The sequence below is a fragment of the Streptomyces sp. NPDC032822 genome (genome assembly GCF_055578825.1).
Genome location: NZ_JBVIOL010000009.1, coordinates 1 through 57,671, shown reverse-complemented (window position 1 = coordinate 57,671; position 57,671 = coordinate 1). Strand labels below are relative to the sequence as shown.

General features: G+C 70.4%; 47 protein-coding genes (1 of these 47 running past the window's edge). 33 read left to right on the top strand and 14 right to left on the bottom strand.

The window, feature by feature from the left end; all coding sequences use genetic code 11:
* The 6 genes from dxr to ACZ5VD_RS25315 all read left to right on the top strand — a co-directional run.
* Positions 1-1,157, top strand: the 3' portion of a protein-coding gene (gene dxr, locus ACZ5VD_RS25340; protein WP_468552476.1) for a 1-deoxy-D-xylulose-5-phosphate reductoisomerase. 118 nt of this gene lie to the left of the window's left edge; only the last 1,157 of its 1,275 coding nucleotides appear in the window; its start codon lies beyond the left edge, outside the window; the stop codon is at positions 1,155-1,157.
* Between the two features lie 8 nt (positions 1,158-1,165).
* Positions 1,166-2,458 carry a M50 family metallopeptidase gene (locus tag ACZ5VD_RS25335; RefSeq protein ID WP_468552520.1) on the top strand — a complete coding sequence of 431 codons (1,293 nt, stop codon included), beginning with the start codon at positions 1,166-1,168 and terminating at the stop codon, positions 2,456-2,458.
* 225 nt (positions 2,459-2,683) lie between these two features.
* On the top strand, positions 2,684-3,841 hold the full coding sequence (gene ispG, locus ACZ5VD_RS25330) for a flavodoxin-dependent (E)-4-hydroxy-3-methylbut-2-enyl-diphosphate synthase (RefSeq protein ID WP_468683400.1): 1,158 nt from the start codon (positions 2,684-2,686) through the stop codon (positions 3,839-3,841).
* A 406-nt stretch (positions 3,842-4,247) separates the two neighbouring features.
* Positions 4,248-5,096 carry a GNAT family N-acetyltransferase gene (locus ACZ5VD_RS25325; protein WP_468552478.1) on the top strand — a complete coding sequence of 283 codons (849 nt, stop codon included), beginning with the start codon at positions 4,248-4,250 and terminating at the stop codon, positions 5,094-5,096.
* Positions 5,097-5,137: 41 nt separating this feature from the next.
* The gene (locus ACZ5VD_RS25320; RefSeq protein ID WP_468552479.1) at positions 5,138-5,665 is read left to right on the top strand and encodes a GNAT family N-acetyltransferase; all 528 of its coding nucleotides are present in this window, start codon (positions 5,138-5,140) and stop codon (positions 5,663-5,665) included.
* A 72-nt stretch (positions 5,666-5,737) separates the two neighbouring features.
* Positions 5,738-7,444 (top strand): proline--tRNA ligase, encoded by a 1,707-nt coding sequence (locus tag ACZ5VD_RS25315; protein ID WP_468683398.1) that lies wholly within the window; start codon positions 5,738-5,740, stop codon positions 7,442-7,444.
* Between the two features lie 145 nt (positions 7,445-7,589).
* Here the strand turns inward: ACZ5VD_RS25315 and ACZ5VD_RS25310 are convergent, their stop codons facing one another.
* Positions 7,590-7,772 (bottom strand): hypothetical protein, encoded by a 183-nt coding sequence (locus ACZ5VD_RS25310; RefSeq protein WP_468683397.1) that lies wholly within the window; start codon positions 7,770-7,772, stop codon positions 7,590-7,592.
* A 42-nt stretch (positions 7,773-7,814) separates the two neighbouring features.
* Here ACZ5VD_RS25310 and ACZ5VD_RS25305 point away from each other — a divergent pair, with 42 nt between their 5' ends.
* On the top strand, positions 7,815-8,171 hold the full coding sequence (locus tag ACZ5VD_RS25305; protein WP_468683395.1) for a hypothetical protein: 357 nt from the start codon (positions 7,815-7,817) through the stop codon (positions 8,169-8,171).
* 73 nt (positions 8,172-8,244) lie between these two features.
* Here ACZ5VD_RS25305 and ACZ5VD_RS25300 read toward each other — a convergent pair whose 3' ends face one another.
* The 3 genes from ACZ5VD_RS25300 to ACZ5VD_RS25290 are packed head-to-tail and all read right to left on the bottom strand — an operon-like array spanning position 8,245 to position 10,175.
* The gene (locus tag ACZ5VD_RS25300) at positions 8,245-9,144 is read right to left on the bottom strand and encodes an aminoglycoside phosphotransferase family protein (protein ID WP_468683394.1); all 900 of its coding nucleotides are present in this window, start codon (positions 9,142-9,144) and stop codon (positions 8,245-8,247) included.
* 27 nt (positions 9,145-9,171) lie between these two features.
* On the bottom strand, positions 9,172-9,651 hold the full coding sequence (locus ACZ5VD_RS25295) for a ferritin-like domain-containing protein (RefSeq protein WP_468683393.1): 480 nt from the start codon (positions 9,649-9,651) through the stop codon (positions 9,172-9,174).
* Complete coding sequence (locus ACZ5VD_RS25290; protein ID WP_468683392.1) at positions 9,648-10,175, bottom strand: hypothetical protein; 528 nt, start codon at positions 10,173-10,175, stop codon at positions 9,648-9,650. The genes ACZ5VD_RS25295 and ACZ5VD_RS25290 overlap by 4 nt, the downstream gene beginning before the upstream one ends.
* Positions 10,176-10,379: 204 nt before the next feature.
* Here ACZ5VD_RS25290 and rimP point away from each other — a divergent pair, with 204 nt between their 5' ends.
* The 9 genes from rimP (at position 10,380) to ACZ5VD_RS25245 (ending at position 22,568) form a co-directional block, all read left to right on the top strand.
* Positions 10,380-10,892, top strand: a complete 513-nt coding sequence (gene rimP, locus ACZ5VD_RS25285; protein WP_468552486.1) for a ribosome maturation factor RimP — start codon at positions 10,380-10,382, stop codon at positions 10,890-10,892.
* Between the two features lie 2 nt (positions 10,893-10,894).
* Positions 10,895-11,881 carry a transcription termination factor NusA gene (gene nusA / locus ACZ5VD_RS25280; RefSeq protein WP_468552487.1) on the top strand — a complete coding sequence of 329 codons (987 nt, stop codon included), beginning with the start codon at positions 10,895-10,897 and terminating at the stop codon, positions 11,879-11,881.
* A gap of 102 nt (positions 11,882-11,983) precedes the next feature.
* Complete coding sequence (locus ACZ5VD_RS25275; RefSeq protein ID WP_468552521.1) at positions 11,984-12,262, top strand: YlxR family protein; 279 nt, start codon at positions 11,984-11,986, stop codon at positions 12,260-12,262.
* 147 nt (positions 12,263-12,409) lie between these two features.
* The gene (infB, locus tag ACZ5VD_RS25270) at positions 12,410-15,586 is read left to right on the top strand and encodes a translation initiation factor IF-2 (protein ID WP_468552488.1); all 3,177 of its coding nucleotides are present in this window, start codon (positions 12,410-12,412) and stop codon (positions 15,584-15,586) included.
* 137 nt (positions 15,587-15,723) lie between these two features.
* Entirely contained in the window at positions 15,724-16,017 is a 294-nt protein-coding gene (locus ACZ5VD_RS25265; protein ID WP_468552489.1) for a DUF503 domain-containing protein, read from the top strand.
* Positions 16,018-16,051: 34 nt separating this feature from the next.
* Positions 16,052-16,498, top strand: coding sequence for a 30S ribosome-binding factor RbfA (rbfA, locus tag ACZ5VD_RS25260; protein WP_468552490.1), 447 nt, complete (start codon positions 16,052-16,054; stop codon positions 16,496-16,498).
* The gene (truB, locus tag ACZ5VD_RS25255) at positions 16,495-17,400 is read left to right on the top strand and encodes a tRNA pseudouridine(55) synthase TruB (RefSeq protein ID WP_468683390.1); all 906 of its coding nucleotides are present in this window, start codon (positions 16,495-16,497) and stop codon (positions 17,398-17,400) included. The genes rbfA and truB overlap by 4 nt, the downstream gene beginning before the upstream one ends.
* Positions 17,401-17,696: 296 nt before the next feature.
* On the top strand, positions 17,697-21,449 hold the full coding sequence (locus tag ACZ5VD_RS25250) for a trypsin-like peptidase domain-containing protein (RefSeq protein WP_468683388.1): 3,753 nt from the start codon (positions 17,697-17,699) through the stop codon (positions 21,447-21,449).
* Between the two features lie 162 nt (positions 21,450-21,611).
* Positions 21,612-22,568, top strand: a complete 957-nt coding sequence (locus ACZ5VD_RS25245; protein ID WP_468552493.1) for a bifunctional riboflavin kinase/FAD synthetase — start codon at positions 21,612-21,614, stop codon at positions 22,566-22,568.
* 72 nt (positions 22,569-22,640) lie between these two features.
* Here ACZ5VD_RS25245 and ACZ5VD_RS25240 read toward each other — a convergent pair whose 3' ends face one another.
* The 3 genes from ACZ5VD_RS25240 to eccE all read right to left on the bottom strand — a co-directional run bounded on the left by ACZ5VD_RS25240 (position 22,641) and on the right by eccE (position 28,248).
* Positions 22,641-25,775, bottom strand: a complete 3,135-nt coding sequence (locus ACZ5VD_RS25240; protein WP_468683386.1) for an SCO5717 family growth-regulating ATPase — start codon at positions 25,773-25,775, stop codon at positions 22,641-22,643.
* Between the two features lie 353 nt (positions 25,776-26,128).
* Entirely contained in the window at positions 26,129-26,914 is a 786-nt protein-coding gene (locus tag ACZ5VD_RS25235; protein ID WP_468683384.1) for a hypothetical protein, read from the bottom strand.
* On the bottom strand, positions 26,911-28,248 hold the full coding sequence (gene eccE / locus ACZ5VD_RS25230) for a type VII secretion protein EccE (RefSeq protein WP_468683382.1): 1,338 nt from the start codon (positions 28,246-28,248) through the stop codon (positions 26,911-26,913). The genes ACZ5VD_RS25235 and eccE overlap by 4 nt, the downstream gene beginning before the upstream one ends.
* A 199-nt stretch (positions 28,249-28,447) precedes the next feature.
* Here eccE and eccB point away from each other — a divergent pair, with 199 nt between their 5' ends.
* The 8 genes from eccB (at position 28,448) to ACZ5VD_RS25190 (ending at position 36,713) form a co-directional block, all read left to right on the top strand.
* Entirely contained in the window at positions 28,448-29,971 is a 1,524-nt protein-coding gene (gene eccB, locus ACZ5VD_RS25225) for a type VII secretion protein EccB (protein WP_468683380.1), read from the top strand.
* Between the two features lie 15 nt (positions 29,972-29,986).
* Complete coding sequence (gene mycP, locus ACZ5VD_RS25220) at positions 29,987-31,327, top strand: type VII secretion-associated serine protease mycosin (RefSeq protein ID WP_468683379.1); 1,341 nt, start codon at positions 29,987-29,989, stop codon at positions 31,325-31,327.
* Complete coding sequence (locus ACZ5VD_RS25215) at positions 31,287-32,330, top strand: hypothetical protein (protein WP_468683378.1); 1,044 nt, start codon at positions 31,287-31,289, stop codon at positions 32,328-32,330. Before mycP ends, ACZ5VD_RS25215 begins: the two co-directional genes overlap by 41 nt.
* A 130-nt stretch (positions 32,331-32,460) precedes the next feature.
* Positions 32,461-32,877 (top strand): hypothetical protein, encoded by a 417-nt coding sequence (locus tag ACZ5VD_RS25210; RefSeq protein WP_468683376.1) that lies wholly within the window; start codon positions 32,461-32,463, stop codon positions 32,875-32,877.
* Entirely contained in the window at positions 32,877-34,559 is a 1,683-nt protein-coding gene (locus tag ACZ5VD_RS25205; protein ID WP_468683375.1) for a WXG100 family type VII secretion target, read from the top strand. The genes ACZ5VD_RS25210 and ACZ5VD_RS25205 overlap by 1 nt, the downstream gene beginning before the upstream one ends.
* Before the next feature lie 153 nt (positions 34,560-34,712).
* On the top strand, positions 34,713-35,837 hold the full coding sequence (locus ACZ5VD_RS25200; RefSeq protein ID WP_468683373.1) for a S8 family serine peptidase: 1,125 nt from the start codon (positions 34,713-34,715) through the stop codon (positions 35,835-35,837).
* Between the two features lie 146 nt (positions 35,838-35,983).
* The gene (locus ACZ5VD_RS25195; RefSeq protein WP_468552501.1) at positions 35,984-36,322 is read left to right on the top strand and encodes a WXG100 family type VII secretion target; all 339 of its coding nucleotides are present in this window, start codon (positions 35,984-35,986) and stop codon (positions 36,320-36,322) included.
* Between the two features lie 88 nt (positions 36,323-36,410).
* Positions 36,411-36,713 carry a WXG100 family type VII secretion target gene (locus ACZ5VD_RS25190; protein ID WP_468552502.1) on the top strand — a complete coding sequence of 101 codons (303 nt, stop codon included), beginning with the start codon at positions 36,411-36,413 and terminating at the stop codon, positions 36,711-36,713.
* Positions 36,714-37,006: 293 nt separating this feature from the next.
* Here the strand turns inward: ACZ5VD_RS25190 and ACZ5VD_RS25185 are convergent, their stop codons facing one another.
* The 4 genes from ACZ5VD_RS25185 to eccCa all read right to left on the bottom strand — a co-directional run bounded on the left by ACZ5VD_RS25185 (position 37,007) and on the right by eccCa (position 44,466).
* Entirely contained in the window at positions 37,007-37,318 is a 312-nt protein-coding gene (locus tag ACZ5VD_RS25185; protein ID WP_468683372.1) for a hypothetical protein, read from the bottom strand.
* 274 nt (positions 37,319-37,592) lie between these two features.
* Complete coding sequence (locus tag ACZ5VD_RS25180; RefSeq protein ID WP_468683371.1) at positions 37,593-39,896, bottom strand: hypothetical protein; 2,304 nt, start codon at positions 39,894-39,896, stop codon at positions 37,593-37,595.
* On the bottom strand, positions 39,896-40,411 hold the full coding sequence (locus ACZ5VD_RS25175; RefSeq protein ID WP_468683370.1) for a hypothetical protein: 516 nt from the start codon (positions 40,409-40,411) through the stop codon (positions 39,896-39,898). The genes ACZ5VD_RS25180 and ACZ5VD_RS25175 overlap by 1 nt, the downstream gene beginning before the upstream one ends.
* Positions 40,412-40,491: 80 nt before the next feature.
* Complete coding sequence (gene eccCa, locus ACZ5VD_RS25170; protein ID WP_468683368.1) at positions 40,492-44,466, bottom strand: type VII secretion protein EccCa; 3,975 nt, start codon at positions 44,464-44,466, stop codon at positions 40,492-40,494.
* A gap of 397 nt (positions 44,467-44,863) precedes the next feature.
* On the opposite strand from eccCa, the gene eccD reads away from it, so the two are divergent.
* Positions 44,864-46,366, top strand: a complete 1,503-nt coding sequence (gene eccD / locus ACZ5VD_RS25165; protein WP_468552507.1) for a type VII secretion integral membrane protein EccD — start codon at positions 44,864-44,866, stop codon at positions 46,364-46,366.
* Positions 46,367-46,633: 267 nt separating this feature from the next.
* Here eccD and ACZ5VD_RS25160 read toward each other — a convergent pair whose 3' ends face one another.
* On the bottom strand, positions 46,634-46,927 hold the full coding sequence (locus ACZ5VD_RS25160; RefSeq protein WP_468552508.1) for a DUF397 domain-containing protein: 294 nt from the start codon (positions 46,925-46,927) through the stop codon (positions 46,634-46,636).
* 332 nt (positions 46,928-47,259) lie between these two features.
* On the opposite strand from ACZ5VD_RS25160, the gene rpsO reads away from it, so the two are divergent.
* The 5 genes from rpsO (at position 47,260) to ACZ5VD_RS25135 (ending at position 52,693) form a co-directional block, all read left to right on the top strand.
* Positions 47,260-47,547, top strand: a complete 288-nt coding sequence (rpsO, locus tag ACZ5VD_RS25155; RefSeq protein WP_019075416.1) for a 30S ribosomal protein S15 — start codon at positions 47,260-47,262, stop codon at positions 47,545-47,547.
* Between the two features lie 290 nt (positions 47,548-47,837).
* Positions 47,838-50,054 carry a polyribonucleotide nucleotidyltransferase gene (locus tag ACZ5VD_RS25150; RefSeq protein ID WP_468552509.1) on the top strand — a complete coding sequence of 739 codons (2,217 nt, stop codon included), beginning with the start codon at positions 47,838-47,840 and terminating at the stop codon, positions 50,052-50,054.
* Positions 50,051-51,430 carry a M16 family metallopeptidase gene (locus ACZ5VD_RS25145; RefSeq protein WP_468683366.1) on the top strand — a complete coding sequence of 460 codons (1,380 nt, stop codon included), beginning with the start codon at positions 50,051-50,053 and terminating at the stop codon, positions 51,428-51,430. Before ACZ5VD_RS25150 ends, ACZ5VD_RS25145 begins: the two co-directional genes overlap by 4 nt.
* A 49-nt stretch (positions 51,431-51,479) precedes the next feature.
* Positions 51,480-52,232 (top strand): 4-hydroxy-tetrahydrodipicolinate reductase, encoded by a 753-nt coding sequence (gene dapB, locus ACZ5VD_RS25140; protein WP_468552511.1) that lies wholly within the window; start codon positions 51,480-51,482, stop codon positions 52,230-52,232.
* Between the two features lie 8 nt (positions 52,233-52,240).
* On the top strand, positions 52,241-52,693 hold the full coding sequence (locus ACZ5VD_RS25135; RefSeq protein WP_468552512.1) for a hypothetical protein: 453 nt from the start codon (positions 52,241-52,243) through the stop codon (positions 52,691-52,693).
* 72 nt (positions 52,694-52,765) lie between these two features.
* On the opposite strand, the gene ACZ5VD_RS25130 is transcribed toward ACZ5VD_RS25135, so the two are convergent.
* Both ACZ5VD_RS25130 and ACZ5VD_RS25125 read right to left on the bottom strand, forming a co-directional pair.
* A complete protein-coding gene (locus ACZ5VD_RS25130; RefSeq protein WP_468552513.1) occupies positions 52,766-53,320 on the bottom strand; it encodes a hypothetical protein in 555 nt (184 codons plus the stop codon).
* Between the two features lie 103 nt (positions 53,321-53,423).
* On the bottom strand, positions 53,424-53,660 hold the full coding sequence (locus ACZ5VD_RS25125) for a hypothetical protein (protein ID WP_468552514.1): 237 nt from the start codon (positions 53,658-53,660) through the stop codon (positions 53,424-53,426).
* Between the two features lie 201 nt (positions 53,661-53,861).
* Between ACZ5VD_RS25125 and thyX the strand changes: the two genes are divergently transcribed.
* The 3 genes from thyX to ACZ5VD_RS25110 all read left to right on the top strand — a co-directional run bounded on the left by thyX (position 53,862) and on the right by ACZ5VD_RS25110 (position 57,552).
* Positions 53,862-54,602, top strand: coding sequence for an FAD-dependent thymidylate synthase (gene thyX / locus ACZ5VD_RS25120; RefSeq protein ID WP_468552515.1), 741 nt, complete (start codon positions 53,862-53,864; stop codon positions 54,600-54,602).
* Positions 54,603-54,813: 211 nt separating this feature from the next.
* Complete coding sequence (dapA, locus tag ACZ5VD_RS25115) at positions 54,814-55,713, top strand: 4-hydroxy-tetrahydrodipicolinate synthase (RefSeq protein ID WP_468552516.1); 900 nt, start codon at positions 54,814-54,816, stop codon at positions 55,711-55,713.
* 153 nt (positions 55,714-55,866) lie between these two features.
* Positions 55,867-57,552 (top strand): ribonuclease J, encoded by a 1,686-nt coding sequence (locus ACZ5VD_RS25110; RefSeq protein WP_468552517.1) that lies wholly within the window; start codon positions 55,867-55,869, stop codon positions 57,550-57,552.
* Positions 57,553-57,671 lie beyond the last annotated feature (119 nt).

Below are 57,671 nucleotides of genomic sequence, written 5' to 3'. Positions count from 1 at the left end.
GCTCGATCGGCACCCAGGCCATCGACCTCGTGCTGCGCAACCCCGACCGGTTCGAGGTCACCGCGCTCTCCGCCAACGGCGGCCGTGTCGCCCTCCTCGCCGAGCAGGCGCACCGACTCGGGGTCCGGACCGTCGCCGTGGCCCGCGAGGACGTCGTACCGGCCCTGCGCGAGGCCCTGAGCAGCCGCTACGGCGGCGAGCCGCTCCCCGAGATCCTCGCCGGACCCACCGCGGCCACCGAGGTCGCCGCCTCCGACTGCCACACCGTCCTGAACGGCATCACCGGCTCCATCGGCCTCGCCCCGACCCTCGCCGCCCTGGAGGCGGGCCGCACCCTCGCGCTCGCCAACAAGGAGTCGCTCATCGTCGGCGGCCCGCTGGTCAAGGCGCTCGCCAAGCCCGGGCAGATCATCCCGGTCGACTCCGAGCACGCCGCGCTGTTCCAGGCGCTGGCGTCCGGCACCAGGTCCGACGTACGCAAACTCGTCGTCACCGCCTCGGGCGGCCCCTTCCGCGGTCGTACCAAGGCCGAGCTGGCCGACGTCACCGTCGAGGACGCCCTCGCGCACCCCACCTGGGCGATGGGCCCGGTCATCACGATCAACTCCGCGACCCTCGTCAACAAGGGTCTTGAGGTCATCGAGGCGCACCTCCTCTACGACATTCCCTTCGACCGCATTGAGGTGGTCGTGCATCCGCAGTCGTATGTCCACTCGATGGTTGAGTACACAGACGGATCCACGATCGCCCAGGCGACGCCCCCCGACATGGGCGGGCCGATCGCCATCGGACTCGGCTGGCCCGAACGCGTCCCCGACGCGGCGCCCGCCTTCGACTGGAGCAAGGCCTCGACCTGGGAGTTCTTCCCGCTCGACAACGAAGCCTTCCCCTCGGTGAACCTCGCCCGACGGGTGGGCGAGCTCGCGGGGACGGCCCCGGCGGTGTTCAATGCCGCCAACGAGGAGTGCGTGGAGGCCTTCCGGGCCGGCGCGCTGCCGTTCAACGGGATCATGGAGACCGTGACCCGGGTGGTGGACGAGCACGGCACCCCGCGCGCGGGAACCTCGCTCACCGTCGCGGACGTCCTCGAAGCGGAGACCTGGGCGCGGACCCGGGCCCGGCAACTGGCGGCACAGACGGCGGAGGCCCGTGCATGACGACACTGATGTTCATCCTCGGCATAGTGATCTTCGCGTTCGGCCTGCTGGTCTCGATCGCGTGGCACGAGCTGGGGCACCTGTCCACCGCCAAGCTCTTCGGCATCCGCGTGCCGCAGTACATGGTCGGCTTCGGTCCGACGATCTTCTCCCGCACCAAGGGCGACACCGAGTACGGCATCAAGGCCATCCCGTTCGGCGGCTACATCCGCATGATCGGCATGTTCCCGCCCGGCGCGGACGGCCGCCTGGAGGTCCGCTCCACCTCGCCCTGGCGCGGCATGATCGAGGACGCCCGCTCGGCTGCCTTCGAGGAACTCCGCCCCGGTGACGAGAACCGGCTCTTCTACACGCGCAAGCCCTGGAAACGGGTCATCGTGATGTTCGCGGGCCCGTTCATGAACCTCATCCTGGCGGTGGCGCTGTTCCTCACCGTCCTGATGGGCTTCGGCATCTCCCAGCAGACCAACACGGTCAGCTCGGTCTCCCAGTGCGTCATCGCCCAGAGCCAGAACCGTGACGACTGCAAGAAGTCCGACCCGGCCTCCCCGGCCGCGGCCGCTGGCCTTGAGGCGGGCGACAAGATCGTCTCCTTCGCCGGCGTGCGGACCGACGACTGGAACCGGCTCTCCGACCTGATCCGGGCCAACCCCGACAAGGAGGTGGCGATCGTCGTCGACCGCAAGGGCGAGGAACTCACCCTGCACGCGAAGATCGCCTCCAACCAGGTCGCCAAGAAGGACTCCAGCGGCCAGTACGTCCAGGGCGAGTACGTCACCGCCGGCTTCCTCGGCTTCAGCGCGGCCACCGGCATCGTCAAGCAGGACTTCGGCGACTCGGTGACCTGGATGGGCGACCGCGTCGGCGACGCCGTCGACTCCCTCGCCGCCATCCCCGGCAAGGTCCCCGCCCTGTGGGACGCCGCCTTCGGTGACGGCCCCCGCGAACCGGACTCCCCGATGGGCGTCGTCGGCGCGGCCCGCGTGGGCGGCGAGATCTTCACCCTGGACATCCCGCCCACCCAGCAACTGGCCATGGCCCTGATGCTGGTCGCCGGCTTCAACCTCTCCCTGTTCCTCTTCAACATGCTCCCGCTGCTGCCCCTGGACGGCGGCCATGTCGCCGGCGCCCTCTGGGAGTCCCTGCGCCGCAACGCGGCGAAGGTGCTGCGCCGGCCGGACCCGGGCCCCTTCGACGTGGCGAAGCTCATGCCGGTCGCCTACGTGGTGGCGGGCATCTTCATCTGCTTCACGATCCTCGTCCTGATCGCGGACGTGGTGAACCCGGTGAGAATCTCCTAGTCACGAGCGGTTCGCGACGGCCCGGCATCATCGATGCCGGGCCGTCGCGCCATGAGCGGGCCGTGCGGTCCTCCATCGAGTGGGTTTACGGCGGTGAGGGTCCCCCCGCCGAGTGGTTCGAGGTGGGCGAGTGCTCGCGCCCGGGCTCGTGCCGTAATCTCGAAGCCTGGTGCCCGCCGCTGACGGGACCTGGGCCTTGAACCACGACTTGGGGTTGCACAGCAGATGACTGCGATTTCTCTCGGCATGCCGTCCGTTCCGACCAGGCTCGCCGAGCGCCGGAAGACCCGGCAGATCCAGGTCGGCTCCGTGGCGGTCGGTGGAGACGCCCCGGTGTCCGTGCAGTCGATGACCACGACCCGTACGTCGGACATCGGCGCCACCCTCCAGCAGATCGCCGAGCTGACGGCCTCCGGCTGCCAGATCGTCCGGGTGGCCTGCCCGACCCAGGACGACGCGGACGCGCTCGCGACGATCGCCCGCAAGTCGCAGATCCCGGTGATCGCCGACATCCACTTTCAGCCGAAGTACGTCTTCGCCGCCATCGAGGCGGGCTGCGCCGCGGTCCGGGTGAACCCCGGCAACATCAAGCAGTTCGACGACAAGGTGAAGGAGATCGCGAAGGCCGCGAACGACCACGGCACCCCGATCCGCATCGGTGTGAACGCGGGCTCGCTGGACAGCCGCCTGCTCCGGAAGTACGGCAAGGCGACCCCCGAGGCGCTCGCGGAGTCCGCCCTGTGGGAGGCGTCCCTCTTCGAGGAGCACGACTTCCGGGACATCAAGATCTCCGTCAAGCACAACGACCCGGTCGTGATGGTCGAGGCGTACCGCCAGCTCGCCGCCCAGTGCGACTACCCCCTGCACCTCGGCGTCACCGAGGCCGGCCCCGCCTTCCAGGGCACGATCAAGTCGGCGGTCGCCTTCGGCGCCCTGCTCAGCCAGGGCATCGGCGACACGATCCGCGTCTCGCTGTCCGCGCCTCCGGTGGAGGAGGTCAAGGTCGGCAACCAGATCCTGGAGTCCCTGAACCTCAGGCAGCGCGGCCTGGAGATCGTCTCCTGCCCCTCCTGCGGCCGCGCCCAGGTCGACGTCTACAAGCTGGCCGAAGAGGTCACCGCCGGTCTGACCGGCATGGAGGTCCCGCTCCGCGTCGCGGTCATGGGCTGCGTCGTCAACGGCCCCGGCGAGGCCCGCGAGGCCGACCTCGGCGTCGCCTCCGGCAACGGCAAGGGCCAGATCTTCGTGAAGGGCGAGGTCATCAAGACCGTCCCCGAGTCCAAGATCGTCGAGACCCTCATCGAAGAGGCCATGAAGCTGGCCGAACAGATGGAGGCGGACGGCGTGGCATCGGGCGAACCGTCGATCTCGGTCGCGGGCTGACACACCGACCACACGGCGACGGCCTCGGTGACGACCTGACGGGACCCTTCGACTCGACGGGACTCTTCGACCTGAGGGGGTTCCTCGACCTGAGGGGGCTCTTCGAGCTGACGGGACCCTTTCGGGTCGACGGGCCTTTTGGAGCTGAGGGGGCTCTTCGGGCCGAGGGGCCCTTTCAAATCGGCGGGGTCCTTTCGAGCGCCGGGCCAGGGCATCCCAGCCCGTCCGGCGTTTGAGGACGAGGCCCCTTCAGGGCCGAAGCGGGGGTCTGGGGGCGGCAGCCCCCAGGGCCGGAACCGCAGCCGACGATCCCCTTCGAACAGGCGGCGACAAACACAGGGCGGCGCCGCCCGGCTTCCGCAGGTACAGTGCGGAGATCAGCAGACCCCAGTGTGAGGCCCCGCCCGTGTTGACCCAGACCACCTCCCGGGTCCTCGAACCGAGCGACCTGGACGCCGCGCTCGCCGTCCTGCATCGCGAGCCGGTCGCGAACGCCTTCGTGACATCCCGCGTGCAGGTCGCCGGGCTCGACCCCTGGCGGCTCGGCGGCGAGATGTGGGGCTGGTACGAGGACGGCATGCTGACGTCCATGTGCTACGCGGGCGCCAACCTGGTCCCGATCTGCGCGACCCCCAGGGCCGTCCGCGCCTTCGCCGACCGGGCCCGCCGGGCCGGCCGCCGCTGTTCCTCCGTCGTCGGCCCCGCTGAAGCCACCGCCCTGCTCTGGCGGTTGCTGGAACCGAGCTGGGGTCCGGCCCGCGAGGTCCGCGCCCACCAGCCCCTCATGGCCATCGACCGGACGTCCACCACCGTCGCCCCGGATCCCTACGTCCGTCGCGTCCGCAAGGACGAGATGGACACGATCATGCCGGCCTGCGTGGCGATGTTCACCGAGGAGGTCGGGATCTCCCCGATGGCCGGCGACGGCGGCCTCCTCTACCAGGCGCGGGTCGCCGAACTCGTCGGCTCCGGCCGCTCGTTCGCCCGCCTCGACGCCGAGGGCAAGGTCGCCTTCAAGGCGGAGATCGGCGCCGCGACCGACCGCGCCTGCCAGATCCAGGGCGTGTGGGTCGCCCCCGAGTACCGGGGCAGGGGCCTCGCCGCCCCGGGCATGGCGGCGGTCCTGCGCTACGCCCTGGCGGATGTGGCCCCGGTGGTGAGTCTGTACGTGAACGACTTCAACACGGCGGCGAGAAGGACGTATCGCAGGGTGGGCTTCCAGGAGGTCGGCGAGTTCATGAGCGTCCTGTTCTGAGCCGCCCCGCCGCACCCGAAACCCCCCTGTAGGCTCCCGACATGGACCTCGTCATCGGCCCCTTGGACCTGTCCGCCCACGTGGACGAGGCGCTGGCCGTCCAGGCGCTCGCCTTCGGACTCGGCCCCGACGAGGTCGCCGTACGCCGTCAGATCGTCCTGCGACACATGGCGTACCCGGGAGCGAGATCCTTCGGCGCGACCACCGCCGGGCGGCTCGTCGGATTCGTCTACGGCATGCCCAACGACCGCACCCACTGGTGGTCCACCGTCGTGGAGCCCTACCTCCGGGCCCGGCACAGCGACGACTGGCTGGACCAGTCCTTCGTGATCACCGAGCTGCACGTCCACCCGCACCACCAGAACCGGGGCATCGGCCGCACCCTGATCACCCGGATCACCGACCTCGCCGCCGAGCCCCGCTCGATCCTCTCCGCGATCGACCAGGACAGCCCGGCCCGCGGCCTCTACCACTCCCTCGGCTACCAGGACCTCGCCCGCCAGGTTCTGTTCCCCAGCGCCCCCAAGCCGTACGCGGTGATGGGTGCCCCGCTGCCGCTGCGCCGTTAACCGATTTCCGCCGGGATCGCACCCCCGGCTAACCTCCTGCCATCACCCTCACGCAGCAGGAGTACGACAACCATGGCGAACGCACCGGTCCAGCGCATGTCCCAGTTGATGGCGAAGACGCTGCGCGACGACCCGGCGGACGCCGAGGTCCTCAGTCACAAGCTGCTGGTCCGCGCCGGCTACGTCCGGCGTACCGCGGCCGGCATCTGGTCCTGGCTGCCGCTCGGCAAGAAGGTCCTCGCCAACGTGGAGCGGATCGTCCGTGAGGAGATGGACGCGATCGGCGCCCAGGAGGTACTGCTCCCCGCCATCCTGCCCCGGGAGCCGTACGAGGCGACCGGCCGCTGGGACGAGTACGGCCCCGAGCTGTTCCGCCTCCAGGACCGCAAGGGCGGCGACTACCTGCTCGGCCCCACCCACGAGGAGATCTTCACGCTGATCGTGAAGGACCAGGCGTCCTCCTACAAGGACCTGCCGGTCATCCTCTACCAGATCCAGAACAAGTACCGCGACGAGGCCCGCCCGCGGGCCGGCATCCTGCGCGGCCGCGAGTTCCTGATGAAGGACTCCTACTCCTTCGACACCGAGGACGAGGGCCTCGCCCAGTCCTACGCCCTGCACCGCGAGGCCTACCAGAAGGTCTTCGCGCGCCTCGGCCTCGACTACCGCATCTGCGCCGCCACCGCGGGCGCCATGGGCGGCTCGAAGTCGGAGGAGTTCCTCGCCCCGGCCGAAGCCGGCGAGGACACCTTCGCGGACTGCCCGAACTGCGACTTCGCGGCCAACACCGAGGCGATCACCTACGAGCTGAAGGCGGTGGACGCCGACGGCGTCGCCGCCCTCGAAGAGATCCCGACCCCCGACACCCCCACCATCGAGACCCTCGCCGCCTCCCTCGGCGTCCCGGCCTCCGCCACCCTCAAGAACCTCCTGGTGAAGGTCGACGGCGAGATCGTGGCCGTCGGCGTCCCCGGCGACCGTGAGGTCGACCTGGGCAAGGTCGAGGCGCACTTCGCCCCCGCCGCGGTCGAGCTGGTCACCGCCGAGGACTTCACGGGCCGCCCGGACCTGGTCCGCGGCTATGTCGGCCCGCAGGGCCTGGGCGAGAAGGTCACCTACCTCGCCGACCCGCGCGTGGCCCCCGGCACCGCCTGGATCACCGGCGCCAACAAGGAGCACACGCACGCGAGGAACGTCGTCGCGGGCCGTGACTTCGAGGTCGACGCCTACGTCGACGTCGTGGTCGTCAAGGAGGGCGACCCCTGCCCGACCTGCGGCACCGGTCTCCAGCTGGACCGCGCCATCGAGATCGGTCACATCTTCCAGCTGGGCCGCAAGTACGCCGACGCCCTCAAGCTCGACGTCCTCGGGCAGCACGGCAAGCCGGTCCGCGTGACCATGGGCTCCTACGGCATCGGCGTCTCCCGCGCGGTCGCCGCCCTCGCCGAGCAGACCGCCGACGACAAGGGCCTGTGCTGGCCGCAGGAGGTCGCCCCGGCCGACGTGCACGTCGTCGCCGCGGGCAAGGCCCTGCAGACCGAGCTGGCCCTCGACGTCTCCGGCAAGCTGGCGGCGGCCGGACTCCGGGTCCTGGTCGACGACCGGGCCGGCGTCTCCCCGGGCGTGAAGTTCACCGACTCGGAGCTGATGGGCGTACCGCAGATCCTGGTGGCCGGACGCCGGGCCGCCGAGGGCGTACTGGAGCTGAAGGACCGACGGACCGGTGAGCGCGAGGAGTTGACGGTCGAGGAGGCCATCGCGCGCCTCACCGCCGCCTAAGGAAATCTCTCAAGGAGTTCTGTCGAGGCGTAGGGCCGCCTCGACAGACTTCTCTCAGGCTCTTCCCCGACCTTGGGACGTGACAGAACGTCACCAGGGAGGGGAAGGGGCATGAGCACCGGGGAACGAGGCGCTGCGGCAGCGGTCAGAAGAGGAACCCGGCGGACGCCACCGCGAGCAGCGGCGGCGGCACGAGCAGCAGCACCGACACGGGTACGGACACCGGTACCGACACCGGTACGGACTCCTCGTCGAGCGGCTCGTCCGCGACGGATTCCACCAGTTCCACCAGTTCCACGGGCTCGACCAGCTCGGCCAGCGGCCTCACCTCGTCCTCCGGTGGCTCCGGCGGCTCCGCCTCGGGGGCGTCGTGACGACCACCGCCGCCACCGCCCCGCGCACCACCGCCGCCACCGCCCCGTGCACCACCGCCGCCACCGAGTGGCGTGCCCTCGGCACCGGCGTCCGGCTGGTCGTCACCGACCCCGCCCTGCTGGACTCCTGCAACCTGCTCCTCGCCCGGCACCTCGCCGAGGTCGACGCGGCGTGCAGCCGTTTCCGCGCCGACTCCGAACTCGTCGCGCTCGACGGCGCGCAGGGCCGCCCGGTCCGGGTCAGCCCGCTGCTCGCCGAGGCCCTCGCGGTCGCGCTGCGCGCCACGGTGGAACGGGCCCGCAGAGCAGCCGCGGACTGCCCGGCCCTGGCCCTGAGACTCACGACGGGCTGACGCACCCAGGGGCGCGGGGAACCGCGCGTTCAGCCCTCACGCACCCGCACCCCGTGCCGAACGGCTCGCGCCCTCAGAGCCACCCGGCGAACTCCAGCAACAACTCCGCGTCCTTCGGCCGCCCCACGCGAAGCGCCCGCACCCCCGACTCCACCGCCCGGAACAGCGTCCACCCCCGCAACCGCTCCTGATCCACCTCCAGCGACTCCGCGAGCCGCTTCACCCGCCGACGGGTCGTCGCCGCCCCCGACGGCGAGGCGATCAGATCCTCCACCCGGTCCCGCACCAGCCGGGCCAGATCGAAGGCACACTCGCCGACCACCGGGTCGGGCCCCACGGCCAACCACGGAGAGCGCTCACCCGCGAGCACCTTGCTCTGCCGGAACGTCCCGTGCAGCAGCCGGTGTTCGGGCGGCGCGGCAAGCAACTCCTCCCGGGCCGACAGCGCCGCGTCCACCAGCGCCGCGATCTCCGCGTCCGCGCGGGCCCCGGCCCGCATCACCTCGGCCTGTCGTCCGGTCCGCTCGGCCACCGTCTCCAGGACATGGCCACCGGGCGGCTCCACCCACAGCCGCCGCAACGTCCCCGCCGCCTCCAGCAGCGCCTTCGCCTCCGGCAGCGACCGCACCGACACATCCGGATGCAGCCGCTCAAGCAGCAGCACACCCTCCGCGGCGAACGGTTCCACCAGCTGTACGGCGCCCCGGCCGCCCCAGTGGCCGAGCGCGGCCCGTTCGCTCTCCGGGCGGGCCCGCGGCGGGGCCAGCTTCAGCACGGCGGGCGTCCCGTCCGGCAGCCTGACCAGCACGACCAGGCTGCTGCGGCCACCCGGCAGCTGCATCCGCTCCACGGTCGACTCGCGCAGCGCGACGGCCTGCCGGGCCGCCTCGGGCAGTGTCTCCAACCAGTCGTCACCGCCCGGCGCGCTCTCACCGAGCGCCCTGACCAGACGCTGCGGCGGTTCGAAAGCCATGCGCGAGTCGTTTCCTTCCTGTACGCGTTACGGGGTCGGCGGTGGGCTGGATGCCGCGGTCGCCCCCGCCCGCTCGGCGAGCCCAGGGAAGGCTACGCTCTCGCCGCGCCAGCGCACCGCCCGCACCGCCGCCTCCCGCAGCGCCTCGGCCGCCGTGCCCCGCCGCGGCTCCCCGGCCGCCCGCACCAGGTCGGAGTAGACCCCGGCCACCCGGTCCTCCAGCTCGGCGGCCAGCCGCAGGGCCGCGGCCGAGTCCGGCACCGGGAAGGGCAGCGCGTAGGCCGCCGCGGCGGCCACCGGTTTACCGCCCAGGCCCCGCACCTCGCGCACCAGCGCGTCCCGCCGGGCCCGGTGGGCGTCGTACGCCGCCTTCGCCTCCGTGCGACGGCCCTCACCGATCCGGCCGCCGACGACGCCGTAGCCGTACACCGCGGCATGCTCGGCGGCCAGCGCCGCCTGGAGCGCCTTCAGCTCCCGCTCCGGCACATCGGCCACCTCGGTCTTCATTTCGCGCTCTCCGTCAGCAGATAGGTGTGCGCCGCCCCGGCCGCGGCCACCGAGGCCAGCAGCCGGGCCAGTTCGCCCGGCAGGTCGAGCAGCGCCTTCGCCCTCCGGTCCGCGAGGGACCGTTCGGCGGCGGCCAGCTCGGCCAGGGCGTCCTTCTCGTTCCCGGGGACGGCGGCCGGGGCGGACGCCGACGGGGAGACCGTGGGCGAGGCGGACGGTGACGCCGTCCCGGCCGCACCGAACGCCTCCGCGTGCCGGACGACCTCCGCCCGCAGTGGTGCGAGCCGCTCCGCCAGCGCGGGATGGACGGCGAGGACGGCGTCGTACCGTTCCAGCAGCCCGGTGCTCTCGCCGGCCGCACGCGCGCGTGCCTTGGCGACGGCCGACGGGCTGCCGTTCGTGCCGCCGTCGGCGTCCCCGGACCCGGTGGAGCAGCCCACCAGCAGGACGGCCCCGGAGGCCGAGGCGAGCAGGGTTCTTCTGCGCGGCCCGGAGGGGGTGCGCGGCAGTGGAGGGTACGGCACGGCAGACGTCCTCGGGGGCTCGTACGAACACGCGGACGGGGAGGGCGGCCCCGCCGGTGATCACGGTACCCGCGCACCCGCCCGGCGCCCATCAGCGGCACCGTCCCCCGCGCAGGTGGACGGCAACACACCTTGGGACCGGATACCCTTTGACCAGACACGCGACCTTCCCACAACAGCACACGCGGCCGAGGAGTCACCCGGATGAGCACCACCCAGAGCGAGAGGCTGCGAGAACTTCTGGAACCGCTCGTCAGCTCCCAGGGCCTGGATCTCGAAGAGATCGCGGTGGACTCGGTCGGACGCAAGCGGGTGCTGCGTGTGGTCGTCGACTCCGACACCGGTGCCGACCTCGACCAGATCGCCGATGTGAGCCGCGCGCTCTCGGCGAAGCTCGACGAGAGCGACGCGATGGGCAAGGGCGAGTACACCCTTGAGGTCGGAACGCCCGGCGCGGAGCGCCTCCTCAAGGAACACCGGCACTACGTACGCGCCGTCGACCGGCTGGTGAAGTTCCAGCTGGTGGACGGCGGCGACGAGCTGATCGCCAGAATCCTGAAGGTCGACGACGAGGGCCTCGACCTCGAAGTACCCGGTGTGAAGGGCCGCAAGGCCACCACCCGCAGACTCGCTTTCGAGGACATCGACCGGGCCCGTGTCCAGGTCGAGTTCAACCGCAAGGACAAGAAGGACATGACGGAAGAAGAGGAGGCGTAGCCGTGGATATCGACATGAGCGCCCTGCGGGGCTTGGTACGGGAGAAGGAGATCTCCTTCGATCTCCTGGTCGGGGCGATCGAGTCGGCCCTCCTCATCGCCTATCACCGCACCGACGGAAGCCGCCGCCACGCGCGCGTGAAGCTCGACCGGGACACCGGTCATGTGACCGTGTGGGCGAAGGAGGACCCCGAGGACCTGGAGGAGGGGCAGGAGGCGCGCGAGTTCGACGACACCCCGTCGGACTTCGGTCGCATCGCTGCCAGCACCGCCAAGCAGGTCATCCTGCAGCGGCTGCGCGACGCCGAGGACGACGCGACGCTCGGCGAGTACGCGGGGCGTGAGGGCGACATCGTCACCGGCGTGGTCCAGCAGGGCCGCGACCCGAAGAACGTGCTCGTCGACATCGGCAAGCTGGAGGCCATCCTGCCGGTGCAGGAGCAGGTCCCCGGCGAGACGTACCAGCACGGGATGCGTCTTCGGTCGTATGTCGTCCGGGTCGCGAAGGGGGTCCGCGGTCCGTCCGTGACCCTGTCCCGCACACATCCCAATCTGGTGAAGAAACTCTTCGCCATGGAGGTGCCGGAGATCGCCGACGGGTCGGTGGAGATCGCCGCCATCGCGCGTGAGGCAGGTCACCGCTCGAAGATCGCCGTCCGGTCCACCCGCAGCGGCCTGAACGCCAAGGGCGCCTGCATCGGCCCCATGGGCGGCCGGGTGCGCGCGGTGATGGGCGAGCTGAACGGTGAGAAGATCGACATCGTGGACTGGTCGGACGACCCGGCGGAGATGGTGGCCAACGCACTGTCCCCGGCCCGCGTCTCCAAGGTGGAGGTCGTGGACATGGCGGCCCGGTCCGCACGGGTGACCGTGCCCGACTACCAGCTGTCGCTGGCGATCGGCAAGGAAGGCCAGAACGCCCGGCTCGCGGCCCGTCTCACGGGCTGGCGGATCGACATCCGGCCCGACACCGAGCAGCCCGAGGAATAGATCCAAGCCGCGGGTCGCTCGGATCGCGACAGTTTGGCGCGCGGCAACTGTTCGATTCTTGCCCCAAAGGGGTGAGGTCGTTACGGGGAGGTAGACTTAAGAGTGTCTGGCCGGACGCGAGCCCGCGCATGCCCTGAGCGCACCTGTGTGGGGTGTCGGGAGCGAGCGGCCCAGAAGGACTTGCTGCGGACCGTGATGGTCGAGGGTGAATGCGTCCCCGATGATCGCGGTACGCTGCCCGGCCGGGGTGCGTATGTGCATCCCGCCCTGGTCTGTCTCGACCTGGCGGTACGTCGCCGGGCGTTCTCACGGGCGTTGCGCGCCCCGGGACCGCTCGACACCAAGACGTTGCGTCTCTACGTCGAGCAGGCAACACCGTAAGAAGCGTCGCGCGGAACCCCCGTGCGGCCCTGGTACCCCGCGAGTTGGAAGTAGGTCGAGATTGCGATGAGCACTCGATGAGCACGCGATGAGTACGCCCATGAAGTAGCGACGGTCCGGACGCAACCCGGACCTAAAAGGAGCGAAGTGGCTAAGGTCCGGGTATACGAACTCGCCAAGGAGTTCGGGGTGGAGAGCAAGGTCGTCATGGCCAAGCTCCAAGAACTCGGTGAATTTGTCCGTTCGGCGTCCTCGACGATCGAGGCGCCTGTCGTACGCAAGCTGACCGATGCCCTCCAGCAGGGCAACGGAGGCGGCAAGCCCGCCGCACGCAAGACCGCCCCGGCCAAGCCGGGTGCCCCCTCTCCGGCGCAGGCGGCCCGTCCGGCCGCCCCGCGCCCGCCGGCCCCCAAGCCGGCCGCCGCCGAGCAGTCCGCGGCTCCCGCCGCGCCGACCGCTCCCGGCCCCCGTCCGGGCCCGAAGCCCGCGCCGCGGCCCGCCCCGGCGTCTCCGGCTCCGACCACGCCCGAGTTCACGGCACCGCCGTCGGCTCCCGCCGCGCCGGCTGCCTCCACCGACACCGGCAGCAGCACCGCCGGCAGCACCGGTGGTTCGGGCTCCGGCCCTCGTCCGGGCGCCCCGCGTCCGGCGGGCCAGCAGGCCCCGCGTCCGGGTGCCCGTCCGGCCGGTGGTCCCGGCCAGGGCGGCCAGGGCCGCGGTGACCGTCCCGAGCGCTCCGAGCGTCCCGGCGCCCCGCGCCAGGGCGGCCAGGCCGCGCGTCCCGGTGCCCGTCCGGCCGGTCCCCGTCCGGGCAACAACCCGTTCACCTCTGGTGGCTCCACCGGTATGGCGCGCCCGCAGGCGCCCCGTCCGGGCGGCGCCCCGCGTCCCGGTGGTCCCGGTGCCGGTGCCCCGGGTGGCGCTCCCCGTCCGCAGGGTGCGGGCCAGGACCGCGGTCCCCGTCCCCAGGGCGGTCCCGGCGGCGCTCCGCGTCCGCAGGGCGGTCCGGGCGGTGCCCGTCCGAGCCCGGGCGGCATGCCCCGCCCGCAGGGTGGCGCTCCGCGTCCCGGCGGCGGCCCCGGTGGCAACCGTCCGAACCCCGGCATGATGCCGCAGCGTCCCGCTGCGGGCAGCCCCCGTCCCGGCGGCGGTGGCCCCGGCGGCCGCGGTCCCGGTGGCGGCGGTCGTCCCGGTGGTGGCGGCGGCGGTCGTCCCGGTGGCGGCGGCTTCGCTGGCCGTCCGGCCGGTCCCGGTGGCGGTGGCGGCGGCTTCGCCGGTCGTCCCGGCGGTCCCGGTGGCGGTGGCGGCGGCTTCGCCGGTCGTCCCGGCGGTCCCGGTGGCGGCGGCGGTCGTCCCGGCTTCGGTGGTCGTCCCGGTGGTCCCGGTGGCCGTGGTGGCACACAGGGCGCCTTCGGTCGTCCCGGTGGTCCCGCGCGTCGCGGTCGCAAGTCGAAGCGGCAGAGGCGCCAGGAGTACGAGGCCATGCAGGCCCCGTCGGTCGGCGGCGTGATGCTGCCGCGCGGCAACGGACAGTCCGTCCGCCTGTCGCGTGGTGCCTCCCTCACCGACTTCGCCGAGAAGATCGGCGCCAACCCGGCGTCGCTCGTCGGCGTGATGATGAACCTCGGCGAGATGGTCACCGCCACGCAGTCCGTCTCCGACGAGACGCTGAAGCTCCTCGCGGACGAGATGAACTTCGTCCTGGAGATCGTCAGCCCCGAGGAGGAGGACCGCGAGCTGCTGGAGTCCTTCGACATCGAGTTCGGCGAGGACGAGGGCGGCGAGGAGTTCCTCGTGCCGCGTCCGCCGGTCGTGACCGTCATGGGTCACGTCGACCACGGCAAGACCCGCCTCCTCGACACCATCCGCAAGACGAACGTCGTCGCGGGCGAGGCCGGCGGTATCACGCAGCACATCGGTGCGTACCAGGTCGCGACCGAGGTCAACGGCGAAGAGCGCAGGATCACCTTCATCGACACCCCGGGTCACGAGGCGTTCACCGCCATGCGTGCCCGTGGTGCCAAGTCGACCGACATCGCGATCCTCGTGGTGGCGGCCAACGACGGTGTGATGCCCCAGACGATCGAGGCGCTGAACCACGCCAAGGCGGCCGACGTGCCGATCGTGGTCGCGGTCAACAAGATCGACGTCGAGGGTGCCGACCCGACCAAGGTGCGCGGTCAGCTCACCGAGTTCGGTCTGGTGGCCGAGGAGTACGGCGGCGACACGATGTTCGTCGACATCTCCGCCAAGCAGGGCCTCAACATCGAGAGCCTGCTGGAGGCCGTGGTCCTCACCGCGGACGCCTCGCTCGACCTGCGGGCCAACCCGGAGCAGGACGCGCAGGGTATTGCGATCGAGTCCCACCTCGACCGCGGCCGTGGTGCCGTCTCGACGGTCCTGGTCCAGCGCGGCACGCTGCGCATCGGCGACACCATGGTGGTCGGCGACGCGTACGGCCGGGTCCGGGCGATGCTCGACGACAACGGCAACAACGTCGAGGAAGCGGGTCCCTCGACCCCCGTCCTGGTCCTGGGTCTCACCAACGTCCCGGGTGCCGGCGACAACTTCCTGGTGGTCGACGAGGATCGCACGGCGCGTCAGATCGCCGAGAAGCGCGCGGCGCGTGAGCGCAACGCCAACTTCGCCCGGCGCGGAGTCCGGTTCTCCCTGGAGAACCTGGACGAGGCCCTCAAGGCCGGTCTGGTGCAGGAACTCAACCTCATCATCAAGGGCGACGCGTCCGGTTCGGTGGAGGCTCTCGAGTCCTCGCTGCTCCAGCTCGACGTCGGCGAAGAGGTCGACATCCGCGTCCTGCACCGCGGCGTGGGTGCGGTCACCGAGTCGGACATCGACCTGGCGACCGGCTCCGACGCGATCGTCATCGGCTTCAACGTCCGCGCTGCGGGCCGCGCGGCGCAGATGGCGGAGCGCGAGGGCGTCGACGTCCGGTACTACTCGGTGATCTACCAGGCCATCGAGGAGATCGAGGCGGCCCTCAAGGGCATGCTCAAGCCGGAGTACGAGGAGGTCGAGCTCGGCACGGCGGAGATCCGCGAGGTCTTCAAGTCGTCCAAGCTCGGCAACATCGCCGGTGTCCTGGTCCGGTCCGGAGAGGTCAAGCGCAACACCAAGGCGCGCCTCGTCCGCGACGGCAAGGTCATCGCGGAGAGCCTCAACATCTCCGGTCTGCGCCGCTTCAAGGACGACGTCACCGAGCTCCGCGAAGGGTTCGAGGGCGGTATCAACCTCGGCAACTTCAACGACATCAAGGTCGACGACGTCATCGCGACGTACGAGATGCGCGAGAAGCCGCGAGGCTGATCCCAGCAGCGCGCGACCGGGGCCGGTCGGCGGGAGTTTATTTCCGTCGATCGGCCCCGGCCGTTGCGTGTACGGTTCCCGTATCGGCGTCGGAGCGCGGCGCCCGTACCCCGAACCGGCGGGACATCCGGGCACACATGTATGTGGGGACTCTGTCCTTCGACCTGCTTCTCGGCGACGTCCACTCGCTCAAGGAGAAGCGCTCCCTCGTCCGTCCCCTCGTGGCCGAGCTCCATCGCAAGTACGCGGTGAGCGTGGCGGAGACGGGCAACCAGAACCTCCATCGCAGGGCCGAGATCGGGCTCGCGGTGGTCGCCGGGGACACGGGACACCTCACGGACGTACTGGACCGCTGCGAGCGGCTGGTCGCCGGGCGGCCCGAGGTGGAACTGCTCTCGGTTCGACGCAGGGTCCACAGCGACGAAGACTGAAGCAACAAGAGATTGCACGTAAGGAGACGGACCAGTGGCCGACAACGCGCGGGCTAAGAGGCTGGCGGACCTCATCCGAGAGGTGGTGGCCCAGAAGCTGCAGCGCGGGATCAAGGACCCGCGGCTCGGTTCGCACGTCACCATCACGGACACCCGGGTCACCGGTGACCTGCGGGAGGCGACCGTCTTCTACACGGTGTACGGGGACGACGAGGAGCGGGCGGCCGCGGCCGTCGGCCTGGAGAGCGCCAAGGGCGTGCTCCGCTCGGCGGTCGGCGCGGCGGCGGGCGTGAAGTTCACGCCGACGCTGACCTTCGTGGCCGACGCGCTCCCCGACACCGCCAAGACCATCGAGGACCTCCTCGACAAGGCACGCCAGTCCGACGAGAAGGTGCGCGAGGTCTCGGCCGGCGCCGCCTACGCCGGTGAGGCGGACCCGTACAAGAAGCCGGGCGAGGACGAGGACGACGTCGCCGAATGACCCAGCAGAACCGGACGCCCGACGGCCTTGTCATCGTCGACAAGCCGTCGGGCTTCACTTCGCACGATGTCGTGGCCAAGATGCGCGGCATCGCCCGCACCCGACGGGTCGGCCATGCCGGCACCCTCGACCCGATGGCGACGGGCGTCCTCGTCCTCGGCGTGGAGAGGGCGACCAAGCTCCTCGGGCACCTCGCGCTCACCGAGAAGGAGTACCTGGGCACGATCCGCCTGGGCCAGACGACCCTGACCGACGACGCCGAGGGCGAGATCACGAGGTCGGTCGACGCCTCGAAGGTCACCCGCGACGCCGTCGACGCCGGGATCGCCCAGCTCACCGGCGCCATCATGCAGGTGCCCTCGAAGGTCAGCGCCATCAAGATCGACGGAGTGCGGTCCTACAAGCGGGCCCGGGAGGGCGAGGAGTTCGAGATCCCCGCCCGGCCCGTCACCGTCTCCTCCTTCGCGGTGTACGACGTCCGGGACGCCGTCGCCGAGGACGGCACCCCCGTGCTCGACCTGGTCGTGTCGGTGGTCTGCTCGTCCGGCACCTACATCCGGGCCCTCGCCCGCGACCTGGGCGCCGGCCTGGGCGTCGGAGGTCACCTCACGGCGCTGCGCCGCACCCGGGTGGGGCCGTACAAGCTGGACACCGCGAAGACGCTCGACGAGCTCCAGAAGGAACTGGTCGTGATGCCGATCGCCGAGGCCGCGACGGCCGCGTTCCCCCGCTGGGACGTGGACGCCAAGCGGGCCGGGCTGCTGCTGAACGGCGTACGGCTGGAGATGCCCGACACGTACGCCGGCAAGGGCGCGGTGGCCGTCTTCGACCCCGACGGCGGCTTCCTCGCCCTCGTCGAGGAGCAGAAGGGCAAGGCCAAGAGCCTCGCCGTCTTCGGCTGAGACGAGGACACCCGCACGGCGCGGATTCCGCCCGTGGAGCGGCGATCACGGGGTCGTCACTGCCGCCGCTCCACGGTCCCCCTCGGTTCCCCCACCCCTAGGGTGTATCCAGCCGCCCCCGTCCATTCACCCGTCCGGGCAGGCGCTCGGAGTGAACCGGGGGAGCGGACGGGGGCGCGTTCGTCGTGCGATCTGTCCGGCTGATCATCCCGCGCCTACCGTCGGATCAGGCACGTGCATGCGTACGGCGGACAGGCATGTGTGCAGGCGTGCGGGTACGGCGGGGAGGCTCGACCATGGCGGGACGGGGTGCGCGGACCGGGGACGCCCGCGGTACCGCACGGCCGAACCGACGGGACGACCGCGGGGGACCGGCACAGGCATCGGGAGAGGGCCCGGGCGAGGGGCCCGGGCGCGACGACTCCCTCGTCCGCATCCACGACCTCGCCGGCCGCCCCCGTGGCACCGGCTTCGTGGCCGACCACCACGGCACGGTCGTCACCAGCCACGAGACCGTCGACGGCCTGCCCCGGCTGGTCCTGCACGCCGCCGGGGACCGCAGCTGCGTCGTGAGCGCGGACGCGGTGACCCCCCTGCCGGACCTGGACCTGGCCCTCGTCCGCACCGAGGGCCTCGGTGTGGACCCGCTGCCCGTCACCGTGCGGGACCGGATCGGCGCCGGCACCTATGTGCGGGTCCCCGCCGGCTGCTGGCGCGCGGCCCGCGTACTGGCGGCGACCCCGGTCACGTACACCGCCACCGACCGCTTCCATCTCCTCGGCGACGTCCTGGAGTTGGCGATGGGCACGGCGGGCCGTGACGCCCTGCGACTGGGGGGCGGGGCCGCGGGCGGGCCCGTCCTCGACGCGGCGACCGGAGCGGTGATCGGCGTCCTCGGCACGGCCCTGCAGAGCGGCCACCGCGACGTCGGCTTCGCGGTACCCCTGCACCCCGCCCCGCCCGGCCCCCTCGCCGACCTGCTCGCGACGAACGCCGCCACCGTCCCCGCGTACGGCGTCGACCTCAACCTGGCGGGAGTGCTGGAACTGACGGCCACGTCGGTGGGACAGGACGGGCCGGCGGGCGTGCTGGCGGGGTATGTGGGGCGGACGGCGGAGGAGGGGTGGCCGGGGGCGTGCACCAGCGGGCTGGGGGTGGGATTCGGCGGGGCGTGCGTCGGGTCCGGTGGGGTGGGCGGAGGTTGGCCGGGTGCGGGTGCGGGTGCGGGGACCGGTGACGGTTTCGGCGGCGGTGTCGATTTCGGCGGGACAGGGATCGTGGAGCCGGTGGAACGGGGAGGCGTCGTCGCGGAGTTCGGGGCGTTCGTCGAGGGGGCGGCCGTTGTGCTCGGACTGGTCGGGGCGCCCGGCAGCGGGCGCACGACCGCCCTCGCCGCCCTCGCCGCCCGCCGTCACCGGAGTGCGGAACCGGCGCCCACGTTGTGGCTGCGCGGGGCCGACCTGAAGGACGAGGACGGCTCGGTGGCGGACGCGGCGCGGCGGGCCCTGGACCGGGCGGCCCGGATCGTCGCGGCCCCGGACCAGGCGGCGGGCGACCGGACGGACAGGACCGAGGTGGGCGCCGGAGGTGCCGAGCGCGGCACCGGCCTCACCCTTGCGGCCGACCTCGGCGACACCACCCCCGAACGCCTCGCCCGGCTCGCCCACACCGCCGGCCGCCCCCTCCTGCTCCTCCTCGACGGCCCCGAGGAGATGCCGCCCGTCCTGGCACACCGCCTCGCGGAGTGGACCGAGGGGACGGCGACGTGGCTGCGGGAGACGGGGGCGCGGATGGTGGTCGCGTGCCGGGAGGAGTACTGGGAGGGCGTGAGGTTCCCGGCGGAGCTGCTGCACCCGGCGGCCTCGCCCGACGAGACCACTCCCTCGCTCCCACCCCGCGTCCACCTCGGTGACCTGCACGAACACGAGGCCCGCCAGGCCCGCGCCCGCTATCGCATCCCCGAGGGCGTCCTCCACGACGCCGACGCCCGCCACCCCCTCACCCTCCGTCTCCTCTCGGAGATCCGCGCCGCCCACCTCGACGCCCCCGACGTCCCCGGCTCCTCTCTCGACCGCCACGACGTCTTCTCGGCCCACCTCGACCTGATGTGCCTGCGTATCGCCGTCCGGCTGGCCGCGGAGAACGGCCTGCGCGGCACCGCCGTACGCCGTCTCGCCGCCAAGGTCTCCGGTCAGGTCCACGAGGCCGCCCGCCGCAGCCTCGGCCCCGGACAGGGCGAGCTGGACCGGGAGTCGTTCGAGGCGGTGTTCCCGTGGGGTCAGGCACCGGCGCGGCTCGGCGGCGGCACCGGCTGGGCCTCCGCCGTCCTCACCGAGGGCCTCCTCGTCCCCGCCGGCGGCGGCTACCGCTTCGCCCACGAGGAACTCGCCGACTGGATCCAGGGCACGCACCTCGACCTGGACGAGGCGTTGCGCGCCCTGGTCCACCGCCGCCGCACCCACCCGCACGCCGAGCACCCGCTCCCCGTGCCGCACCACCGCATCGGCCCCGTCGTGCAGGCCCTGCTGCTCCTCGCCCGCCAGCACGGCACCCGTCAACTCGCCCGCCGCATGGAGGAGTTGACGTACGCCCTCGATGCCGACCCGCACTCCTGGTGGGCCGCCCGGCTGCTCGCCGACGTGCTCGGCCGGGTGCCCGACGTGACGCCGTACATCCCGGTCCTGCGTCTGCTCACCGACCGGATGGTGGCCTGGCGGCAGCAGGCCCGGCCGTTGCCCGCCGAGTTCGGGCCGGACTTCTGGACCGGATTGCCGCTGCCCGAGGACACCCGCTTTGACCTGCTGCGCCGCCTGGTCCTCGCCGACGGCCCGCCGCACGAGGCCGGACCGCGGTTCCTGGACGCCGTGGCCCGGCTGCTCACCGCCGACGCCACCGCCGTACAACCGCGTCTCGCCCGGTGGTTCGACGACGAGCGGCCGTTGCCCGCCACCCCGCACGCGACCGTGGCGAAGGCCGCGCAGGCACTGCTGCACACGCACCGACACCGCGCCCTGGACGACCTCACGGAGGTGCTCGTCGACAGCGCGCACGGCCGGGCCGACGAACTACTCGCCGTCCTGGCCGAGGACGAGCCGTCGGCCGTGTGCCGGGCCGTGGACCGGTGGGCGCACGACGAGCGGCCCGCACGACGGGTCGCGGCGGTGGCGTACGGCCTGCGCGCCGCCCCGCACGTACACACCGACGCCGACCGTGAACTCCTGCGCTACGCGGCCCTGTCGCTGCTCGCCCGCCCCGCCGACTGCACCCTGCACGGCGGCGCGCTCGCCCTGCTGGTCCGCGATCCGCACACCCGGGCCCGTCATCTCCCGCAGGCGCTCGGGCACTTCGCGGCCGGCGACCCGCAACTGCCGCCGAGCGCACTGGTGCCCGCCCTGGCGACCCACCCGGAGCCGGTCCTGGACGCCTTCCGGGACCGGCTGCGCCGTCCGGACGCCGGGGCCGCCCTGCGGACGCTCGCCGACGTCACCACGCCCGCCCTGGCCCGCCGGGTCGCCGTCCTCGTACGGGAGGCGGTGGAGCGGCACCCCGAGACCGCCGGGGACGTGGCGGCGTACACGGACCGGCGCCTCGACCACGGCCCCACCGCCCGGGCGGTCCTCCTTCCCCTGGTCAGCGGTCTGCTGGACGGCGGCCCCGAACGGGTGCGCGGCGCCCTCGCGACCGTGCTCGCCGCCGCCGGCACCCCCGCATCCCGCCCGCTGCGCCGAGAACTCCTCGAACTCCTCCTGGCCCGCGAAGACGACCCGTCCGTCCTGATGGCCGTCCTGCACGCGGCGGCCTCGCGCGCGGACACCGAGCCCCTGGTCGCCCGCGGCCTGGTCCACCGCACCGGGCTGCTCCTCGTCCGCACCCCGGACGGCGCGACCCGCTTCGACCGCGGTCTCGTCGACCTGGGGCGGCACCTCCCCGGCTTCGCCGCGCTGGTGGCGGGCTGGCTGACCGAGACCCCGGAGGAATGGGCGGCGGTGGTCGGGCCGAGCGCCCGCCGGATGATCGAGAACCTGGCGGGCGTGGGGGTGCCCGCCTGACCGGGTGATGTACGACGGGGTGCGTACGCCCGGTCGTACGTGCGCCGGGTCACAGGGTCCATGCCGATGCGGGCCGGAAGCACCCGGCATGGCACCCTTAGTCCTGCGTAAGAGACAACCCCGGACACGGGTTCGACGAGTTTGCGACGAGGAGCAGTCACAGTGCAGCGCTGGCGTGGCTTGGAGGACATCCCCGAGGACTGGGGGCGCAGCGTCGTCACCATCGGTTCCTACGACGGAGTCCACAGCGGACACCAGCTGATCATCCGGCACGCCGTGGACCGGGCCCGGGAACTGGGCGTCCCCGCGGTCGTCGTCACCTTCGACCCGCACCCCAGCGAGGTCGTCCGCCCCGGCAGCCATCCGCCGCTGCTGGCCCCGCACCACCGCCGCGCCGAACTGATGGCCGAGCTGGGCGTGGACGCGGTCCTGATCCTCCCCTTCACCAAGGAGTTCTCGAAGCTCTCCCCGGCCGACTTCGTCGTCAAGGTCCTGGTCGACAAGCTGCACGCCAGGGCGGTCGTCGAGGGCCCCAACTTCCGCTTCGGCCACAAGGCCGCGGGGAACGTGGACTTCCTCGCCGAACAGGGCAAGGTCTACGACTTCGAGGTCGAGGTCGTCGACCTGTACGTGTCCGGCACCGCGGGCGGCGGCGAGCCGTTCTCCTCGACCCTCACCCGGCGTCTGGTCGCCGAGGGCGATGTCGAGGGCGCCGGCGAGATCCTGGGCCGCCCGCACCGGGTGGAGGGCATCGTCGTCCGCGGGGCTCAGCGGGGCCGGGAGCTCGGTTTCCCGACCGCCAACGTCGAGACGCTGCCCCACACCGCGATCCCGGCCGACGGCGTCTACGCCGGCTGGCTGCACACCCAGGGCGAGGCGATGCCCGCCGCGATCTCCGTGGGCACCAACCCCCAGTTCGACGGCACCGAGCGCACGGTGGAGGCGTACGCCATCGACCGCGTCGGCCTCGACCTCTACGGCCTGCATGTCGCCGTCGACTTCCTCGCCTACGTCCGCGGCCAGGCGAAGTTCGACACGCTGGACGCGCTGCTGGAGCAGATGGCCGAGGACGTCAAGCGCTGCCGGGAGCTGGTGGCGGCGCAGGAGATCGTCGAGTAGCGGTCACCCCCTGACGCCGAAGGGCGGCCGGTGCCTTGTCAGGCGCCGGCCGCCCTTCGCATGAGGCTGTGCCTACTGCTGCGGAGGCGGCGGGGGCGGGGTCTGCCCACCTTGCTGTCCCGGCTGGGGGTAGCCGTAGCCCTGCTGCGGATACTGCTGCGGGTACGGCTGGCCGGGTGCGGCGGGCGGTTGGCCCGGCTGGGCGTAGGGCTGGCCCTGCGGCGGGTACTGCTGCCCGGGGTGGGGCTGCTGCGGGTAGGGCTGACCCTGCTGCCCGGGCTGTCCCGGTTGCCCGTATGGCTGGCCCGGCATCTGCTGGCCCGGCATCGGCGGGGCCGCCACCGGGGGCGGGTTGCCGTTGGACGTCCACAGACCGTGCAACTGCTGGTGCCGTACGAAGTCCTCGGCGACCAGCGCCGCGAGGTTGAAGTAGGACTCCCGCACCTTCGGCCGCATCATGTCGAGGTCGACCTCGGCGCCGGCGGAGAGATGCTCGTCGAAGGGGACTACGACGACACCGCGGCAGCGCGTCTCGAAGTGGCTGACGATGTCCTCGACCTTGATCATCTTGCCGGTCTCGCGGACCCCCGAGATGACCGTGAGGGACCGTGAGACCAGGTCGGCGTACCCGTGCGCGGACAGCCAGTCGAGGGTCGTACTGGCGCTGCTCGCACCGTCCACGGACGGCGTCGAGATGATGATGAGCTGGTCGGCGAGGTCGAGCACCCCGCGCATCGCGCTGTACAGCAGACCGGTACCGGAGTCGGTGAGGATGATCGGGTACTGATTGCCGAGCACGTCGATCGCGCGCCGGTAGTCCTCGTCGTTGAACGTGGTCGACACGGCCGGGTCGACGTCGTTGGCGATGATCTCCAGGCCGGACGCGGCCTGGGAGGTGAACCGCCGGATGTCCATGTACGAGTTGAGGTACGGGATCGCCTGGACGAGGTCGCGGATCGTGGCCCCGGTCTCGCGGCGGACCCGGCGGCCGAGCGTGCCGGCGTCCGGGTTGGCGTCGATCGCGAGGATCTTGTCCTGCCGCTCGGTGGCGAGCGTGGAGCCGAGCGCGGTGGTCGTGGTCGTCTTGCCGACACCGCCCTTGAGGCTGATCACGGCGATCCGGTAGCAGGACAGGACCGGCGTGCGGATGAGGTCCAGCTTCCGCTGCCGCTCGGCCTCCTCCTTCTTCCCGCCCAGCTTGAACTTGGAGCCGGCCGCCGGGCGGCTGCTCTTCGCCTTCTGCTTCTTGCTGTTGAGCAGCCGGTCGGAGGACAGCTCCACGGCGGCGGTGTAACCGAGGGGCGCTGCACCGGGGTTGGCCGGCTGGCGCTGGTCGTGCTGGACGGCCTGCGGCCAGGCGGCACCGGTGCGGGGGTCCACCGCCGGCTGGCCCTGGGGTGAGTGGGGTGCCTGCTGGGGGTGTTGGGGCTGCTGCGCCTGGTGGTGCGGTTGCTGAGGCGGCTGGGGGTGCTGGGGGAACGGCTGGGCCTGGCCCTGGTTCTGGCCGTCGGGCTGCTGGTGCGGGGCGCCCTGGTGCTGGGCCGGGTGCGGCTGCCGGCCGGGGTGACCCTGCTGCGCGGGCGGCTGCGGGAAGCCGTAGCCACCTTGGGCGTTGGGCGCGGGGGGCTGCGGGAAGCCGTACCCGCCCTGGGCGTTGGGGGCCGGCGGCTGGGGGAAGCCGTAGCCGCCCTGTGCGGGGGGCTGCTGCTGGCTCGGGGCGCCGGGGTGCGGGAAGCCGTAGCCGGGCTGTGGCTGCGGTTGTGGCTGTGCGGGTGGGGCCTCCGGGCCGGGCGGCGTCGGCACGCCGGGCTGGTTCTGGTGCCAGGGGGTCGGCGCAGGCTGCGGTGCCTGCGGCTGGAAGGGCGGCTGCTGCCCCTGGGCGGGGTACGCGGGCTGCGGCGCGGGCGCGGTCGGCTCCTGCTGCACGGGCCACTGGGGGGCGGCAGCGGGGGCGGCCGGCTGGTACGACGGCGGCAGCGGAGGCACACCGGCCTGCGGTGCGGGCGGGGGAGTCCACGCGGAGGGGGCGGGCTGCGGGGCGGCGCCGGGGGCGGGATCGGCGGTCGCAGCGGTGGAGTCGTCGCCGTTGCCCTCGGCGGCAGCCTCGGGCTCGGGCTGCGGCTGGGGTCCCGTCTCGGGCTTGGGCTCGGTCTCGCCTTCGGCCGGAGTGGTGTCGTCGGACACGGCGGCCGGGGCCTCCGCGTCGTCGCCGGACGGCGCGTCCGGGTCGCTCGCGACGTCCACGCCGTCGTCCGTACCGGCATCGCTGTCGGTGTCGGCGTCGGATCCAGTGCTGGTGCTGGTCCCGGCGTCGGCCGAGTCCGCAGCCGTACCGTCGGCACCGCCGTCGGGAGAGGCGGCCGGAGCCTGTTCGGCATCGGCATCGGTGTCGACATTGGCATCGGCGCCGGCAACGGCAGGGGCAGCGGCGTCGGGAGAGCCGTCTGCTGTGGCCTCGCCCTCGCTCTTCTCGGCAGGGCTCTGCCCGGTTCCGGTGCCCGACTCTGCGTGGGCGGCGGCTGCGAGTCCCGCGATCTCCTGCTGCAGGGCGGCGGCGGAGAAGCGCATGGTGGCACCGCTCCCCAGGTCGCCGGTGCCGGACTCGTCCTCACCGAAGGCCGGGAAAGGGGAGGCCGAGGGGGTGGGCGGAGCGGGTGCGACGGGCGGGGCGGGGGAGACCGGCGGGGCAGCGGCGACCGGAGGCGCGGCCGGAGCAGGCGGGGCGGTGTGTGCCTCGGGCACGGCCGGAGACCACTGGCCCTGGCCCTGGCCCTGGTTCTGACCGTGCCCCTGGGCCGGTCCCTGGCCCTGTGCCGGTCCCACCGGAGGGAAGCCCTGCGGCTGCTGCAGCTGGAAGCCACCGCTCGCGGGCGGCAGGTGCGGGGTAACCGGCTCGCTCACCGGAGACGGAGGCGGAGGCGGCGTCGAAGCCGGACCCTGCGTCGGAGGCGCCACCGGAAACGCGCTGTCCGGCGTCGCCGGAACGGCGGCAGCGGGCCCCGAGGCACCCTCGGCCGAGCCGGACGCGTCCTGTCCCGACTGGCCGGACTGTCCCGGCGCCCCGTCGCCCGCGTTCTGCGTGTACCAAGCGGGCGGCGCGTAGTCGATGGTGAACTCGCCGGTCATGTCGACAGCCGATTCCGCATCGGGCTGGTCATCGTCGGGTGAGGCCCAGCCCCCGCGGATCCCGTCCCGATCGCTGCTCACAATTCCTCCTGGTGTGGTCGAGCACCCATGCGCACCCTTGTGCGGTGCCGGGGCGACCATTACGTGTCTGCCTTGGTCGTTCGAGGTCGTCCGATCCACCGGCTTCCCCCAGGGGCGCCGACGCCCGGTCCACGGGTTCTGGCCTCGCGCCCGGTACCAGCCTAATCACCATGCGCCCCGCCTCGGCAGGCCCGTCCATCCCTGAGGGCCTGCCTCCGGCACCACAACCGTCCCCGAAGGCCCGGTAAGACGCCAGTTCAGGCGAGCAAACCGCCTGATAAAGGGTGCCGTGGAGCGGGGCAAAGCGGAACAATCGCCCCCGAATGGTCAATTCGCGTCAGGTGATGGCTGATTCAGTCCATCCTTCGAGGCATACCCAACAATCCGATCTCGGCATCGGTGGGCTGCGTCAACACGTACTGCCGGTCGCCGTCGGTGCACCAGAGCGTGAGACCGTCGGAGAGACCGGGCAGCGCGTCCCTCTCCGCCCGGGGCAACGCCAGGGTACGGCCCAGTTCCGCGGACTCGTCCGGCGAGATGCGCTGGACGCCGACGAGCCGCGCCTGTCTGAGCAGTCGCGGGGCGACCGGGCTGAGGTACGGCAGCAGGGTGAGTACGGCCTGCCAGGGGCCGGAGACGACCCGGCCGCGCGGCGGGCGCATCCCGCAGTCCCGCACCACCAGTACCGGTGTACCGGCCGAGGTGCCCTGCGGCGGCACCCGCCCGACGTCGTACACCGCCAGGCCGTTCTGCCCGCCGCCCATCGCGTGCACCATCTGCATCCAGGCCTGCGGTCGCCCGGTCTCCACGGCCACGCGCGCCCCCGTCGCCGCCGCCCTGAGCGCGATGACCTGGGCGGTCCACAGACCGCCGATGAGGACGACGTCGTAAGGAGTCGGACGGTTGAGCCCCAGTACGGCGGGCCGGCCGTCCGCGTCCACGCCGATGACCACGCCGTCGTCGCCGATGGGCAGCGTGAGCGCGTCCAGCTGTTCCACGGGCAGACAGTGCCGTGCGTGCCGCGGGCCGATCAGCCCCAGGCCGCTGCGGAGCAGATCGCGCGCCCGCTGTGTGGTGGTGGGCCGGTCCTCGCCGCGACGGGTGGCCGTCTGTCCGGCGCGCCCGGTCGGCGCCGTCATCGGACACCTCCGAGCGGCAGGGTGGCGAGCATGCCGGGCACCTGTTCCCGGTCGAGGCGGGCGAGTCCGGTGCCGGTGTGCCGGGCCGCGCCCTGCACCGCCCGTCGGGCCGCGACGAGTTCGTCGTCGCTGCGCCCGGTCACCCGCAGGTGGCCGGTCAGCGCGACCTCGCGCCGGTCCCCGCGCGTGAGGGTGAGACTGAAGGTGGTGGCGAGCGCGGGGACGGCCGTGACCAGCGCTACCAACTGCGGGAGCGAGGGCGCGCGTTCGCCGCCCAGCGTCGGCCACCGGCGGATCCAGTACGTGGTGTGTCTGCGGTTGTCGCAGCGCCAGCTGCGGCCGGACTCCTCGGTCCGCCGCTCCCGGGTGTCCGTCCGCCCGGCCTCCGCCGTCACCAGCGGGTTGGCGCAGGCCGAGGTGGCGATGGCGGAGGTCAGCTCCTCCTCGTCGAGGAGACCGGCCCGGAACCCGGCCCCGGTCAGCCGGCTCGCGAGGTGGTCGGCGGCGCGGACGACACACTTCTGCGCCCCGAGGAGACCACCGCCGCGCGCCTCCACCGCCTCCGCGCACAGCTCCGGGTCGAGCTTCAACGCGATCCAGGTGATGCGCACGGCGGGCGCGCCCGTCTGCTCCTGCAGGGGCGCGTAGTTGGCGACGGCCACCGACTGCCGGGGAAGATGGAGTGCGGGCGCGGGCTGCGTGTGCAGCACGATCTGCGCCGACTCCAGGCGGATGTCGTCGACGTCCAGCGCGTCGTACACCAGCGCGACCGGCAGTGGCTGCCGGTTCCGCTCGGCGCGCAGGGCGGTGGCGTCGGCCTCCACCTGAAGGACGGCGGTGACGAACGTGCCGTCCCCGACGACTCCGACGGAGCGGCGGTCACGACCGGCGTACGTGTACGTCCGCAGCGTCGGATCGCACTCCACGGCCGGTGCCAGCCCCGGTTCGGTGCCCTCCGGGATCGGCGTGGTCGCGGCCCGGCGCTGCCGTGCGCGCAACGCCCGCGCGGTGGCGAGCCATTCGGGCAGTGAGCGCCCGCGGCGACGGAAGAAGGAGAGCAGCACCAGACAGACGGCGACGACGACCGACGCCACCAGCGCCACGGTGCCGACAACCCACCCGACGAGGACGACGGCGAGCGCGATCTCCAGCAGCACAACGCGTTGCAACCGGAATGCCCCGACCTGACCCGAACGCACCCTGAGATGGAGGGCGCCCGGCGGAACCGGCCGCTGGGCCGCGGCCCGCCGGGGCGCCGCCGGCGTCCGTCGAGGCGCTGAGGAGCCCCCTGTCCGTGATCGGTCACCGGACCGGGCGCGCGTTCCGGAAGCCATCACTCCGTCCCCCCGTTCTGCTCACAACTCGCTGGCGTTTCAGCACCACACAAGGCCCTTGAAGGCCCGCGTACCCTACCCGCTCCGCAAGTCCCCTCGGATACCAGGCATAGTAGGGGGCCGCTCTGACATCGGAGGCGGGGGAGCAGGTCGCCCCGGCGGGCGCGGCCCATGTGAACACGGGGAGAGACAGGCACAGATGGCATCTCGGCGCGACCAGCTCAATGCCTACACCTTCGCGAAGCGCCGGATGCTGGCGGCGTTCCTGCAGTCGTCGCCCGACGGGTCGGAGGAAGGCGCGCCCCGCCCGCTGCGTTCGATCCTCCCCGGCATCATCGTGGGCGTGATCGTCCTCGCCGTCTTCGGGGCATGGGGCATGTTCAAGCCGACCGCGCCCAAGGGCTGGAACGAACCCGAGTCGAAGGTGATCGTCGCCAGTGAATCGACCACGCGGTACGTGATCCTGACGACCGACGGCCAGGTCCAGCTGCACCCGGTCCTCAACATGGCGTCCGCCAAACTGCTCCTCGCCGACGGCCAGGGCGAGGTCGTGACCGTCGCCGAGTCCGTTCTCGACGACGGCAAGATCCCGCACGGCGTCACCATCGGCATCCCGTACGCTCCCGACCGTCTGCCCTCGGCGTCCGAGGCGGGCCAGGAGAAGCGCTGGGCGGTCTGCGAACGCCCCGCCGCGGGCGGTGAGTCGATCCAGAAGGCGGCCCTGGTCCTCGCCTCCCGGGACACGAAGGCGACCGAGGGCAAGGGCGAGAAGCTGACGGGAGGTCAACTCCTGTACGTCGCCGATCCGGAGGGCGACCGCTACGTCGTGGACACGGGCGGACGGGCGTACTCCATCGGCAAGGCCGACGAACTGCTGCTGCGTGCCGTGGTCGGCTCCGGCCGGGCGCCCCAGAAGGTCTCCGACGAGTGGCTCGCCACCCTGCACACCGGCGACGCGATCACCTTCCCGGAGATCTCCGGGAAGGTCGGTACCGCGGCCGGTGCCCCCGGTCAGCTGGACGAGGCGACCGACAAGGTCGGCATGGTGCTCAAGGCCCCCGTGCTCAAGACCGACCAGTACTACGTGGTGCTGCCGGGCCGGGTCGCCCCCGTCTCGGCGTTCGTCGCCCAACTCCTGCTGTTCAGCGAGGATCTCGCCCCCCTCGGCCAGGCCGGCCACGCCACAGAGGTCAGCCCCGGCGACATCGTGCCCGGCACGGCGTACGGCACCGAACACGTCTGGCCCACCGAGATTCCCGAACCCGTCAACGAGGCCTCCGGCGGGGCCGGCAGCCGCAGCACCGTCTGCAACGTCCTGCGCGGCGTGAACGACTCGGGCGCCACGACCCTGAGCACCTGGGCGGGCACCGACTTCCCGGCCAAGCTCCCCACCGGCTCCTCCAGCGCCTACGTCACGCCCGGATCCGGCCAGCTCTACCGTCAGTTCCAGGGCAAGGAGACCAAGGCGGGCCCCGTCTTCCTCGTCACCGACACCGGGCTGCGCTACGTACTCCAGTCCAACGCCGACAGCGGCTCGGACGACGCCGGTATCGGTACGACGGCCAAGGAGCGCGGGCAGACTCAGCAGGGCGCCCAGCAGGCCCAGACCCAACTCGGCTACAAGGAGGTCGACCCCGCGCCGATCCCCGCCGCCTGGTCGGAGTTCCTGCCCACCGGGCCACGGCTGTCGACGACGGCGGCACGTCAGCCGCAGGGTTCCTGAGGGGCGGGCCAGGACATGCGACGACCCGTGCCCCTCCTCCGTACGGCGACGGTGATCGCCGCGGCCCTGCTCACGACCGTGCCCGTCCTCCTCGCACCTCCCGCGGCGGCGGCCGACCTCCCGTACTCGGACCAGTGCGCGTTCCCCAATGGCAAGTACCCGGGCCGCCCCTGGTCCCTGCAACGCGTCCTCCTGGACGAACTGTGGAGACAGTCCAAGGGCAGGAACGTACGCGTGGCGGTCATCGACACCGGCGTGGACGTGACGAACCCCCAGCTCACTGACGCCGTCGACGTCAAGAGCGGCCACAACTTCCTGCCGAAGAACCTCAAGGACGACGACGGCAACCCGATCGAGCGGGGCAAGGAGAACGGCACCACGGACACCGTCGGCCACGGCACCAAGGTCGCCGGCATCATCGCGGCCCGCCCCGCCGAGGGCACCGGCTTCGTGGGCCTGGCCCCCGAGGCGACGATCATCCCGATCCAGCAGAACGACGCGGAGGGCCACGGCGACACCGACAGCCTGGCCGCGGCGATCCGCCACGCCGTCCAGGCCGGCGCGGGCGTCATCAACATCTCCCAGGACACGTCGAAGGCGATGAAGCCGTCCTCCGGCCTGGAACTGGCGATCAACGAGGCCCTGGCCCGGAACATCGTCGTCGTGGCCTCGGCAGGCAACGACGGCCTCGGCGGCAACGTCAAGGAGACCTACCCGGCCTCCTACAAGGGCGTCCTCGCGGTCGCCGCCTCCGACCGCAACAACGAACGCGCCTCCTTCTCCCAGTCCGGCGAGTTCGTCGGCGTGGCCGCGCCGGGCGTCGACATGATCTCCACCGTCCCCAAGGGCGGCCACTGCTCCGACAACGGTACGAGTTTCTCCGCGCCGTACGTCGCCGGTGTCGCGGCCCTGATCAAGGCCAAGCACCCCACGTGGACGGCCCGGCAGATCGTCGCCCAGATCGAACAGACCGCGGAACGCACGGTCGCGGGCCACGACCGGCTGGTCGGCTGGGGCGTGGTGGACCCCGTACTCGCCCTGACGCAGGACGAACAGCCCATCGAGTCCCCCGACCCCCAACAGGGCCTGAGCAAAGCGGAAGCCCCCACCCCGGCCAGGTTCCAGCTCGGCGAGACAGCCGAGGAACGCAACGCCCGCCTCGCCACGTACGTGGCCGTGGGCGCGGTGGTCCTGGTCGCGGGACTCGGAGGCACGGCGGTGGCGCTGAGGGACGCACGGAGGAGGGCACGGAGGGTGCGGGGGCCGCGGGCGCGGAGTGAGCGAGGGCGGAGCGAGGGTGGGGGAGCGCGGGGGAATGCGGGGGAATGCGGAGAGCCTCCGCATCTGGTCCGGTGACCTGACGAAGCTCGTCGGCGACCTGGACGACACGCGGGACCACCTCGACCAGCGGGTCGAGCGCACGGACGCGGTCGTCGACCGGATCGAGCCGGGTCGGCGCAGCTCGGAGCGGCCCGACGGCAACGGCGTACCGGGAGTTCCACCGTCCCGTGACCGAAGCCGCCGTACGCACGACCTCCTCAAGGAAGTCCCGGTCCCGGACGTCACCACGGCCGGCGCCTGCGGGCTCCTGGAAGCCTCGGACGACCACGCCGAAGGATGGTCCCGGCAGCACTCCGTCACGGTCGACGGCGGGGCCAACGTGGCGGGCCTGGTAGCGGGTACGGCGGTGACGGCGGGCCTGGTGCCCCTGGCGCCCTGCACCGCCCCCGTCGCCGTGGCGGCCGGGGTCGGCGGTGCGGTGGTGGTGGTCGGGGCGACGGGCGGGATCGACCACGCCTTCCACGAGCACTGGAGCGAGGACAACCACGACCACGGCGTGGCCGACGGCGTGTTGCGGTGCAGCGGCCACGTCCTGTCGGAAACCGGGGATGACTTCATCAGACTCAAGGACGACGTGTGGCGTCGCATCAAGAGCCCTTCCGACCTACCCGCGCCGCGGCCCGCGGGGACCCCGACGGCGACCCGCACCCCGGCCTGGGCACCACCTCGTACCGTGGGCCTGCCCCTCGCAGGCCGAGCACTCTTCCTCATCGCGGCTCCCGTCATGCCGACGTGCGCCGCGTGGGGCGGCGGGTGGGCGGTCGCCGCGTTCACCGTGGGGGAGTACCCCCAGCGAGGTGGGCGCGCGGCGGGCGTCGGCATGACGGGAGCCCCTGAGCGAGGGCCGAGCGGAGGGCACGCTTCAGCATCGCAAATATCGAGCCACGCGGGGCATTTTTCCCGTTGGGATGACCCGACGGGTGGCCAAGCACGATGGAACCCATGCGACTTGCACCGCTTCAAGGCACTTCAATGGGGTTCAGGTCGGGCTTCTGACGGTGTCTCGACAACTTCGTAACTCACGCAACACAAAGTTCAGTTGGCCGCGATTTACACAATGGCTACAGTGGTCATCGAGCGTGTTGATCAGGCCACCGCCTGTACACCACTCGATGGCTTTACCAACGGGGAACGGGGAAGGCGGCATCGTGCCTGCTGCGGAGCGCGTGGCTCTCAAGGTCACTCTGGAGTCGCTCGGAGAGTTCAAGAAGCGTGTCGACGCCGCACTGTCCGACTTCGAGGACTCACAGGGCAGCGCCAAGAAAGTGGGAGCGCACCGCCTCTCGGAGGCGTCGTTCAAGGGGGTGGGGCGGTTCGACGAGGCCACGGGCCTCCACGCCGCCTACGAGAGCGTCCACGAGCGCCTGACGGCACTCTCCAAGAACCTGGGCCTGCAGATCGAGGCGCTCCAGATCGCCGTCACCGGGGCACGCGGGAACTTCAACGACCTTGAGGAAGAACAGCGGCGACGGTTCTGGGAGATCCAGACCGAGATCGGGCGGCAGGAGAAGGCCGCCGAGGAGCAGAAGCTCTCCGACGACAAGAAGGCGGGCGGTGGCCTCTGATGAGCGACGAGCACAAGCACCAGGATCCGCACCAGGTGGAGAAAGATGATGCCGCCGCGCAGTTGAGCGCCATCGACCTGGTTACTCAGGGCACAGCTGTCGTCAGGGCACTTCCCTTCGGCGGTGGCATGCCCCGCCTCTTCGGTAAGACGGACTTCGAGAGCCACGACCTGAACGCCATGATCGACCTGGTCGAGTCCGCGAAGCCGGAGGACCTGGAGACCGCGGGCAAGGCGTTGTGGGACGCCAAGGACGCCATCGAAACGGCCGCCAGCGAACTCAAGGACCACATCGGGAGGGTCGAGTGGGAGGGCGAGTCCGCCACGGCCTTCCACACCTGGGGCGACAAACTCGTCAAGCACGCCCTTGAGCTCGCGACGTTCGCCGAAGGCGCCGGTGTCCAGATCACGGCAGCGGCCACAGGCCTCGCATCGGTCCGCAGCGCCATGCCGCCCCGCGACACCCGGCTCGTCCGCCAGAAGGTGGAGGACATCCCGACGCCGAAGCAGGTGGACGGCAACGCGGAGTACACGGCGGCCGTCAAGGCAGAGAAGGACCGCCAAGAGGCGATCAACCAGATGAATCGGCTGGCCTCCTTCTACGAGGTGTCGGAGGCGTACCTCGCGAAGCAGCAGGCACCCACGTTCGAGCCCATGCCGGATGTGGGGGTGCCCAAGCCGGTGTGGTCCCCGGTCATCACCCCAGGAGAATCACGAGGTATTGGGGAGGTGGCGGCCACCCGTGAGCATGCGACGTCCGGCCGCGAGTCGGAGAGTGTGACTACTGGGCATGTGCGTTCGATCGACACCACGCCGCCACTCAAGGACGTGGACGACCCGATCGTGTCCTCGGACCGGAACATCGGTACGAAGATCGACAGCGTCGGAACGCTGTCGACGCAGGAGACCGTCAAGCCGGTCACCGTGACGCCGCCGACCTCGACAGGACCGAGCGGTCCTGTTACCGGCGCGGTTCCTTCTTTTCCTGTCGGTGTGCCACCCACGTCGACCGGCCGCACGTCAGGGTTCGGCCCAACGGCTGGCAACCGGGCCCCGATCTCGGCCCAGGGCCGCACGAACACGCCCAGCGGCACCACCAGCGGGCGCAGTGCGACAGGCCCGATGGGACGTGGCGCTACTTCTGGGCTGTCGGGAGCCCGAGGCGGAGGCACGGCGGGTACGCAGCCCATCGGTCGTGGTGTCTCCGGAGGGACACCACGACCGATCGGAGGAGCGGTGAACAGCCGTGCCGGTGGCCCGGGGCCCGTGGGAGCTGGACGAGGCAATGGTGTTGTCGGAGGACGACCCACTAGTGGTGCCACTCCAGGGTCGGCTGGTTCCAGGGTGCCTCGCGGCACCGTCGTCGGCGCCGAGGGCAACACCGCATCTCGTACATCCGCCGGCAAGATCGGGCAGCGCGGAGTCATCGGAGCGTCGAACTCTCCTTCTGCTCCCGGGGCTCGTACGGGGTACACCGCCCGACCCGCCGGGGGCAATCCTGACGGAGTGGTCGGTACGCCCAAGGGGAAAGGGTCCGCAGCCAGGAGTGGTGGCGCGGCTGGAGGCAGTGTTGATGCCTCGCGCGGCCCGAGGGGGGATCGGCGGAACTCGAATCGTGATGACCGAGAGAGCGAACGTCAGCCCGACCCTCAGCGGCGTAACGCGCCGCCAGCGACTGACTGAACACGAGCGAGGATGTACAGAGGCATGACAAGGACCAGCTCACACGGCGGAATGACTGTGTTTTTCGCAGGACGTGCCGGAAGACGAGTGTCGGCAGTGTGCGCTGCACTCGGCGCATTCGCCGTCGTGTCTTCGGGGCTGGCTCCTACTGCCGTGGCCGCCGATGTCCGGTCGAAGCAGTGGTACTTGGACCCGATGGACACGGAAGGGATGTGGAAGATCAGCACGGGCAGCGGCGTCAAGGTTGCTGTCGTGGACACTGGCGTGAATCCCGCGACTTCGTCCCTGAAGGGCCAAGTACTGGCGGATGAGGTCCCTGAGGCTGTTTCGAGCGGTGCGACCGATGACTATGACGGCCACGGCACCACCATGGCGGAGTTGATTGCCGGTACAGGCGACGGCGGCGGTCTGCAGGGACTGGCTCCCGGGGCGAAGATCGTCCCCTATGGAGTGAACCTCCAGGGCAATCCGGACAAGAAGGCCCCTGAGGTCGGGGAAGCGATCAAGGCTGCCGCTGACAGTGATGCTCGGATCATCAACATGTCCTTCAGTGGCGACACCATCGACCCGGATGTGGAGGAGGCGGTGAAGTACGCCCAGTCCAAGGGCAAGTTGATGTTCGCCGGCACGGGAAACGATGCTGAATCCAAGAACTTCGTAGGCTACCCAGCCGCCTACCCCTACGTCGTGGGAGTAGCTGCATCCGACGTGACTGGGACAGTCGGAGAGTTTTCGGAGCACGGCAAATATGTCGATCTCGCTGCTCCAGGCCTAAACGTGCCTCATTGGTGCGACGCGACGTTTCGGTCGTACTGCGATGACGGAGAGGGAACAAGCATGGCCACCGCCATCACCTCCGCTGCCGCCGCCCTCATCTGGTCCGCCCACCCCAACTGGACGGCCAACCAGGTCCTCCGAACCTTGATCGACACCGCCAGCCGCGATTGGCCGAAGGACACGCCGAGCAAGTATCTGGGATACGGCCTGGTCCGCCCTCGGAAGGTGCTGGAAGACAGCAGGATCGATCCCGGACCCGCCACTGCGGACCCCTTGAGCTACAGGAATGGAGCCAGCGGCGTCTCCTCCTCGCCCTCTCCATCCGCCTCCGCCGCGTCCCAAGCCCCAAAGGACACGTCATCCGGCGCGACCTCAGCCGCAGGTTCCTCCTCGAACTCCTCCGACGACAACACCCAGTTGTACGTAATCCTGGGCGCCGTTCTTGTCGTGGCACTTGGCGGGGGAGCCTTCGCCGTAGCCCGTTCACGACGTCGCGCATGACGAACTCCGCGCGATTGACCAGTCGCACACACGATTCCGGTGCAGGCCGGCCACTCCTGTGCGGACATGCGACAACGAGTGCGACACGCCTCCATCGGTGCCGTGCGCAGAAATGAACCACAGCTCTTACGAAAGGGAGTGCCGAAATGGTCGACCGCAAGCTCAATGACGGCGACGTAAAGAAGCTTCAGACCGAAGTCGTCGATCGGTACGACAACATCCGGCAGTCGCTCGCGAAGCTGCAGGGAACGATCGACATGATCGAGAAGGCCTGGACCGGTCAGGGCGCCAACGCGTTCAACGCGAAGCAGACGGAGATCAACGGCCACATGGTCGGGATCGGCAAGATGCTCGACGACTTCCTTGAGGGCATCAACATGACCAAGGCCGACAAGCGCAACCTCGAAGACCAGATCGAGGCCGACGTCACCAAGATCTCGGTAGACGATCTCGGCGGGAAGACTTCGGCGCTCAACAGCTACTGACGAGCAAGGGGCGGCACTCGGCCGCACCGTTGCCCGGGCCGCGAGGTCCGGCTGAATTCTTCAAGGAAACGAAGGAAACGAGGGAACAATGTCCGGAGCCCATTACGAGGAGCTTGCCGTCACGTACGGCACCATGGACGCACTCGCCACCGAGCTCGGCAACCAGGCCAGGAAGCTTGAGGAAGACCTTGAGGCCCTGAAGCAGGCCGTGCTCAACGTGTCGGCGGGCTGGGGCGGCGAGGCGTACGACGAGTTCCAGAAGAAGTCCGTGCAGTGGGACAAGCACGCCCGGGGCATCCACTCGGCGCTGGTCCAGATCTCACAGCGGGTCCACACCGCCGGCGGCGACTACCGGGGCGGCGACCTCAAGGGCGCCAGCTACTTCCAGTAGAAGCACGCGGTACACAGAACCAGGGTGGGCACGCACGGGAGGTGCCCACCCTGAGTCGTGCCTGGCACCCGGATTCCGCAGGACATAATCGGCCGCGCCCTGGGCCTAGCTCTGGAACTGTCGGGTGGCGACAACCTATTCATCGAACCTCGACAGGGGCCATTCAGGTCTCAGTAGTGGCTTCCGGCGAGCTTCGGAATAATTGCCACTTCTCCGGAGACCTGGAGAAGAGGCAATCAGGAGCCGCCTGACCTGCTGAGAGCGGCGGCCCGGTCGAGAATGAAGGCCAGTGGTCAGCGGCACTCGCCGGACTTCTCAAGAGCGCGGGTGTAGGCCGTGATCAACCTCTTCATCGCGCCAGAGTCAGACCGGTCGTGGGCGAATACCTGGACTACGGCGAACAGGCTCTGATCGGGATGGTCCGTAGACCTGCACGATGCTGCGGTCTTTCCTACGGCACCAGTGCCCGAGTAGAGATAGCGATCATCGTCGGTCACTTGACCGTCGTCCATTTTGTCGTAGCCGGCGGCGACAGTGGACGCGCTCTCACCCTTGCTCCACCATGTCTGGATCTGCCGAACTGCGATGTCACCGTCGACGATCACGTCACACCGCTTCGTTCCCCCGTTGGGAGCCGAGGGTTCAACCGAGATGGAATCACCCGCCGGTAGAAAAGAATCGAGGAACCGGGGCTCCAGTGGAATTCCGCAGAGAGCGCTGGGGACTGTGTAGGTCTTCTCTTCTTCTGCGTCTCCGTCTGAGCATGCAGAAACAGTCAGCGTTCCGGCCAATGCTACGGCGACAGAGGTCGACACTCGGGCGGTTCGTGCGTATTGATTGATTCGGGCGCGGAACATGAGGAGTCCCTCTCGCATGGTGTCAGATGTCGGTCTTGAGGTGCGGTGCCATGTACTCGGCGTTTGTGCCCGCGTCCCTGAATCCCTGCTGCGTTGCTGCGCGGGCTTTCTCGTCGATGCTGACGTCTTGCAGGTCGGTGCGATGGTGCGCCTTGGCGGCGAGTTCGGCAGCCCGCTCGGTATATGCCGAGTTCTCTTCGAGGCCGCTCTCCCACTTCTCCCCCATTGTGGAGCCGGCGTCATCCTGTGCATGGCCCTCTGCGTTCTGGAACAGTTCCTCAAGGACCATGCTGCTGACGGTGCTGGCTACGCCGCCAGCCACAGCACCGCCCACAGGGGTTGCGATGAAGGTCGCGCCAACGCCGATACCTGTTCCGATACCACCTGAAACGCCGTTCTTCCACTGAGCAACAGACTGAGCGTATGCATCGTCGGATTCCTTCGCAGGGCCAGCAATAGCCTCTTGACGTCCGATGGCGAGCGTTCCTGAGATTTCGCCCGAGCCGTGGGCGAGTTGCTCGATAGCAAATTGCGTGTCGTTCGAGTACCGGTCGCTCGCTGCCAGGTCCGGGTTCATGTGGTAGTCCATCATGTTTGACATGTAGGACTTGTTTGCTACTTCGACGGCTGCATATCCTTCAGGATCCTGTCCGACTGACACGAGTAGGGCCGTCACGTCCCGGTGGTTGAGGGAGGCGGAGGATCCAGCCACTGGGAATAGCCGGTCGGTGTCCCCATCGGAATCATCTGTCATTGCGCGATTGATGTCCGGGAGGTATTCCGACGTGATCTGTCCGATGCTGTCGGACATGTAGCTCTTACCGGTGAGCCGTCCGTTGTCGTCCGAGATGGAGGATGCGAGGCTCTCGAAGAGTTTCGTCTGCGCTCCGTTGTGCGCAGGTGTATCCGCTGTAGGCAGCTCACCCGCTGGATGCCCCGTGGTTGCCGCTTCCAGTGCCAGCGCCAGATTGTTCTGTCCGGTATAGAGGTCGTCCCCGTGAGAGTTCACCTCCTGGGGCCAGTCCCGTTCCTCGAACAGATACTGGAAGTTGGAGAGAGCAACTCTCCCCTTGTAGTCGTTCTCGTCGTCTGTGTCCCGTTCGAAGGGGTTGCTCGGATCGTCCTTCGAGACGTACTCCTGATTGAAGAACTGCGTGGCGGCGTCAGGACTGTTGGAAAGCCCCTTCAGGAAGCCAGTCAGCGGGTCGGCTCCGCTGTCCTCGCCGATGCGGTTGAGATACTGCGCGCTGCCTGCGGCCCCGCCGAAACTCCAGGCGAGGTTCTCGTGCTCACCGTTGCCCGTCAGCTTCCGTTCGGTGGCCATCAGCTCGGTGCCGTATTGGTTCAGGAAGGCGTCGTCGTAGTCTCCGACGCGCATGAGGTTGCTCATGACCTGGAAACCCATGGGTCCGCTCGGGCTGCCGATGCGCTTCTCGCCGAGGGCAATCAGGTTGCTCTTCCAGTCGGTCATCGCGGCGGAGTCGCTCTGCGAGGCGCTGGCGAGTGTGAGGCTAAGATTTCGCTGTATGTCGTCGAGTTGGTCCAGGCGGTTGCGGAACAGGTCAGAGTTGCTGTGCGGGTTGGTGATCCCCGTCCAGAACTCCAGGGTCTTCTGAGGCCCGAGATTCGTGGCGAACCGTTCGGCGAACAATTGGTCTTTGCCGTACTTCGCGAGCCCGGCGCTGAGCCGGTCGAAATCCTTGGGCGTCAGGTCCTCGGGGTTCTTCTCCGCCAGCTTGGCCAGCTCATCGGCTTGTTTGATCGCTTCGGCTGCCTCGTCCCGACTGTCGTACTCAGCGTCCGAGAACCCCAGCGCACTCTGATCAGCAACAGCCGTGAGTACCGTGCTCGCTGACGTGTCGCTCTCGATGGCGTTGTCCAGGATCCTCTGGATCTCGTCGCGAAGCGCGGTGATCTCGCCCTTGTTGTCCTGGTCTTGCTGGGCGCGGCCTTCCGGCGGGACGTTCGTCGTTACGGTGAATCCGCCCTCGTAGCCGATGACCGTGAGGCTCTTCTGCCGGCCGCGCTCAATGGCGTCGGTGAGCTGGCCCTTGTACTTCTTGAACTCGTCCCGGGTGTCTCTGAGGATCTTGTGAATGGAGTCCGCCTGGCTGTGCGCGTCGGTGAATTCCTCGGCTGTCTTGCCGATGAACTCCTTCGAGACGCTGGCGTTGACTCCCGCCCAGTTGGCCTTGTTGGCCGCGCCGCGGAGTCCCTTCTGGGCATCCTCCTTCAGCGTTTCCAGGTTCTTGACCATGGTCGACCAGTCGTCGACGGCGTCGTCGAGCAGGCTGAAGTTGGCGTTCCGGAGGGCGTCGAGATCCACTACTTCTTGCCCTTCGTGTCGCTCGGGTCGCCATAGAGTGAGTTCTTCTCTCCAGGGCTGCCGACACGTTCGTCGAATCCCGCGTCCAACGTGTCGATGCTGCTCATCTGGCGGCGGATGTAGTGGTCGTCGTCCGAGTGCAGCTTCTTGGTGACCGTCATGTGGTTCGAGATGTGCGCGCACGCGTCCCTGAGGGACGACAACTGCTCGTCCCAGCGCGTCGCCACGTGCTGGAGCCCGCTGCCCAGTGCGAATCCGTCCTTGGACAGCGTCCCTGCGGCCTTCTCGCTGCTGGGTACGGCCCTGCGCCCCTTGTCCCACAGGTCGTTGTACAGGGCGAAGGCCTTCTTGCCGATGCTCGACAGGTCTCCCTGATCGGCCTTGAGATCGCCGTACTGGCTGGGCGCCGAGGTGTAGCCTCCGCCGTCCCCAGGATCCAACTGATTCAGCTGCATCTGGGTCGACTGACGCTCAGCCGCCTGTGACTTCAGCAGATCCCACTCGTCCCATGCCATGCGTGAACCACTCCCCGTGTCCCTGTGAGACCCGCCCCCTCGGGCGGTGCCGTTCTGTTGAAACGCACGCGTACGACACCTCAATACTGCTCCTCCGCCACCAACCCCACCTGCACCAACGGCTTCCCCCGCCGCCGGGAAACGAAGATCCCCCGCCCGGCCGGCATCGCCCGTGGCCGTACCCCGCCGAGCACATCGCCCTCGCCCGGATCACCCGCCAGGACGACGCCCTGCGCACCCAGTTCCTTGACGCGCTGCATGAACGCCTCGTAGGCCGCGCGTCCCGCGCCCGCCGTGGAGCGGGCGATGATGAACCGGACGCCGACGTCCCGCGCGAACGGGAGCATCTCCGTCAGTCCGGCCAGGGGGTTGCCGCTCGACGTGGAGACGAGGTCGTAGTCGTCGATGACGACGTACACCGTGGGCCCCTGCCACCAACTCCGGTCGCGGAGTTGCTGTGCGGTCACGTCGGCCGTCGGTGTGCGGCGCTTCATCAGGTCGGCGAGGGCGGCCATGTGGTGGTCCATGGAGTTGGACATGGGGATGTACTCGGCGAGGTGGGTCGCCGGCGTCACGTCCAGCAGCGAGCGCCGGTTGTCGATGACGAACAGCTTGGCCTCGTGGCCCGAGTACCGCTCCGTCACCTGCTTGATCAGCAGCCGCAGCAGGTTGGACTTGCCGGACTCGCTCTCGCCGAAGACGAGGAAGAACGGGTCCTGCTCGAAGTCGACGAAGACGGGTTCGAGGTTGTCCTCGTCGAGGCCGAACGCGATGCCGCGCTGCGGGAAACGGTCGCCCGGGGGCAGCTGCTCGGCCGGGAACTCGCGGGGCAGCAGCCGGACTTCGGGTGCGCCGGGCGGCTGCCAGTGCCGGGCGGCCTCGGTGGCCAGCGCCGCCGTGGCGTCCGCCAGGTCCGAGTCGGACGTCAGACCGTCGATGCGCGGTACCGCCGCCATGAAGTGCAGCTTCCCGGGCGCCTGTCCGCGACCCGGCACGCCCGCCGGCACGTTCGCGGCCACCTTGCGGTCCATCTCGGAGTCCATGGTGTCGCCGAGCCGCAGCTCCAGGCGGTTCATCAGGTGGTCCTTGAGGGCGGCCCTGACCTCCATGGACCGTGAGGCCGTCAGGATCAGGTGGATGCCATAGCCGAGACCACGCGCCGCGATGTCGTGGATCACCTGGTCCATCGCCTCGTAGTCCGCACGGAAGTTGCCCCAGCCGTCGATGACCAGGAAGACGTCACCCCAGGGCTGGTCCGTGACGGAGATGTCGCCGCGTGCCCGCCGGGCCCGGAAGTCCGCGATGGAGGCGATGCCCGCGGAGCGGAAGTACTCCTCGCGGCGGGTCAGGACGCCGTACACCTCGGCCACCGTGCGCCGCACCCGCTCGGGGTCCAGCCGCGAGGCGACTCCGCCCACGTGCGGCAGTCCGGCTACCGCCGCCATGCCGCCACCGCCGAAGTCGAGGCCGTAGAACTGGACTTCGTGCGGTGTGTGGGTGAGCGCGAACGACGAGATCAGGGCGCGCAGCAGCGTCGACTTGCCGGACTGCGGACCGCCGAGGATCTGCATGTGCCCGGCCGCGCCGGAGAAGTCGATCCAGAGCGGGTCGCGCCGCTGTTCGTACGGCTTGTCCACCAGGCCGAGCGGTACGACCAGGCGGCCTGCGCCCTCGTAGCCCGGCTGGGTGAGGCCGCGGCCCTGGACCGCGGTGAGGCCGGGCAGGAGCGAGTCCAGCGACGGCGGGCTGTCCAGCGGCGGCAGCCACACCTGGTGGGCCGCCGGCCCCTGCGCCTCCAGCCGGCGCACGACCACGTCGAGCACGGTGTCGGCGAGGGCGTCGTCGACATCGGCGGCGTCCGAGGACGCGGGACGCTGCCGCGGCACCGCCACGTACTGCACCGGCACCTCGGCCGCCGTGAACAGCACCGGCCGTCGGTCCAACGGCAGTTGGCCGCCGCCCGGTGCCGAGCGCTGCGCGCCCGAGCGGTACACGCCGGAGACGTACGCCGCCTTGAAGCGGGTCATCTCGCCCGTGCCGAACTTCAGGATGCCGGAGCCCGGCACGTTGGGCAGCTCGTAGGCGTCCGGTACGCCGATCGCCGCCCGGGACTCCGCGGCGGAGAAGGTACGCAGACCGATCCGGTACGACAGATAGGTCTCCAGACCACGCAGGCGCCCCTCCTCCAGGCGCTGCGAGGCCAGCAGCAGGTGCACGCCGAGCGAGCGGCCGATGCGGCCGATCTGGACGAACATCTCGATGAAGTCGGGCTTGGCGGTGAGGAGTTCGCTGAACTCGTCGATCACCAGGACCAGGGAGGGGATCGGCTGCAGGGGCGCGCCCGCCGCCCGCGCCTTCTCGTAGTCGTGGATGTTGGCGTAGTTGCCCGCGTCGCGCAGCATCTCCTGGCGGCGGTTGAGCTCGCCGCGGATGGAGTCGCCCATGCGGTCGACCAGGGTCAGGTCGTCCGCGAGGTTGGTGATGACGGCCGCCACGTGTGGCATCTGCGCCATGCCCGCGAAGGTGGCGCCGCCCTTGAAGTCCGCGAGGACGAAGTTCAGGGTCTCCGAGGAGTGTGTCACCGCAAGGCCCAGTACCAGGGTGCGCAGCAGCTCCGACTTGCCGGAGCCGGTGGCGCCCACGCACAGACCGTGCGGGCCCATGCCCTCCTGCGCGGCCTCCTTGAGGTCCAGCATCACGGGTCGGCCGTCCTCGCCGAGCCCGATCGGCACGCGCAGCCGTTCGGCCAGGGAACGTGGCCGCCAGGTGCGCTGGGTGTCGACGGAGGCGGCGTCGCCGAGGTTCAGCAGGTCGGTGAACTCCAGGTTGGCGAGCAGTGGTTGGTCGTCGTCCCCGCCGGAGACCATGCGCAGCGGCGCCAGTTGGCGGGCCAGTGCCTCGGCGGACTCGGGGGAGAGGGCGTCGGGGCTCCCCTCGTAGACGACTCCGTGCCCCGACTCCAGGTGCAGCGCGTCGGGTCGGACGACGATGGAGAGCTCGCCGCCGCCTCCGGTCAGGTCGCCGGGGACCACTTCGAGGACCGTCACGCCCTGCAGGCCCTCGGGGTTGGCCAGGACGGAGTCCGGCGGAAGGGAGAGGCCGTCGAGTACGACGACGATGTGCGGCTCGTCCGACAGGGGTGCCGCGTTCGGGTGGAAGCGGGGGCGGCCGGTCAGCCGGGTGGCGAGGAGGTTCTCCAACTCGCGGGTGTCGCTGTCGATCAGTCGCCGGCTGCCCGCGCCGTCCACCGCACCGGGCGCCTGGACGTGCGGCAGCCACTTGGCCCACTCCCAGTGCGGCAGGGACTGACGGTCCGCCGCGACCACGATGAGCAGGTCCTCGGGGGAGTGCAGCGCGGCCAGCGAGCCGGCCACGGCCCGCGCGGAGGACCGTACGGACCGCGGGTCACCGCTGATCGTGACGTGGTAGAAGGCCCGTAGCGAGACCGCCATCGGCAGGTCGTCCAGGGTGCTGTGGACGGCGAGGAAGCGCTGCATCGCGCCCGCGGTCAGCGGCTCCAACTGCTCGACGGGGGCGGTCTCCGGGGCGACCAGGGCGGTGGCGAGGCCCTGCGCGCCGAGGCCGATCCGGACCTGCGCGAAGTCCTCGTCGCCGGGGCGCCGTTCCCACACCCGGCTGCCCTCGGCGACCAGCGCCCACAGCTGTTCGGGGGAGGGGTGCAGGAAGTACTGCGCGTCCCGCTGCGCCCGCGCGGTGTCGAGGGCGGTGCGCCGGGTCTGCGCGAGATAGCTCAGGTAGTCGCGGCGCATGTCCGCCAACTGCCCCTGGGAGCCACGGCGGAAGCGGACCACCATCGCGATGGACATGGCGACCGTCGACGCGATCATGATCATGCCCATGATCTTCATGAACGGCTGTCCGTTCGTGAAGAAGAACACCACCGAGCCGCCCATGCCGAGCGTCGGCAGGAGTTGCATCAGCACGCTTTCCTGGTGCCCCCGCGGCAGTTCGGGCGGCGGCTGCAACACGATCTCCTGCGTGGACACTTCGGACGGCAGCACCCGAGGCGGGCGCTTCACGACGATGTGGCTCACTTTCACCCATTCCCTTGGCCGGCCCAGAGTCCGTCCGCCGCCCCGTGTCAGGCGGACGCGAGCCGCCGCGCGATCCTACTGACCTCACGCCTGGCGAAGGGACGGTAGGGTGCCGGATGTTCGCGTGAGCACACGCGAGTTGAGCAGCGGGACCGGGGCATTCCGTGCGATCTGACGAGGTGCGGAATCCCGGCGACGGCCCCGCGGCACCCTGGCCGCCGGCCCTGAGCGGTGCCGGTCCGGGCGGGCGGGGAAAGCGGCGCAGGACCTTCACGCCGCGGACGCGCAATGATCACCGAGTACGGTCAGCGGCGAGCACAGTCCCACCGAGCACGGTCATCACTGAACACAGTCAGCACTGAGCGGAATCATCACTGAGGGGGATCAGCAGGTGAGCATGACGGCCTCCGCGGCAGCCACCGGGGGAGGGCCCGGTGCGGGGACTTCCGGTACGGGAACGGGGCTCGGCTTCTGCCGGGTCACGATCGTCGCGCCCGACAGCCGCATCGACGTGGCGTTGCCCGACGACATCCCGGTCGCCGACATCTACCCGGAGATCCTCAGGCTCTCCCAGCAGAGCCCCGCCGAGGGCGCACCCGTCGGCTACCACCTGGTCCGCAGGGACGGCACGGTCCTCGACAGTTCCCGCTCCTTCGCCTCCCAGCGCATCCTCGACGGCGAACTGCTCGCGCTGCGCCCCTTCGCCGAGTCGCTGCCTCCCGCCGTCTTCGACGACGTCTCCGACGCGGTCGCCTCCGCCGTGACCAGCGAACGCACCCTGTGGAGCGGCGATCTGACGCGCGCCGCGGGCCTCGTCGGAGGCGGCGTCCTGCCCGTCCTGCTCGCCTTCGTGGCCTGGACCGGCGATCCGCTGCACGACATGAACAGCCTGCCCGGCGTCCTCGCCGGCGTCGCGGGCGTCCTCCTGGTCGTCCTCGCGTGCGTACGCGCCCGGGTCTACGACGACCGGGCCTCCGCCATCGCGCTGGGACTAGGAGCCCTCCCCAACGTCGGCGTGGCCGGCTCGGGTCTCCTCGCGCTCAGCGCCGGACAAGGCATCGGCAGGCTCCAGTTCCTCCTCGCCTGCGCGGCCGTCCTGCTGGCGTCGGTCCTGCTCACCCTGTGCTCCCCGAGCGGGGACGGCCCCTTCGTGGCCTTCGTCTTCGCCTCCGCGATCGGTCTGCTCGCCACCTTCGCGGCGATCCTCGCCGACTGGACGCCCTCCGAGACCGCCGCCCTGTGCGCCCCGGTCGCCGTCGGCGCTCTGGCCTTCCTGCCGGGCCTCTCGATGCGTTTCGCCCGGCTCCCGATCGGCTTCGACACCCCGGACACCGCCCCGCGCAGCGCGTACGACACCGATCCCGCCCCGCAGGAGCCGGTCGACGCCGAGCGCGTCACCGCCAGGGCCCGTCGCGGCCACGAACTCCTCGTCGGCCTGGTGGGCGGCTGCGCGCTGATCGCGGTCGGCGCCTCGGCCGTCCTCGGCTTCTCCTCCGACGTCTGGGCCCAGCTCCTCGCCCTCGCGACCGGCGTGGCGCTGCTGATGCGCGCCCACCTCTTCCGGTACACCGGGCAGGTCGCCCCCGTCCTCGCCGCCGGGCTCGCCTCGCTCGTCCTGCTGGGCCTCGGCCTGGCGCTCAACCCGCCGCGGTCGATCGTCGACGAGGCGCTCTCGGGTGCCAGGACCGACCTCGACATCCGGACGATCTGGCTGGTCGCGGCCATCGCCGCGGCGGCGGCGCTCGTCACGGCGATCGGCCTGATCGTCTCGCGCGGCGGCCTCACCCCGTTCTGGGGACGCTTCCTGGAGATCGCCGAGGGCTTCGTCCTGCTGACCCTGGTACCGCTGGCCCTGGCCGTCTTCGACGTGTACGCCACGGCCCGGTCGATGACGAGCTGATCCCCGCCGTACCCGACATGGGTGAAGGAACTCCCCGAGCGCGAGCTTCGGCCCGCCTCCCTGCGCCCCCAGCCAGTCCGAGGTCAGGGCGGACCGTCGGCGCGGGAGGCGTCACAGGATGTCGCCCCGCGTACCGGCCGAGTCCGACCCGCCTGGCACTCGGCACCGAGCGCACCGCGGTGACGGAGGGGGAGCCGGACCATCAGGCGGGGCGGCGGGACCCCGGAACCGGACCCCCGCCGCCCCGCCCGGGCCAACGGCGGACGCCTAAGCGCCCAGCCCTCCGTTGTGCGGCGCCGCCTCAAGATCGAACTCCCCGTCCCGCGCCCCCAGCACGAACGCCCGCCACTCGGCCTCCGTGTACCGCAGCACGGTGTCGGGGTCGAGCGACGAGCGCATGGCCACCGCACCCTCGGGGAGGTAGGCGATCTCGACCCGCTCCTCGTGCTCCTCGGTCCCCGGCGCGCTCTGCCACTCGACGCCGGAGATGTCGAGGGCGTACAGCTCGTCCCTCTCCCGCTCCTTGCGTGCCTTGAGTTCCCTGTCCTCGGCCTCGGCCATCGCGGCTCGGTCCCTTCCTGTGTGCCGACGAGCTCTGTGACAACGAGCTGTGCGGTCACCCTACTGGCCGCTGTTCCTCCAGGTCAGGGGTTCGCGGATGTGCGCACGCGCCCCGACGCGCGCCGTCGGCCGCCCCCTGTGACCGCCCTCGGCCCCCGGTCCGAGGCATCCCCACAGGCTGGTACTCTGTGCTGTGGCCGCTTGTGTACGCGCCCCCGGAGCCCAGGCCCCGGAGGCCGCGCCGGCGGATCCCGCCTTCCGAGTTACGGAAGCTCCCCCGAGATGTGGACCGGGGGCACTCGGTGGCCCTTTACAGACTACGAGGAGTACGCGTGTCGCTCGACGCCGCAACGAAGAAGCAGCTCATCACCGAGTTCGGCCAGAAGGAGGGCGACACCGGCTCCCCCGAGGTCCAGGTCGCCATGCTCTCGCGTCGGATCTCCGACCTGACCGAGCACCTCAAGACCCACAAGCACGACCACCACTCCCGCCGTGGTCTGCTGATCCTGGTCGGTCAGCGTCGTCGCCTGCTGCAGTACCTGGCCAAGAAGGACATCCAGCGCTTCCGTGCGCTGGTCGACCGCCTCGGCATCCGTCGCGGTGCGGCGGGCGCCAAGTAAGACGCCGTGAGGGGAGCGGTTCCCGAAACGATCGGGGGCCGCTCCCTTTGCCGTACGTACGGAACGTGCGGAGTGTCACACCCGCTTTGTAGTGTGGTAGCACAACGTCATACGCACGAGGAGAAGTGCACCTCGCCGCCGCCGGTCCTCGGTAGTGGCCCCCGGGCAATGCGAACCCGGGTGCTTCGATCGAAGACCGGCCCGCACCAGACGGAGCGCTTCTCCGCTCACGTCCCCCCGCCACACGGGCGGATCGGGACAAAAGACGAAAAGTAACGGAGAAATCACTAGTGGAGAACGAGACCCACTACGCCGAGGCCGTCATCGACAACGGCTCCTTCGGCACCCGCACCATCCGCTTCGAGACGGGCCGCCTGGCCAAGCAGGCCGCCGGCTCCGCCGTGGCGTACCTGGACGACGACACCATGGTGCTGTCGGCCACCACCGCCTCCAAGAACCCCAAGGACCAGCTCGACTTCTTCCCCCTCACGGTGGACGTCGAGGAGCGGATGTACGCCGCCGGCAAGATCCCCGGCAGCTTCTTCCGCCGTGAGGGCCGCCCCTCCGAGGACGCCATCCTCACCTGCCGCCTCATCGACCGCCCGCTGCGCCCGTCCTTCAAGAAGGGCCTTCGCAACGAGATCCAGGTCGTCGCCACCATCATGGCGCTCAACCCCGACCACCTGTACGACGTCGTGGCGATCAACGCCGCCTCCGCGTCCACGCAGCTGGCCGGTCTGCCCTTCTCCGGCCCGATCGGCGGCGTCCGCGTCGCGCTGATCAACGGCCAGTGGGTCGCGTTCCCGACGCACACCGAGCTTGAGGACGCCGTCTTCGACATGGTTGTCGCCGGTCGCGTCCTGGAGGACGGCGATGTCGCGATCATGATGGTCGAGGCCGAGGCCACCGAGAAGACCATCCAGCTGGTCGCGGGCGGCGCCGAGGCGCCGACCGAGGAGGTCGTCGCCTCCGGTCTGGACGCCGCGAAGCCCTTCATCAAGGTGCTCTGCAAGGCCCAGGCCGACCTCGCCGCGAAGGCCGCCAAGCCGACCGGCGAGTTCCCGGTCTTCCTCGAGTACCAGGACGACATCCTGGAGGCCCTCACCGCCGCCGTCCGCCCGGAGCTCACCTCCGCGCTGACGATCGCGGGCAAGCAGGACCGCGAGGCCGAGCTGGACCGCGTCAAGGGTCTGGCCGCCGAGAAGCTCCTGCCGGAGTTCGAGGGCCGCGAGAAGGAGATCTCCGCCGCGTACCGCTCGCTGACCAAGTCCCTGGTCCGTGAGCGCGTCATCAAGGAGAAGAAGCGCATCGACGGGCGCGGGCTGACGGACATCCGTACGCTCGCCGCCGAGGTCGAGGCCATCCCGCGCGTGCACGGCTCGGCGCTGTTCGAGCGTGGCGAGACCCAGATCCTGGGCGTCACCACCCTCAACATGCTCCGTATGGAGCAGATGCTGGACACCCTCTCCCCGGTGACCCGCAAGCGCTACATGCACAACTACAACTTCCCGCCGTACTCCGTCGGCGAGACCGGCCGCGTCGGCTCCCCGAAGCGCCGCGAGATCGGCCACGGCGCGCTCGCCGAGCGCGCCATCGTGCCGGTCCTGCCGACGCGCGAGGAGTTCCCCTACGCGATCCGTCAGGTGTCCGAGGCCCTCGGCTCCAACGGCTCGACGTCCATGGGCTCGGTCTGCGCCTCCACCATGTCGCTGCTGAACGCCGGTGTGCCCCTCAAGGCCCCCGTCGCCGGTATCGCCATGGGCCTGATCTCCCAGGAGATCAACGGCGAGACGCACTACGTCGCCCTCACCGACATCCTCGGTGCGGAGGACGCCTTCGGCGACATGGACTTCAAGGTCGCCGGCACCAAGGAGTTCGTGACCGCCCTCCAGCTCGACACCAAGCTGGACGGCATCCCCGCCTCCGTCCTGGCCGCGGCCCTCAAGCAGGCCCGTGACGCCCGCCTCCACATCCTCGACGTGATGATGGAAGCGATCGACACGCCGGACGAGATGTCCCCCAACGCCCCGCGGATCATCACCGTCAAGATCCCCGTGGACAAGATCGGCGAGGTCATCGGCCCGAAGGGCAAGATGATCAACCAGATCCAGGAGGACACCGGCGCCGAGATCACGATCGAGGACGACGGCACCATCTACATCGGTGCCCAGGTCGGCTCGCAGGCCGAGGCCGCCCGCGCCACGATCAACGCGATCGCGAACCCGACCATGCCGGAGGTCGGCGAGCGCTACCTGGGTACGGTCGTCAAGACCACCACCTTCGGTGCGTTCGTGTCGCTGCTCCCGGGCAAGGACGGACTGCTGCACATCTCGCAGATCCGCAAGCTCGCCGGCGGCAAGCGCGTGGAGAACGTCGAGGACGTGCTCGCCGTGGGCTCCAAGGTCCAGGTCGAGATCGCCGAGATCGACTCCCGCGGCAAGCTCTCCCTCATCCCCGTGATCGAGGGCGAAGGCGACGACGAGAAGAAGGACGACACCGACCAGTGACGTCGAGTAGCTCCACGACGACGGCCCGCATCTCCTCGGAGGCGCGGGCCGTCGCCCGTACCCAAACCCTGATCAAGGGCGAGAACGGCATCGGCACGGTCCGCAAGACCACCCTCCCCGGTGGCCTGCGCATCGTCACCGAGACCCTGCCCTCCGTGCGCTCCGCGACCTTCGGTATCTGGGCGCACGTCGGCTCCCGCGACGAGACGCCGGCGCTGAACGGCGCCACGCACTACCTGGAACACCTCCTCTTCAAGGGCACCCGGCGCCGCTCCGCCCTGGACATCTCCTCCGCCATCGACGCCGTCGGCGGCGAGATGAACGCCTTCACGGCCAAGGAGTACACGTGCTACTACGCACGCGTGCTCGACACCGACCTGCCGCTGGCCATCGACGTCGTCTGCGACATGCTGACCGGCTCCCTCATCCGTGAGGACGACGTCAACGTCGAGCGGGGCGCGATCCTCGAAGAGATCGCCATGACCGAGGACGACCCGGGCGACTGTGTGCACGACCTGTTCGCGCACACCATGTTCGGCGACAACCCCCTCGGCCGCCCGGTCCTCGGCACGGTCGACACCGTCAACGCCCTGACCGCCGACCGCATCCGCCGCTTCTACAAGAAGCACTACGACCCGACCCACCTCGTGGTCGCCGCGGCCGGAAACGTCGACCACGACAAGGTCGTACGACAGGTCCGTGCCGCCTTCGAGCGGGCGGGCGCCCTCAAGAACGCGGACGCGGCACCCATCGTGCCCCGCGACGGCCGCCGTGCCCTGCGCACCGCCGGCCGCGTCGAGCTGATCGGCCGCAAGACCGAGCAGGCCCACGTCGTCCTGGGCATGCCGGGCCTGGCCCGCACGGACGAGCGCCGCTGGGCGCTGGGCGTGCTCAACACGGCCCTCGGCGGCGGCATGTCCTCCCGCCTCTTCCAGGAGGTCCGCGAGAAGCGCGGCCTGGCCTACAGCGTGTACTCGTACACCTCCGGCTTCGCCGACTGCGGCCTCTTCGGCGTGTACGCGGGCTGCCGCCCGAGCCAGGTGCACGACGTGCTGAAGATCTGCCGCGACGAACTCGACCACGTCGCCGAACACGGTCTCTCGGACGACGAGATCGACCGCGCCATCGGCCAGCTCCGGGGCTCCACCGTGCTCGGCCTGGAGGACACCGGCGCGCTGATGAACCGCATCGGCAAGAGCGAACTGTGCTGGGGCGAGCAGATGTCCGTCGACGACCTGCTGGTCAGGATCGCGTCGGTCACCCCGGACGAGGTCCGCTCGGTCGCCCGCGAGATCCTGGGCCGACGGCCCTCGCTCGCGGTCATCGGCCCGCTGAAGGACAAGCAGGCGTCCCGGCTGCACGAGGCCGTCGCCTAACCAACTCCGCACCTGAGAAAATCCGGAACTCCGGTAGGGAAGCAAGAAGATGAGCAAGCTGCGCGTGGCGGTCCTCGGTGCCAAGGGCCGCATCGGCTCCGAGGCGGTACGGGCCGTCGAGGCCGCCGAGGACATGGAGCTGGTGGCCGCCCTCGGCCGCGGCGACAAGCTGGACACGCTCGCCGAGACCGGCGCCCAGGTCGCCGTCGAACTGACCACGCCGGCCTCGGTGATGGACAACCTCGAATTCTGCGTACGGCACGGCATCCACGCGGTCGTCGGGACGACGGGCTGGACCGACGAACGCCTCGCCCAGCTGAACGGCTGGCTGGCCAAGTCCCCGGAGACGGGCGTCCTCATCGCGCCCAACTTCTCCATCGGGGCCGTCCTGACCATGAAGTTCGCGCAGATCGCCGCGCCCTACTTCGAGTCCGTCGAGGTCGTCGAACTGCACCACCCGAACAAGGTCGATGCCCCCTCCGGCACCGCCACGCGCACCGCCCAGCTCATCGCCGAGGCCCGCCGCGCGGCCGGTTCCGCCCCGGCGCCGGACGCCACGGCGACGGCCCTGGACGGCGCGCGCGGAGCCAGCGTGGACGGCGTCCCCGTGCACGCCATCCGGCTGCGCGGCCTGCTCGCCCACCAGGAAGTCCTGCTGGGCGGCGAGGGCGAGACCCTGACCGTCCGCCACGACTCCCTCCACCACAGCAGCTTCATGCCGGGCATCCTGCTCGGCGCCCGCCGCGTGGTGACCACACCCGGCCTGACCTTCGGTCTGGAAAACTTCCTGGACCTGGGCTGACCCCCGCCATGCGAGCCAAGCTCTCCTACGCCCTCACGGCCGCCGTCCTGGTCTTCTACTTCGTCCTGGCCGGCAGCCGCGGCGTCATGCTCATCCAGTCCGGCACGCTGCTGACCGTCACCTTCGGTCTGGCCGTACTGATCCTGCCGGTCATCGGCGTGTGGTTCCTGTGGAAGAACACCCAGTTCGTCCGCAAGGCCAACCAGCTCGCCGCCGAACTCGACGCCCAGGGCGGCCTGCCCGTCGACGAGTTGAAGCGCACCCCCGGCGGGCGTATCGACCGCGACTCGGCCGACGAGGTCTTCGCCCGGCGCAAGGCCGAGACGGAGGCGGCCCCCGACGACTGGCGCAGCTGGTTCCGTCTCGCCATCGCCTACCACGACGCCCGCGACACCCCACGCGCGCGCAAGGCCATGCAGCGGGCGATAGCCCTCCACGACGGCAGACCGGTCCAGGCCTGAGCATCCCGCCGTACACCGAAGGGGCCGGTCCGCAGCACCTGCGGACCGGCCCCTTCGCGTCGCTGCCGGAGCTCAGTCCCGCCGGTACTCCCCGGCCCATGCCTCGATCGCGTCCGACGCCCTCTCGAAGGACTCGGCACGCGCCAGGAAGTCCGCGTTGTGCGTGGTCAACAGGACCGGTACGTCGCCCGCGGACCGGTCGTTCCGTACCAGGAGCAGCGCCTGCCCCTGCACGGTGCGCGGCAGCCCGAGCCAGCGCACCGGCTGCTGCACCGTCCGTACGGCCGCCACCCGGTCCCAGGGCGCGGTGCGGGTGAGCAGGAAGCCCACCCGGCGCAGCCCGTGCGCGCTCACCCACACGCCGACACGCAGCAGCCGCAGGGCACCGACGATGACGAGCAGCGCGAGGCCGAACACCACACCCGCCTCGGACACCGAGTCGGTCAGCGCGATGATGACCGCCGCGAACAGCACGTACGAGGCGAGCAGCAGCAGGATCGCGGCCACTCCCACCCGCCACGGGCCGGGTCGGTAGGGGCGCCGCCAGCGGTCGCGGTCGTCGAACGGCAGGGCGACGTCGTCCGCCGCCTCGAATGCGCGGTCGGCCGTCAGGAAGGGCAGGGGCACGGCTGGGTCCTCACTGAATCCATGCAGGGGCTGTGCCCGGTGAGGTTATCGACCTGTGTCCCCGCTCACCACCCTTGGGGGTCCGGATGGAGTCAGTACGGGGTCAGCGCCCCTGTGACGCCTGGGACTGCTGTGCCTGCGCCGACTGGTCCGGACTGAGCGCCGGCATCCCCACGACCAGGGAGCCCGCGAGCGCGGCGACGATGGTCAGCCCCAGGACCCAGCGCCCCGCTATCTGACTGACGGACGCCCTCTCCCGGGGTGGGGGAGTGACATTGCTGCGGAACCTGTCGGCTTCGGCGAGGAAGGCGAACGGAACGGGTTCGCGCCGACGGAACATCGGGGGTACTTCTCCCTTCGGGGATCGAACGAGTGACTCTCACTGAGACAGACGATCGGGTGCCCCAAAAGGTGCCAGGATTCCCCGAATTCGCAGAAGTTCACCAAAGTTGTCGCGTCCCGGCACCGAACGCCCCGATGTCAGTGCCGGGCCGTAGAGTGGGCGCCGCCCGAGAGAAGTGATGGAAGGACCCTCCGAGCCGTGACCGACACCCCCGCCGACGACCTCAAGCCCAGCTTCCGCAGCGATGTGACCGTCGAACTCGTCAAGCACACCGCGTCCGACGCCGACGTGCTCTTCGCCGCCCGTGTCTCGACCCTCGGCGAGCAGTCGCTGGACGAGCTGGGCAAGGATCCCGAGCGTTCCAAGGGCCTGATCAACTACCTCATGCGGGACCGGCACGGCAGCCCCTTCGAGCACAACTCGATGACCTTCTTCGTCAGCGCCCCGATCTTCGTGTTCCGCGAGTTCATGCGCCACCGCGTCGGCTGGTCGTACAACGAGGAGAGCGGTCGCTACCGCGAGCTCGACCCCGTCTTCTACGTCCCCGGTGAGTCCCGCAAGCTGGTCCAGCAGGGCCGCCCCGGCAAGTACGTCTTCGTCGAGGGCACCCAGGCCCAGCAGGAGCTGGTCGGCCGCACCATGGAGGACTCCTACCGTCAGGCCTACGAGGCCTACCAGGAGATGCTCGCCGCCGGCGTCGCCCGCGAGGTGGCCCGCGCGGTCCTCCCCGTCGGCCTGTTCTCCTCGATGTACGCCACCTGCAACGCGCGCTCGCTGATGCACTTCCTCGGCCTGCGCACCCAGCACGAGCTGGCGAAGGTCCCGTCCTTCCCGCAGCGGGAGATCGAGATGGTCGGCGAGAAGATGGAGGCGGAGTGGGCCAAGCTCATGCCGCTCACCTACGCGGCCTTCAATGCGAACGGCCGTATGGCGCCGTAAGGCACCCCCGTTCCCCCACGGGGCACAGATGTGCGGGTCAGCCTCACGAAGTGTCCGTATTGCGGCATTTAGAGAAGTTCATCTAGCCTGATCAAACGGACCCGGCACTGCTTGAACCCCCGAGCAGGCAGTGCCGGGCTCCGCATTTGTCACCTCTTGTCGCCTCCCCCGAGGGCAGACCCCACCCTGAGCAGCGAGTAGCGTGTTACCCATGGCTCCGACCTCCACTCCGCAGACCCCCTTCGGGCGGGTCCTCACCGCCATGGTCACGCCCTTCACGGCGGACGGCGCACTCGACCTCGACGGCGCTCAGCGGCTCGCCACCCACCTGGTGGACGCAGGCAACGACGGCCTGATCATCAACGGGACCACCGGCGAGTCCCCCACCACCAGCAACGCGGAGAAATCGGAGCTCGTACGAGCCGTCCTGGAGGCCGTGGGCGACCGAGCCCATGTCGTGGCAGGTGTCGGCACCAACGACACCCGCCACAGCATCGAGCTCGCCCACGCGGCGGAGAAGGTCGGCGCGCACGGCCTGCTGCTCGTCACGCCGTACTACAACAAGCCCCCGCAGGAGGGCCTGTACCGGCACTTCACGGCCATCGCCGACGCCGCCGAGCTGCCCGTCATGCTGTACGACATCCCCGGCCGCAGCGGTGTCCCGATCAACACCGAGACGCTGGTCCGCCTCGCCCAGCACCCCCGGATCGTCGCCAACAAGGACGCCAAGGGCGACCTCGGCCGCGCCAGCTGGGCCATCGCCCGCTCCGGCCTCGCCTGGTACTCCGGCGACGACATGCTGAACCTGCCGCTGCTCTCCGTGGGCGCGGTCGGCTTCGTCTCCGTCGTCGGCCATGTGGTGACACCGGACCTGAGGGCCCTCGTGGAGGCGTTCGTCTCCGGCGACGTCCAGAAGGCGACCGAGATCCACCAGAAGCTGCTCCCGGTCTACACCGGCATGTTCCGCACCCAGGGCGTCATGACCACCAAGGCCGCACTCGCCCTCCAGGGACTGCCCTCCGGACCGCTGCGGGCGCCCATGGTCGAGCTCGCGCCCGAGGAGATCGAGCAGCTCAAGATCGATCTTGCCGCGGGCGGGGTACAGCTCTAACACCAGACTTCGCGAACTCTTTCGCGCGATCAGACTTCACAACTGAATAAGCAGGCACCGGTGCCTGCGTCCACCACGACAACTGCTTCTGCACGAACGTCATGCGCGCCACGTGCCCACCGGTACGTGGCGTGTGTGGTTGAGGAGAGTCTTTTGAGTCATCCGCATCCCGAACTCGCCCCGCCCCCGCCGCTCCCGGCGGGCGGTCTCAGGGTCACCCCACTCGGCGGTCTCGGCGAAATCGGCCGGAACATGACGGTCTTCGAGTTCGGCGGCCGTCTGCTGATCGTCGACTGCGGAGTGCTCTTCCCCGAGGAGGAGCAGCCCGGAATCGACCTGATCCTGCCGGACTTCACGTCCATCCGGGACCGTCTCGACGACATCGAGGGCATCGTCCTCACACACGGCCACGAGGACCACATCGGCGCCGTCCCCTACCTCCTCAGGGAGAAGCCGGACATCCCGCTGATCGGCTCCAAGCTGACCCTCGCCTTCATCGAGGCCAAGCTCCAGGAACACCGGATCCGCCCGTACACCCTTGAGGTGACGGAGGGACACCGCGAGCGCATCGGGCCGTTCGACTGCGAGTTCATCGCCGTCAATCACTCGATCCCGGACGCCCTGGCCGTGGCGATCCGCACACCGGCCGGCATGGTCGTCCACACGGGCGACTTCAAGATGGACCAGCTTCCGCTGGACGGCCGTCTCACGGATCTACACGCGTTCGCCCGGCTGAGCGAGGAGGGCATCGACCTCCTCCTCTCCGACTCGACGAACGCCGAGGTCCCCGGGTTCGTGGCGCCCGAGCGGGACATCTCCAACGTCCTGCGCACGGTCTTCGCGAACGCCCGCAAGCGGATCATCGTGGCCAGCTTCGCCAGCCACATCCACCGCATCCAGCAGATCCTGGACACGGCGCACGAGCACGGCCGCCGGGTCGCCTTCGTCGGCCGCTCGATGGTCCGCAACATGGGTATCGCCCGCGACCTGGGCTATCTGAAGGTCCCGCCGGGCCTGGTCGTGGACGTCAAGACCCTCGACGACCTGCCCGACCACGAGGTGGTCCTGGTCTGTACGGGCTCCCAGGGCGAACCGATGGCAGCCCTGTCCCGCATGGCCAACCGCGACCACCAGATCCGCATCGTTCCGGGCGACACGGTGATCCTGGCGTCGTCGCTGATCCCCGGGAACGAGAACGCGGTCTACCGCGTGATCAACGGCCTGACCCGCTGGGGCGCGCACGTCGTCCACAAGGGCAACGCCAAGGTGCATGTCTCGGGCCACGCGTCCGCGGGTGAGCTCCTGTACTTCTACAACATCTGCCGACCGAAGAACCTGATGCCGGTCCACGGGGAATGGCGCCACCTGCGCGCCAACGCCGAGCTGGGCGCCATGACCGGCGTCCCGCACGACCGGATCGTCATCGCCGAGGACGGCGTGGTCGTCGACCTGGTCGAGGGCAAGGCGAAGATCAGCGGCAAGGTCCAGGCCGGCTATGTGTACGTCGACGGTCTCTCGGTCGGTGACGTGGGCGAGCCGGCGTTGAAGGACCGCAAGATCCTCGGTGATGAGGGCATCATCTCGGTCTTCCTGGTCGTGGACTCGTCCACCGGCAAGATCACGGGCGGTCCGCACATCCAGGCTCGCGGTTCCGGCATCGACGACTCGGCCTTCAGCGATGTCATGCCGAGGATCACGGAGGTGCTGGAGCGGTCGGCCCAGGACGGCGTCGTGGAGCCCCACCAGCTGCAGCAACTCATCCGTCGGACCTTGGGCAAGTGGGTCTCGGACAACTACCGGCGCAGGCCGATGATCCTCCCTGTGGTCGTGGAGGTCTGACGGTCCGTCGGGCCTTCATGCACGCGAACCTGGAGCGGGGGGGGGGGGGGGGGGGGGGGGGGGGGAAGCCCAAGGAGGGGGGGGGGTGATGTGACAAGAGAAAAAAAAAACACCGCGGG

Coding starts and splice junctions, on each gene's coding strand:
- ACZ5VD_RS25335 (WP_468552520.1), top strand. CDS start 1,166: ATGTTCATCCTCGGCATAGTGATCTTCGCGTTCGGCCTGCTGGTCTCG.
- ispG (WP_468683400.1), top strand. CDS start 2,684: ATGACTGCGATTTCTCTCGGCATGCCGTCCGTTCCGACCAGGCTCGCC.
- ACZ5VD_RS25320 (WP_468552479.1), top strand. CDS start 5,138: ATGGACCTCGTCATCGGCCCCTTGGACCTGTCCGCCCACGTGGACGAG.
- ACZ5VD_RS25315 (WP_468683398.1), top strand. CDS start 5,738: ATGGCGAACGCACCGGTCCAGCGCATGTCCCAGTTGATGGCGAAGACG.
- ACZ5VD_RS25300 (WP_468683394.1), bottom strand. CDS start 9,144: ATGGCTTTCGAACCGCCGCAGCGTCTGGTCAGGGCGCTCGGTGAGAGC.
- ACZ5VD_RS25295 (WP_468683393.1), bottom strand. CDS start 9,651: ATGAAGACCGAGGTGGCCGATGTGCCGGAGCGGGAGCTGAAGGCGCTC.
- rimP (WP_468552486.1), top strand. CDS start 10,380: ATGAGCACCACCCAGAGCGAGAGGCTGCGAGAACTTCTGGAACCGCTC.
- ACZ5VD_RS25265 (WP_468552489.1), top strand. CDS start 15,724: ATGTATGTGGGGACTCTGTCCTTCGACCTGCTTCTCGGCGACGTCCAC.
- truB (WP_468683390.1), top strand. CDS start 16,495: ATGACCCAGCAGAACCGGACGCCCGACGGCCTTGTCATCGTCGACAAG.
- ACZ5VD_RS25250 (WP_468683388.1), top strand. CDS start 17,697: ATGGCGGGACGGGGTGCGCGGACCGGGGACGCCCGCGGTACCGCACGG.
- ACZ5VD_RS25235 (WP_468683384.1), bottom strand. CDS start 26,914: ATGACGGCGCCGACCGGGCGCGCCGGACAGACGGCCACCCGTCGCGGC.
- eccE (WP_468683382.1), bottom strand. CDS start 28,248: ATGGCTTCCGGAACGCGCGCCCGGTCCGGTGACCGATCACGGACAGGG.
- eccB (WP_468683380.1), top strand. CDS start 28,448: ATGGCATCTCGGCGCGACCAGCTCAATGCCTACACCTTCGCGAAGCGC.
- mycP (WP_468683379.1), top strand. CDS start 29,987: ATGCGACGACCCGTGCCCCTCCTCCGTACGGCGACGGTGATCGCCGCG.
- ACZ5VD_RS25215 (WP_468683378.1), top strand. CDS start 31,287: ATGCGGGGGAATGCGGAGAGCCTCCGCATCTGGTCCGGTGACCTGACG.
- ACZ5VD_RS25205 (WP_468683375.1), top strand. CDS start 32,877: ATGAGCGACGAGCACAAGCACCAGGATCCGCACCAGGTGGAGAAAGAT.
- ACZ5VD_RS25195 (WP_468552501.1), top strand. CDS start 35,984: ATGGTCGACCGCAAGCTCAATGACGGCGACGTAAAGAAGCTTCAGACC.
- ACZ5VD_RS25190 (WP_468552502.1), top strand. CDS start 36,411: ATGTCCGGAGCCCATTACGAGGAGCTTGCCGTCACGTACGGCACCATG.
- ACZ5VD_RS25175 (WP_468683370.1), bottom strand. CDS start 40,411: ATGGCATGGGACGAGTGGGATCTGCTGAAGTCACAGGCGGCTGAGCGT.
- eccD (WP_468552507.1), top strand. CDS start 44,864: ATGACGGCCTCCGCGGCAGCCACCGGGGGAGGGCCCGGTGCGGGGACT.
- ACZ5VD_RS25160 (WP_468552508.1), bottom strand. CDS start 46,927: ATGGCCGAGGCCGAGGACAGGGAACTCAAGGCACGCAAGGAGCGGGAG.
- dapB (WP_468552511.1), top strand. CDS start 51,480: ATGAGCAAGCTGCGCGTGGCGGTCCTCGGTGCCAAGGGCCGCATCGGC.
- ACZ5VD_RS25135 (WP_468552512.1), top strand. CDS start 52,241: ATGCGAGCCAAGCTCTCCTACGCCCTCACGGCCGCCGTCCTGGTCTTC.
- ACZ5VD_RS25125 (WP_468552514.1), bottom strand. CDS start 53,660: ATGTTCCGTCGGCGCGAACCCGTTCCGTTCGCCTTCCTCGCCGAAGCC.
- dapA (WP_468552516.1), top strand. CDS start 54,814: ATGGCTCCGACCTCCACTCCGCAGACCCCCTTCGGGCGGGTCCTCACC.